Origin of the sequence: Paraburkholderia aspalathi (assembly GCF_900116445.1) — a bacterium.
GTDB classification, from domain to species: Bacteria; Pseudomonadota; Gammaproteobacteria; order Burkholderiales; family Burkholderiaceae; genus Paraburkholderia; species Paraburkholderia aspalathi.
Map to the genome: position 1 here is coordinate 1 of NZ_FPBH01000042.1, position 57,671 is coordinate 57,671.

Annotated in this window: 50 protein-coding genes and 2 riboswitches (1 of these 52 running past the window's edge); of the genes, 22 read left to right on the forward strand and 28 right to left on the reverse strand. The window is 62.6% G+C overall.

Annotation, left to right across the window (positions count from 1 at the left end):
- Nucleotides 1-960: ISNCY family transposase (locus BM438_RS39300; protein WP_093645870.1), on the forward strand; the 960-nt coding region annotated here is incomplete at its 5' end.
- Nucleotides 961-1,246: 286 nt separating this feature from the next.
- Here BM438_RS39300 and BM438_RS39305 read toward each other — a convergent pair.
- The gene (locus BM438_RS39305) at nucleotides 1,247-1,540 is read right to left on the reverse strand and encodes a hypothetical protein (RefSeq protein WP_093645872.1); all 294 of its coding nucleotides are present in this window, start codon (nucleotides 1,538-1,540) and stop codon (nucleotides 1,247-1,249) included.
- A 208-nt stretch (nucleotides 1,541-1,748) separates the two neighbouring features.
- Complete coding sequence (locus tag BM438_RS39310; protein WP_093645874.1) at nucleotides 1,749-3,953, reverse strand: LamG-like jellyroll fold domain-containing protein; 2,205 nt, start codon at nucleotides 3,951-3,953, stop codon at nucleotides 1,749-1,751.
- A 777-nt stretch (nucleotides 3,954-4,730) separates the two neighbouring features.
- On the opposite strand from BM438_RS39310, the gene BM438_RS39315 reads away from it, so the two are divergent.
- From BM438_RS39315 to BM438_RS39345, 8 genes are all read left to right on the forward strand, one after another.
- Nucleotides 4,731-5,009, forward strand: a complete 279-nt coding sequence (locus tag BM438_RS39315) for a hypothetical protein (protein ID WP_236074789.1) — start codon at nucleotides 4,731-4,733, stop codon at nucleotides 5,007-5,009.
- A gap of 280 nt (nucleotides 5,010-5,289) precedes the next feature.
- Nucleotides 5,290-5,748, forward strand: a complete 459-nt coding sequence (locus tag BM438_RS39320; RefSeq protein WP_093645876.1) for a YjjA family protein — start codon at nucleotides 5,290-5,292, stop codon at nucleotides 5,746-5,748.
- Nucleotides 5,749-5,767: 19 nt separating this feature from the next.
- Nucleotides 5,768-6,985: a chromate efflux transporter gene (gene chrA, locus BM438_RS39325; RefSeq protein WP_093645974.1), complete on the forward strand. Its 1,218-nt coding sequence runs from the start codon at nucleotides 5,768-5,770 to the stop codon at nucleotides 6,983-6,985.
- A gap of 217 nt (nucleotides 6,986-7,202) precedes the next feature.
- Nucleotides 7,203-7,373, forward strand: coding sequence for a hypothetical protein (locus tag BM438_RS45765; RefSeq protein ID WP_167378525.1), 171 nt, complete (start codon nucleotides 7,203-7,205; stop codon nucleotides 7,371-7,373).
- Between the two features lie 106 nt (nucleotides 7,374-7,479).
- A complete protein-coding gene (locus tag BM438_RS39330) occupies nucleotides 7,480-7,992 on the forward strand; it encodes a sigma-70 family RNA polymerase sigma factor (RefSeq protein ID WP_093645878.1) in 513 nt (170 codons plus the stop codon).
- 11 nt (nucleotides 7,993-8,003) lie between these two features.
- Nucleotides 8,004-9,008: a FecR domain-containing protein gene (locus tag BM438_RS39335; protein ID WP_093645881.1), complete on the forward strand. Its 1,005-nt coding sequence runs from the start codon at nucleotides 8,004-8,006 to the stop codon at nucleotides 9,006-9,008.
- Between the two features lie 116 nt (nucleotides 9,009-9,124).
- Nucleotides 9,125-11,626 carry a TonB-dependent siderophore receptor gene (locus tag BM438_RS39340; protein WP_093645883.1) on the forward strand — a complete coding sequence of 834 codons (2,502 nt, stop codon included), beginning with the start codon at nucleotides 9,125-9,127 and terminating at the stop codon, nucleotides 11,624-11,626.
- Nucleotides 11,627-11,694: 68 nt separating this feature from the next.
- Nucleotides 11,695-12,456, forward strand: coding sequence for a hypothetical protein (locus BM438_RS39345; protein ID WP_093645885.1), 762 nt, complete (start codon nucleotides 11,695-11,697; stop codon nucleotides 12,454-12,456).
- 326 nt (nucleotides 12,457-12,782) lie between these two features.
- Here the strand turns inward: BM438_RS39345 and BM438_RS39350 are convergent, their stop codons facing one another.
- Nucleotides 12,783-13,055, reverse strand: a complete 273-nt coding sequence (locus tag BM438_RS39350; protein WP_093645887.1) for a DUF4148 domain-containing protein — start codon at nucleotides 13,053-13,055, stop codon at nucleotides 12,783-12,785.
- 284 nt (nucleotides 13,056-13,339) lie between these two features.
- On the opposite strand from BM438_RS39350, the gene BM438_RS39355 reads away from it, so the two are divergent.
- From BM438_RS39355 to BM438_RS39365, 3 genes are read left to right on the forward strand one after another with little or no spacing between them, the layout of a single operon-like run.
- A complete protein-coding gene (locus BM438_RS39355; RefSeq protein ID WP_093645889.1) occupies nucleotides 13,340-16,585 on the forward strand; it encodes an efflux RND transporter permease subunit in 3,246 nt (1,081 codons plus the stop codon).
- Nucleotides 16,586-16,604: 19 nt separating this feature from the next.
- Nucleotides 16,605-17,960, forward strand: coding sequence for an efflux RND transporter periplasmic adaptor subunit (locus BM438_RS39360; protein WP_093645891.1), 1,356 nt, complete (start codon nucleotides 16,605-16,607; stop codon nucleotides 17,958-17,960).
- Nucleotides 17,961-17,987: 27 nt separating this feature from the next.
- Nucleotides 17,988-19,436 (forward strand): efflux transporter outer membrane subunit, encoded by a 1,449-nt coding sequence (locus tag BM438_RS39365; protein ID WP_093645894.1) that lies wholly within the window; start codon nucleotides 17,988-17,990, stop codon nucleotides 19,434-19,436.
- On the opposite strand, the gene BM438_RS39370 is transcribed toward BM438_RS39365, so the two are convergent.
- The 10 genes from BM438_RS39370 to BM438_RS39410 form a co-directional block, all read right to left on the reverse strand.
- Nucleotides 19,417-20,991 (reverse strand): heavy metal sensor histidine kinase, encoded by a 1,575-nt coding sequence (locus BM438_RS39370; protein WP_093645896.1) that lies wholly within the window; start codon nucleotides 20,989-20,991, stop codon nucleotides 19,417-19,419. The two genes, BM438_RS39365 and BM438_RS39370, sit on opposite strands and share 20 nt — an antisense overlap.
- Nucleotides 20,991-21,668, reverse strand: coding sequence for a heavy metal response regulator transcription factor (locus BM438_RS39375; RefSeq protein WP_093645899.1), 678 nt, complete (start codon nucleotides 21,666-21,668; stop codon nucleotides 20,991-20,993). Before BM438_RS39375 ends, BM438_RS39370 begins: the two co-directional genes overlap by 1 nt.
- A gap of 151 nt (nucleotides 21,669-21,819) precedes the next feature.
- Nucleotides 21,820-22,731: an ABC transporter ATP-binding protein gene (locus tag BM438_RS39380; protein ID WP_093645901.1), complete on the reverse strand. Its 912-nt coding sequence runs from the start codon at nucleotides 22,729-22,731 to the stop codon at nucleotides 21,820-21,822.
- 79 nt (nucleotides 22,732-22,810) lie between these two features.
- Nucleotides 22,811-23,782, reverse strand: a complete 972-nt coding sequence (locus BM438_RS39385) for an ABC transporter permease (protein ID WP_093645903.1) — start codon at nucleotides 23,780-23,782, stop codon at nucleotides 22,811-22,813.
- Nucleotides 23,769-23,891 (reverse strand): hypothetical protein, encoded by a 123-nt coding sequence (locus BM438_RS46805; protein WP_267914019.1) that lies wholly within the window; start codon nucleotides 23,889-23,891, stop codon nucleotides 23,769-23,771. The genes BM438_RS39385 and BM438_RS46805 overlap by 14 nt, the downstream gene beginning before the upstream one ends.
- Nucleotides 23,888-27,511 carry an urea carboxylase gene (uca, locus tag BM438_RS39390; protein ID WP_093645906.1) on the reverse strand — a complete coding sequence of 1,208 codons (3,624 nt, stop codon included), beginning with the start codon at nucleotides 27,509-27,511 and terminating at the stop codon, nucleotides 23,888-23,890. Before uca ends, BM438_RS46805 begins: the two co-directional genes overlap by 4 nt.
- Entirely contained in the window at nucleotides 27,508-28,164 is a 657-nt protein-coding gene (locus BM438_RS39395; RefSeq protein ID WP_054042339.1) for an urea amidolyase associated protein UAAP2, read from the reverse strand. The genes uca and BM438_RS39395 overlap by 4 nt, the downstream gene beginning before the upstream one ends.
- An 11-nt stretch (nucleotides 28,165-28,175) precedes the next feature.
- The gene (locus BM438_RS39400; protein WP_093645908.1) at nucleotides 28,176-28,931 is read right to left on the reverse strand and encodes an urea amidolyase associated protein UAAP1; all 756 of its coding nucleotides are present in this window, start codon (nucleotides 28,929-28,931) and stop codon (nucleotides 28,176-28,178) included.
- 57 nt (nucleotides 28,932-28,988) lie between these two features.
- Nucleotides 28,989-29,146, reverse strand: a riboswitch (guanidine-I (ykkC/yxkD leader).
- Nucleotides 29,147-29,579: 433 nt separating this feature from the next.
- Nucleotides 29,580-30,638 (reverse strand): isopenicillin N synthase family dioxygenase, encoded by a 1,059-nt coding sequence (locus BM438_RS39405; protein WP_093645910.1) that lies wholly within the window; start codon nucleotides 30,636-30,638, stop codon nucleotides 29,580-29,582.
- Nucleotides 30,639-30,647: 9 nt separating this feature from the next.
- Nucleotides 30,648-31,568: a sugar phosphate isomerase/epimerase family protein gene (locus tag BM438_RS39410; protein ID WP_093645913.1), complete on the reverse strand. Its 921-nt coding sequence runs from the start codon at nucleotides 31,566-31,568 to the stop codon at nucleotides 30,648-30,650.
- 156 nt (nucleotides 31,569-31,724) lie between these two features.
- Between BM438_RS39410 and BM438_RS39415 the strand changes: the two genes are divergently transcribed.
- The 4 genes from BM438_RS39415 to BM438_RS39430 all read left to right on the forward strand — a co-directional run bounded on the left by BM438_RS39415 (nucleotide 31,725) and on the right by BM438_RS39430 (nucleotide 35,249).
- Nucleotides 31,725-32,093 (forward strand): helix-turn-helix domain-containing protein, encoded by a 369-nt coding sequence (locus BM438_RS39415; RefSeq protein WP_093645915.1) that lies wholly within the window; start codon nucleotides 31,725-31,727, stop codon nucleotides 32,091-32,093.
- Nucleotides 32,094-32,210: 117 nt separating this feature from the next.
- Nucleotides 32,211-32,344, forward strand: a riboswitch (guanidine-I (ykkC/yxkD leader).
- Between the two features lie 173 nt (nucleotides 32,345-32,517).
- A complete protein-coding gene (locus BM438_RS39420; protein ID WP_093645918.1) occupies nucleotides 32,518-33,561 on the forward strand; it encodes an ABC transporter substrate-binding protein in 1,044 nt (347 codons plus the stop codon).
- Between the two features lie 68 nt (nucleotides 33,562-33,629).
- Nucleotides 33,630-34,085, forward strand: coding sequence for a hypothetical protein (locus BM438_RS39425; RefSeq protein ID WP_244179555.1), 456 nt, complete (start codon nucleotides 33,630-33,632; stop codon nucleotides 34,083-34,085).
- A 120-nt stretch (nucleotides 34,086-34,205) separates the two neighbouring features.
- A complete protein-coding gene (locus BM438_RS39430) occupies nucleotides 34,206-35,249 on the forward strand; it encodes a rod shape-determining protein (RefSeq protein ID WP_028194510.1) in 1,044 nt (347 codons plus the stop codon).
- Nucleotides 35,250-35,283: 34 nt separating this feature from the next.
- Here the strand turns inward: BM438_RS39430 and BM438_RS39435 are convergent, their stop codons facing one another.
- The gene (locus BM438_RS39435; RefSeq protein WP_093645920.1) at nucleotides 35,284-36,168 is read right to left on the reverse strand and encodes a LysR family transcriptional regulator; all 885 of its coding nucleotides are present in this window, start codon (nucleotides 36,166-36,168) and stop codon (nucleotides 35,284-35,286) included.
- A 213-nt stretch (nucleotides 36,169-36,381) separates the two neighbouring features.
- Here BM438_RS39435 and BM438_RS39440 point away from each other — a divergent pair, with 213 nt between their 5' ends.
- The 4 genes from BM438_RS39440 to BM438_RS39455 are packed head-to-tail and all read left to right on the forward strand — an operon-like array spanning nucleotide 36,382 to nucleotide 40,763.
- Nucleotides 36,382-37,500, forward strand: coding sequence for an alkene reductase (locus tag BM438_RS39440; RefSeq protein ID WP_093645923.1), 1,119 nt, complete (start codon nucleotides 36,382-36,384; stop codon nucleotides 37,498-37,500).
- A gap of 12 nt (nucleotides 37,501-37,512) precedes the next feature.
- A complete protein-coding gene (locus BM438_RS39445; protein ID WP_093645925.1) occupies nucleotides 37,513-38,733 on the forward strand; it encodes an MFS transporter in 1,221 nt (406 codons plus the stop codon).
- Between the two features lie 8 nt (nucleotides 38,734-38,741).
- On the forward strand, nucleotides 38,742-39,608 hold the full coding sequence (locus BM438_RS39450) for an aldo/keto reductase (protein ID WP_093645928.1): 867 nt from the start codon (nucleotides 38,742-38,744) through the stop codon (nucleotides 39,606-39,608).
- A gap of 45 nt (nucleotides 39,609-39,653) precedes the next feature.
- Nucleotides 39,654-40,763, forward strand: a complete 1,110-nt coding sequence (locus BM438_RS39455) for an alkene reductase (RefSeq protein WP_093645930.1) — start codon at nucleotides 39,654-39,656, stop codon at nucleotides 40,761-40,763.
- 32 nt (nucleotides 40,764-40,795) lie between these two features.
- Here the strand turns inward: BM438_RS39455 and BM438_RS39460 are convergent, their stop codons facing one another.
- From BM438_RS39460 to BM438_RS39525, 14 genes are all read right to left on the reverse strand, one after another.
- Nucleotides 40,796-41,545: a GntR family transcriptional regulator gene (locus BM438_RS39460; RefSeq protein WP_093645932.1), complete on the reverse strand. Its 750-nt coding sequence runs from the start codon at nucleotides 41,543-41,545 to the stop codon at nucleotides 40,796-40,798.
- Nucleotides 41,546-41,581: 36 nt separating this feature from the next.
- Complete coding sequence (gene hpxZ / locus BM438_RS39465; protein WP_093645934.1) at nucleotides 41,582-41,968, reverse strand: oxalurate catabolism protein HpxZ; 387 nt, start codon at nucleotides 41,966-41,968, stop codon at nucleotides 41,582-41,584.
- Nucleotides 41,959-42,654 carry a cysteine hydrolase family protein gene (locus BM438_RS39470; protein WP_093645936.1) on the reverse strand — a complete coding sequence of 232 codons (696 nt, stop codon included), beginning with the start codon at nucleotides 42,652-42,654 and terminating at the stop codon, nucleotides 41,959-41,961. Before BM438_RS39470 ends, hpxZ begins: the two co-directional genes overlap by 10 nt.
- Nucleotides 42,651-44,288, reverse strand: a complete 1,638-nt coding sequence (locus BM438_RS39475; protein WP_167378526.1) for an ABC transporter ATP-binding protein — start codon at nucleotides 44,286-44,288, stop codon at nucleotides 42,651-42,653. Before BM438_RS39475 ends, BM438_RS39470 begins: the two co-directional genes overlap by 4 nt.
- A gap of 3 nt (nucleotides 44,289-44,291) precedes the next feature.
- Complete coding sequence (biuH, locus tag BM438_RS39480) at nucleotides 44,292-45,026, reverse strand: biuret amidohydrolase (protein ID WP_093645941.1); 735 nt, start codon at nucleotides 45,024-45,026, stop codon at nucleotides 44,292-44,294.
- A 74-nt stretch (nucleotides 45,027-45,100) separates the two neighbouring features.
- On the reverse strand, nucleotides 45,101-46,027 hold the full coding sequence (locus tag BM438_RS39485; RefSeq protein ID WP_093645943.1) for an ABC transporter permease: 927 nt from the start codon (nucleotides 46,025-46,027) through the stop codon (nucleotides 45,101-45,103).
- Nucleotides 46,020-47,135: an ABC transporter permease gene (locus BM438_RS39490; protein ID WP_093645979.1), complete on the reverse strand. Its 1,116-nt coding sequence runs from the start codon at nucleotides 47,133-47,135 to the stop codon at nucleotides 46,020-46,022. The genes BM438_RS39485 and BM438_RS39490 overlap by 8 nt, the downstream gene beginning before the upstream one ends.
- Before the next feature lie 69 nt (nucleotides 47,136-47,204).
- Nucleotides 47,205-48,302, reverse strand: a complete 1,098-nt coding sequence (locus tag BM438_RS39495) for a BMP family ABC transporter substrate-binding protein (protein WP_093645946.1) — start codon at nucleotides 48,300-48,302, stop codon at nucleotides 47,205-47,207.
- A gap of 39 nt (nucleotides 48,303-48,341) precedes the next feature.
- Complete coding sequence (gene atzF / locus BM438_RS39500) at nucleotides 48,342-50,195, reverse strand: allophanate hydrolase (protein ID WP_167378527.1); 1,854 nt, start codon at nucleotides 50,193-50,195, stop codon at nucleotides 48,342-48,344.
- 228 nt (nucleotides 50,196-50,423) lie between these two features.
- Nucleotides 50,424-51,110, reverse strand: coding sequence for a TetR/AcrR family transcriptional regulator (locus BM438_RS39505; RefSeq protein ID WP_093645948.1), 687 nt, complete (start codon nucleotides 51,108-51,110; stop codon nucleotides 50,424-50,426).
- Nucleotides 51,111-51,194: 84 nt separating this feature from the next.
- Nucleotides 51,195-52,112: an ABC transporter permease gene (locus BM438_RS39510; RefSeq protein ID WP_093645951.1), complete on the reverse strand. Its 918-nt coding sequence runs from the start codon at nucleotides 52,110-52,112 to the stop codon at nucleotides 51,195-51,197.
- Nucleotides 52,112-53,209, reverse strand: coding sequence for an ABC transporter permease (locus tag BM438_RS39515; RefSeq protein WP_093645953.1), 1,098 nt, complete (start codon nucleotides 53,207-53,209; stop codon nucleotides 52,112-52,114). The genes BM438_RS39510 and BM438_RS39515 overlap by 1 nt, the downstream gene beginning before the upstream one ends.
- Complete coding sequence (locus BM438_RS39520; RefSeq protein ID WP_425270761.1) at nucleotides 53,206-54,858, reverse strand: ABC transporter ATP-binding protein; 1,653 nt, start codon at nucleotides 54,856-54,858, stop codon at nucleotides 53,206-53,208. Before BM438_RS39520 ends, BM438_RS39515 begins: the two co-directional genes overlap by 4 nt.
- Nucleotide 54,859: 1 nt before the next feature.
- Entirely contained in the window at nucleotides 54,860-55,837 is a 978-nt protein-coding gene (locus BM438_RS39525) for a BMP family protein (protein ID WP_093645955.1), read from the reverse strand.
- Nucleotides 55,838-56,045: 208 nt separating this feature from the next.
- On the opposite strand from BM438_RS39525, the gene BM438_RS39530 reads away from it, so the two are divergent.
- Both BM438_RS39530 and BM438_RS39535 read left to right on the forward strand, forming a co-directional pair.
- Nucleotides 56,046-56,846 carry a cysteine hydrolase family protein gene (locus BM438_RS39530; RefSeq protein ID WP_093645957.1) on the forward strand — a complete coding sequence of 267 codons (801 nt, stop codon included), beginning with the start codon at nucleotides 56,046-56,048 and terminating at the stop codon, nucleotides 56,844-56,846.
- Nucleotides 56,843-57,671, forward strand: the 5' portion of a protein-coding gene (locus BM438_RS39535) for an amidase (RefSeq protein WP_093645959.1). Its footprint extends 362 nt past the window's final position; the window shows 829 of its 1,191 coding nt (coding positions 1-829); the start codon lies at nucleotides 56,843-56,845; the stop codon falls past the right edge of the window. The genes BM438_RS39530 and BM438_RS39535 overlap by 4 nt, the downstream gene beginning before the upstream one ends.

Here is a 57,671-nt window from a genome sequence, read left to right on the forward strand (position 1 = left end):
GATCACCGGTGGTTCGAGGAACGGGCGCCGGCGTGCACGCTGCTGGTGTACGTCGACGACGCGACCAGCCGGCTGATGGCGCTGCACTTCACGGCCACCGAGTCGACCTTCAGTTACTTCGAGGCGACACGCGGGTATCTCAGGCAGCATGGCAAACCGGTGGCGTTCTACAGCGACAAGGCCACCGTGTTCCGCTCGGCGCAGACGTCGACGACGGCTGGCAAGGGATTTACGCAGTTTGGGCGGGCCCTGTACGAGCTCAATATCGAGTCATGGTGTGCGAACAGCAGCCAGGCCAAGGGGCGGGTTGAACGGGCGAATCTGACCTTGCAGGACCGGCTCGTGAAGGAACTGCGGCTGCGTGGGATCGATACACATGAAGCCGCGAACGACTATGCGCCCCACTTCGTGGCCGACTACAACACGCGCTTTGGCAAGCCACCGAAGAGCGCTTTTAATGCACACCGGTCACTGCGCGACGACGAGGATCTCGACCTGATCCTGACGCACCGGGCAACACGCTGCGTGTCGAACACGCTGACCGTCCAGTATGACCGGGTGATCTATCTGCTCGAAGACACGGCCGCGAACCGTGGCCGGATCCATCACTACATCGACGTCTATGAATATCCGGACGGGCGCATCGAGATCCGTGCGGACGGCAGCGCTCTGCCCTGCTCCCGCTATGACCGGCTCTCGGAGATTGATCAGGGGGCGGTCATCGAGAACAAGCGTCTGGGGCACGCGCTCAGGGTTGCCCAGCAGGTGCAGGCCGAGCGCGATAACCGGCGCGCAGCAGGCTCGCCATCGCGCACCAATCGGGGTGACGAAGTTCGCCCCAGGGTCCGTCCCACCGGGACGCGCAAGCAACGCGAACTTACCGTGGGCGACCTGAACGAGATCGTGCTGGGAACCGCCGGCGAACGGGCAGGCTCGGTGCTTAAAACCCCGTCCAGATAGAGATATTTAACCACTCAGAAGCGGACATCTGAACTTGGCCGGAACCCGGACATCTGAAACAGGCCTCGACATAAGCTGTAGCAGCTTTATGTAAATGTCTGGTTCTGGCTCATTAGAAATGTCCGGTTCCCGGCTCCGGGCTGGCTGCTGTGGCGCATGCTGCGGCATCACAGCCAGCCCGGAACCAGACCATGCGATCGTACTGGCGGCAGAACGCGGGAATAATCAACGCCTGCACCGGTGATGCACGCCCGTCCAACGGTTTATTGCAGAGACCGGCGGGCGCTCATAGTTTCGAGTCCTGGTACAGCGTATCGCGCGGGAAGAACATGCGTGGCTCAAAAGGTGGCAGCCTCACGGTCGCTCCTGCCGCAGTCAGTTGGACATTGCAGGTCTGATCGATCTGCTTACCGCTCCTGTAAATGAATGCGCCGGGGCCGCCATTACATTCATCAGTGTGTTGGACGAGGCGCATTTCACGTCCATTCGAAAGGGATCTCGTGACGACGAACCCGTCCGCGTAGGCTGTGGTCACGTCGACGAGGGCGACTACTCCGATTACGACCTTCGCAATCAGCATGATGGGATCTCCGGGTGCGGCTGCGTGGGACATTGGCTGGAGCCGATGCGTATTGATCATATTAGATCGCGCAGCTTGCAAATTCCAACATCGACCTATGTTCAACCTTTATGGATTTGCGGCGGTCTTGCACGACCGCGCTGGGGCTGAAGCCCAGCCGCGCGGATGCCAGCGCGCCCACAGCACGTCAGCATCCGCCAGCCCATCACTACACCGAAATCAACGCCGCAATCTGCTCCGCACTAAGCGCGTTGCGGTAGATGCGAAACTCGTCGATCAATCCATTGAAATACGGATCGGCTGAAAATTGCGATCGCCCAAGCCAGTTCTGGCTCGTGCTTTCTACACGGAACGGCGCAAACGACATTGCCGTGTTGGAGCCAATCGCCGCACCGTTCAGATACAGCGTTCCGACGTTGCCCGATAACGTCACCGCGACGTGCGCCCACTGCCCGGTAGGCAGGGCCACATTGCCGTAAATGTCCTGCTCGCCCGAGCCACCATTAAGCGTGATGGCAAAGCGCGCGAGTCCGTTATTGGCGCGCGGAGTCAGCATCATGTAGCGGCCCGTGCCGGAACCGAAATCAAATACACGCTCCCAGTTCTTTACTGCGTTCCAGTACACCCACGCTGCGATCGTAAAGTCCGACACGTCGGCCACGATGTCGTTCGGCAGGCTGACATAACCCGTGCTGCCGTCGAGTGATACGGCATTGCCCTTCTTGCCAACCGCCCTGCTCGCACCGCCGACCAGCGTGCCGGTATGTCCGTTCGCGCTAGAATCCGCAGCACTGGTGCCGCTGCTTTCGTCGAATGCCAGGTAGGTCTGCAGTTGCACCGCCGTGACCGCAACGGCCTCGTTAGACGCGGCCGATTCGCCGGCCGGTGTCACCGCGGTCACGACGTAGTAATAGGTGCCGGCTGAGAGACCGCTGTCCGTATAGCTGAGCAGATCGGTAACGCCACTCGCAATGGACGTGTAGGGTCCGCCAGACGTGGTGCTGCGCTTGACGTTATAGCTCGTCGCGTACGCCGTGCCCCACCACGACAGAACGACCTCCCCTCCGCTTGCAATCGCGACGAGCGCGCTTGGCGCTAGACCGCTTGCGATCGCATCCAGCGTGCAGGTCAGCGTCCCGTAGCCCAGTTGGTCGTAGCCGCCGCTGTTCGGTCCATAGTTGCCTCCGCCACCTTCGGGCTGGACCAGTGTCGCGAACTTCTGTGTGTAAGGCGCGGCCAATCCCTTGCGATTGACGTAGTGGTTGTAGACCAGTGCCCAGCAAGGCCGCGCGTCCCCTTGAGCCGAAGTTGAAAACGCCGTCTGGTTCACCTTGTCTACATTGGTGTAGCGGGCAAAAGGCACAGTGTAGAAAGTCGTGCCCGACTCGATCAGATTGCTTTTCGCAACGTACTCCGCCCCCATGAGGAAGCGGTTGTTGTCGTAACCGTAGAGATCGATACCCTGATTCCAGGCCATTTCGCAGATCGCTCCCGCCAGCGCGATGCCGAGCGTGGCGTGCCCTTGGTCACGTCCCGACTCTTGCCATTGACCCAGGTAGCCCGGGTGGACGTAGTAGACGGCCTGCAAAATCGCGCCGTTGCCCGCGCCGCTTTTGAAGTACGTGACAGCTTCATCGAATAGCGACTGGTCGTCGCATAGCACACCAATAGCCATGATCGATGCCACGTTGCACAGATCCCAGTTGGCCCAGTAGTGAGTCACCTCGGTGTTGTTGTGCCGATTGATGAAATCGTGGTTGATCGGATAGAAGACGTTGCGCATCATGCTCTGGAAGCTCGCGAAGTCCGCGGCTGCCCAACCTGAATAGGTGCGCATGATTTCACCGGCATTGGCGAATTCATAGCCGTAGATACCGGCCGCGAGATCGGCGTCGGTATTGCCGCCGATCCCGGTCAACGCCGACGACCAGGCGTTCATGATCTGCACTGCCTTGTCGGCATAAGCGGTGTTGCCAGAGACTTTCCAGCGCAATGCGCATGCGTACGCCGCCGCGACGTCATTGAACAGCAAGGAGTAGTTTTGCGAATGCACTCCGTCGCTACCCCGATAGACGACTGCCTGTGGGCGCGCTGTCCACGACAGGCTTGCATGACTGTTCGAGATCAGGATGTTCCAGCTATCGATCCACGGAGACGCTTGCGCCGCGACCTTCTGGCTCATCCGATCGAAGTCGGCCTGGGTATGCAGCAGACCTGGATGCACAAACGCGCCGGACGACGAACTGCTCAGCACTGCAGCTCGTGATGCGGCCGCCGACAGCGATGACTGGGACCCCTGAGCCGACGATGTTCCTCCACCGTCGCCGCCGCAGGCGGACAGAGCCAACGCGCCCAGGCTGTACAGAAATGTGCGACGCGAAATGCCCTCGGTGATTTGCTCCTGCATCGCCATGGTGTTGGAATGTCCAGACCGTGTTTCAGGCGCATCTGAGTTTACGTGTGCTCGTTGTGTATCGACCTTGCTCGATTTCGACCTCGTCATGCTCTTCTTCTCTCCGAATAAGACGGTCCCGATGGTTTTTTGTGGAGCCGTTCTGGGTGCCGTCAGTTGTTGGCAAACGTTTGCTTTTGCGGCCGCGATATGTGCCGTCCGCGTTCAGATGCGGATAACACCATTGCGGCCTTTTTCCTGATGCAGTTCAATGAGTGTTATTGAAGATTCCACTCGCCTCGTGAAACACACGCGGTCGCAGTCTGATTAATTTCGATAAATGATGACTAAAAATGCGGAAAGAAATTGGTGTCGACCACGGCACCACGTCTACTGATGATCCCTGCATCATCAAGGTATACGGCCGATTTAATTCAGTCTGAAGGGGGAAATGCAGATTGCTTCTATAGATTAAGGTAATTTATTGTGAGAGATACGCCTTCAAAAAATATTCAATAAAAAATAAGGAAATCCCTATATATAAATCAGGATTTGCTTACGGCAAAGAATAGAAATCTCATATAGTGTGCGCATTGCCATATATGGCAATGCATGCCGCGACTGTTGTCAGGTCTGACCGTCGGCAGCGGGCTGAGGAGTGTCAATAGCTTCCGCATGAAGCAACGCCGTTCCGCTCACTGCGCACGCAACGCCCACCAAACGTCGACCAACGATTCACCTCCCCCTTTTTTACATCCTGTTCAGTCCAAATGAGGCCAGGCGAAATCGGACGCAGTTGTGCAAGACTTCTATCAGATTGACCACATGATTCACACGGGCGGGGCGCACATGGATGAGAAAGTGACTTATGTGTACGAGTACACGGGTGGCTTTGGCACATACCGTACTACCGGTACACGGGCAGCACATCAACTTCCTCTTGTCGGCGATAACGTAACAATGAAGGTCGACGACCTCGGATTCGATGGCGTGCTGAAAGTGAAGTCACGACTCTTCGACTATGACAAATCGGGCGCATTGACTGTCATTCTGAGTCTGTCTCATACGGTCGCTTAGGATGGCTCAGCGACTAACCTGTGCAGCGGTGAATGCCAACGCAGTCGCACGCCAAATATCGCGGAAACTCACTCCGCCTTGCAACGTGCTCGATAAGCCCCTTCCCTCTAACAGCGCTCGGATATACGGCGTACGTCTATACGATCAAGATGACAGTCTCTTGAGACTGTCGCAGGTAATCCACCACGCATGACAACATTTAACGTGACAACCCCGTCTGCCGTGCGTCTGAAAGGCACTATAGTAGAGAGGACTTCCAGCCAGCAGAAGGAGTTCGAGTATGAAATCACGCACCTATCGCATCGCAGCTACAGGAATGCTGATCGCAGCATTGCTACCTGTCCCGGCCGCTCAGGCGCAGCTCGGTAACCTGCTCAATCAGGGCTCGGGTGGTGGATCGTCCGGCGGCCTCGGGAGCCTCGGCGGCATGGGCAGTGCCTTGTCAGGCCAGTCATTAACTTCAGGCAGCACCAGCAACGTCGCGGGTGTGCTGGACTTCTGCATCAAGAACAACTATCTCAGCGGCGGCAGCGCGTCTTCGGTCAAGGACTCGCTGATGAGCAAACTGCCGGGCGGCTCCAGTTCGGCCTCGACGGACAGCGGCTATACCAATGGTGCCAAGGGCATCTTGAGCAGCGGCGACGGCAAGCAACTGGACCTGAGCGGTGGCGGCCTGAAAGAACAGGTCACGAAACAGGTCTGCGACAAGATTCTCGCCCAGGGGAAATCCTTGCTGTGAGCGGGCGTGGAACATGTTGATGCAGAACACGGAATCCGATACGCCCCTCGAGCTGCCCGCACATAGTTCGCCATGGAGCATCTTCTGCATTTTCCTGCGGCTCGGCCTGACCTCGTTCGGTGGCCCTGCCGCCCATCTCGGCTACTTCCGCGACGAGTTTGTTAAACGCCGCAGATGGCTCGACGAGCACACGTTTAGCGATCTGGTCGCGTTGTGCCAGTTTCTGCCGGGCCCCGGCAGCAGTCAGGTCGGTATCGCGATCGGCCGCTTTCGTGGCGGCATCGCGGGCGCGTTGGCGGCCTGGCTCGGCTTCACGCTGCCGTCGGTGCTGTTGATGGTCGCGTTTGCCTACGGTTTCACCCATCTGGCAGAGGCAAACGGGCTTCATCTGCTGCGCGGCCTCAAACTCGCTGCGGTCGCCGTCGTTGCGCAGGCAGTCTGGTCGATGGGACGCACGCTCTGCCCCGACCGCGCCCGCGTCACGATCGCGGCTGCGTCAGCCATTGCGGTGATCGTGCTCGGTGCGACTTACGGGCAGATCGCATCGATCGTCGTGGCGGGCATCGCGGGCGCCCTGCTTCTCAAATCGTCGACCGAGGTGCCGCGCGCGCCGCTCGGCATGCCCGGCACGAAGGCCGGCGCCCTTCTTTGCCTCACTGCCTTCGGGCTGCTGCTGTTCGGCTTGCCCGCCGCGGCCGCCTTGCTGCATGCGTATCCACTCGACCTGTTCGCTGCGTTCTACCGGGTCGGCTCGCTGGTGTTCGGCGGCGGCCATGTCGTGCTGCCTTTGCTGGAAGCGGTCGTCGTGCCGCGCGGTTGGCTCTCGACCAATTCTTTCATGGCCGGCTACGGCGCAGCCCAGGCGATACCGGGGCCGCTATTTACTTTCGCGGCGTTTCTAGGCGCCGCCAGCACCGGTTATCCGGCGGGTATAGGCGGTGCGCTGATCGCCACCGTTGCAATTTTTCTGCCGTCGTTTTTGCTGGTCGGCGCCGCGTTGCCGCTGTGGGGCGAACTGCGGGCATTCGCGTCGATGCGCCGGGCGATGGCCGGCATCAACGCTGCCGTGGTCGGCATTCTGCTCGCCGCGCTCTACGATCCCGTCTGGACCAGCGCGGTGCACAGTGGACGCGATTTCGCCCTCGTCATCGTGGCGCTCGCTTTGCTCGGCTGGTGGCGCCTGCCTTCATGGGCCGTGGTGCTGCTCACGGCGCTGCTCGCGTGGTGGGTCGTCTGAATTCCCTTCCACCATCGTTCCCCGCCTGAATCGGCGCGGGCATTCGACGTCAGGCGCGAAATCTGCTGCTCGATAGACCCGTTGATCGCATGTGCCGGAATCGCCCTGCTGCAGGCCGGTTCGGGCACGCGACTTCAACGGCCCAATCGGGGCGACCGGTAACGTTTTCCATAGCAGGCAAGCTGGTCCCGTCCGTCGAACGAAAAGGAGAACAACGATGACCCTGCTCATTTATCTCGTAGGTTGGATCATTCTGATAGGCGGCGTGGCGTGGGGACTGATGGCGCTGCATGTTGCACAACATACGATCGCGATCGTCGCGGTCGTCATGCTCGGCCTCGCGGTGATCACCGGCGCCACGCGAACCCGTAACCGCGACCGGTCATAGCGCCAGGCACGTTCTCATTCCACCCTTACATTTTGTCATGCTATGATGCGAATCGTTCTCATTTACAAGGGCGCCGCATCCATCGATCCGGCGCGTCCGGTAGGCCATGGCGGCAAACGAATCGGCCCTGCATCACGAGATGCATGCGCTCTACAGCAATCATCACGGCTGGCTCCACGCGTGGCTGCGTAAGAAGCTCGGCTGCGCGCATCGCGCGGCCGACCTTGCGCACGACACGTTCGTGCGTCTGCTCGCCCGCGATGAACCGCTCGCCCTGGAAGAACCGCGTGCGTTCCTGACGACCGTCGCGCAACGCGTGATAGCCAACTACTGGCGTCGCGAGCAGATCGAGCGCGCTTATCTGGAAGCATTGGCGCTCGCCCCCGAAAGTTTTGCGCCCTCGCCTGAAGAGCGTGCGTTGCTTCTCGAAGCGCTGTGTGAAATCGACAGTCTGCTGGAGCGACTGCCGCTCGCCGTCAAGCGTGCGTTCCTTCTTGCCCAGCTCGACGGCTTGAGCCATGCCGAAATCGCCGCACAACTGAAGCTGTCCGTCTCGACCGTGAAACGCCATCTGGTGCGCGCCGGCGCGCAGTGTTTCTTTGCGCTCAGCGCGGCCTGACGGATCGACGGATGAACGCGAGCGCGCGACCCGATATTCCGCAGCACATCGCCCTGCGCGCCGTGGAGTGGTGGATGGAACTGCAATCCGGTGACACCACGCGCGCGCAGCAACTCGCGCTAACGCGCTGGCGCGCGGAACATCCCGATCATGAGCGTGCATGGCAACACCTCTGCAGCGTTAGCAGCCGCTTCCGGGGCCTCGCTGAAACAGGCACGGGCAACGCAGACGCAGGTGGCGCGGCGGCCGCACGCGCTGCGCTGACGCGTCCTGGCTCGGCGAAGCGCCGTGCGAGTGTCAAAGTCCTCGCAAGCCTGCTGTTCACCGGCGGCGCGACATGGATTGCCGGTGAACACGTGCCGTGGCGCGCATGGAGCGCGGATGCGCGCACTGCAATCGGCGAACGCCGCACCATGACGCTTGCCGACGGCACCCGCCTGACACTGAATACCGACAGCGCCATCGATATCCGTTTCAGCAGTGCCGAGCGCCGCGTGCACCTGATCAGAGGTGAAATCATGATCGCGACCGGTCACGGCGGGCGTGAGCGACGGCCGTTCTTCGTCGAGACCGCGCAAGGCAGTTTGCAGCCTTTGGGCACGCGCTTCGCCGTCAGACAACAGAGCGCGCTCTGCCGCCTCGATGTGTTCGAAGGCGCCGTGCGGATCAATCCATTCGATGCTCCCGGTCTCGCGCCGATCGTCCATGCAGGCCAACGCGCCCGCTTTACACGTGATGACATCAGCGCGGTCGAGCCGATCAGCGAGAACGACGCAGCATGGACGGATGGCCTGATCGTCGCGAGCGGCATGCGGCTCGGCGACTTCGTGAACGAGCTCGACCGCTACCGCACGGGGCATCTGAGCTGCGATCCCTCCGTGGCCGGTTTGCGGCTTTCGGGCACCTTCCCGCTCGCCGACCCCGACCTCGTGCTCGACACCCTGACGAGAACCTTGCCGGTTGAGGTCGTGTTCATCTCACGCTACTGGGGTACCGTGCGCGCGGCTCGCTCTTAAAACCGGCTTGCGCTACCGGCGCTGAAATTTTTTCGTTTGTTGTGAGCTGTTTTCGAATCTCGCGTGACAAGGGAGATGAGAGCAACACATCGTCTACCTTCCTGCGAGCTTTGAACATGGGACAGCATCGAAAGACCGGCGCCGGCAATGGCAGCCGTAGCAGCCGCGGCGCTTTGCGCGCGCGGCAGCCGGCACACTTCGCGCGGCATATTGCAACGGCTGCGCTGATCTCGGCGGGTCTGCCGTTCAATGTCGCGCTGGCCGCCGATGCGCCATCCGCTTCGGCAGCGTCGCCGCGCAAGAGCTACGACATTCCGGCTGGCCCGCTCGAAGCGGCGCTCAATCGCTTCGGACGGGAGAGCGGACTGCTGCTGTCGTTTCCCGCGGCGCTGACCGACGGCCGCATGAGTGAAGGTCTGCGCGGCGATTACGACATACAGCAAGGCTTCGATCGAATCCTGCGCGGCACGGGGCTCGGCGCGGTGCAACAGTCCAATGGCAGCTATACGCTCGAGCAGCGTACTGAGCCTTCAGCGGACATTGGCAACGGGAACGGCACCACCCTCCCCGCCGTGACCGTCAGTTCGTCGACGGTGAAAGCCGGCAGCTACCGGCCACCTGCCGACGCAGTGGTGACGCGTTCGGATACACCGGTGCTCGACACGGCCCAAGCCGTCAACATCGTGCCGGCTCAGGTATTGCACGACCAACGTCCGCGCAATCTGGACGACGCGCTCGCGAACGTGAGCGGCATCGTGCAAGGCAATACGCTGGCCGGCACGCAGGACACCTTGCTCAAGCGCGGTTTTGGCGGCAATCGCGACGGTTCGATCATGCACAACGGCATGCCGCTTGTGCAGGGGCGCGCGCTGAACGCAGCCGCTGACAGTGTCGAAGTACTCAAAGGTCCGACTTCGCTGCTGTACGGAATCATGGATCCGGGCGGCGTTGTCAATGTGGTGAGCAAGCAACCCTTGCTCAAACCGTATCACGCGATCTCCGTGCTCGGCTCGACCTACGGACACGGTCGCAATGGAGCCGGCGCGACGTTCGATACGACCGGGCCGATCGGCGACTCCGGCCTCGCCTACCGGCTGGTCGTCGATCAGACCGACGAACAATACTGGCGCAACTTCGGCGAACATCGCGAGACGCTCGTGGCGCCGTCGCTGGCATGGTATGGACGCGATACGCAGGTGGTGGTGTCGTACGAATACCGAAAGTTTCTCTATCCGTTCGACCGCGGCACGGCGCTCGACCCGAAGACCAACAAGCCGCTCGCGATCTCGAGCCGCGAACGTCTCGACGAACCGTTCAACGAAATGGACGGCGAATCGAACCTCGCGCAGATCAGCGTCGACCATCAGATCAACGCCAACTGGAAGGCGCACTTCGGCTACAGCTACAACCGCGAGACCTACGACGCGGGTCAGTTACGCGTGCAAGGCATCAACAGCACGACGGGTGCCGTGTCGCGCAGCAACGATGCGACGCATGGCGCGCTCAGCACGGACAGCTACGCGATCGCCTATGTGGACGGCCATGTCGACATTGCCGGCTTGCGCAACGATTTGCAGGTCGGTATCGACGACGAATACCGCCGCATCTATCGCAAGGACTTGCTGCGCCAGGCCACGAAATATCCGTTCAACTATTTCCGTCCGGTCTACGGTCTGGAGAGTCCGTCGACCACGGTGTCGGCCAGCGACAGCGATCAGACCGACACGCTGCACGACCGCTCGCTCTTCTTCCAGGACAGTTTGCACCTCACCGACAAATGGATCCTGATCGGCGGCGCGCGCTTTCTGAGCTACAACCAGATCGCGGGAAAGGGCCGGCCATTTGTCGTCAATACCGACATTAACGGCGCCAAATGGCTGCCGCGCGCGGGCGTGGTTTACAAATGGACCGACACGGTGTCGCTATACGGGAGCTACACGCAGTCGCTCAAACCGACTTCGACGATCGCGCCGCTGTCTTCGGGCGTGGTAATCGATTCATCGGTGCTGCCTGAGGAAGCCACGTCGTGGGAGCTCGGCGCCAAGGTGGCGATGCCCAACGGCCTGAGCGGCACGCTGGCGTTATTCAATATCGACAAGAAGAACGTGCTGGTGCAGCAGTACAACGACACGACCAAGCAGACCGACTGGCGCACGGCCGGCAAAGCGCGCTCGCGCGGCGTGGAACTCGACGTGGCCGGCCAGATCGGCCAGCACTGGAGCGTGATTGCGAGCTACGCGTACATCGACGCGAAGACCACCGAGGACCCGCTTTACGCCGGCAAGCGTTTGTGGAACGCCCCGCAGAATACTGCATCGCTTGCGGCGGTGTACGACTTCGGCACGATCTTCGGTGGCGATCAGTTGCGAGTCGGCGCCGGCGCGCATTACGTCGGCCCACGGCCGGGCGATTCGGCCAACAGCTTTACGCTACCGGCCTACACCGTCGCCGACGCCTTCGCCACGTACGAGACGAAACTTGGCAATCGGCATCTGTCGTTCCAGCTCAACGTGAAAAATCTGTTCAACAAGACTTATTACCCGTCGAGCGTGAACAAGTATTTCGTGTCGGTTGGCGACGCACGTCAGGTCTCTTTGCTGTCGACGCTCGAGTTCTAGGCCGTACCGCGATCGCACCTCGCACTCAATACACCCATTCCCTTGATCAACACGAGACCGGAATCGTCATGAAACTTCAGAATCGCCGCGCTGAACAGAGCTCAGCGCCCATACGTAAGCGCCGAACATTTCTCACCGCAGCAGCGGGCCTTGGCGCCCTGCTGGCGGTCACGACACCTGCAGCAAGCGCGGCAACGAGCGGACCACGCACGGGGAAGAAAATCGTGATGGTTGTGCAGCTCAACGGGCCGAGCCTGACTGTCGACCAGAGGATCGCGGCACACCTTGAAGCGCGAGGTTATAGCGTGCGCATGCTGGACCAGGCGCAACCGCCGGAGGCAGTTGGCGATGCGGATCTCGTTGTTATTTCATCGACGGTCTCATCGAAACAGGTAGTAGGTGGCTGGCGCTACCTGGCCAAACCGTTGTTGACATGGGAGAACGATTTACTCGACGACTTCGCGATGACGGGCAAGCGTCACGACGTCGATTTCGGCGAAGCGGAGAAGGAACGTTACCTGTGGCTGGTCAATGCACCGCACCCGATCGCAGCCGGTTTACCGGCAGGCGTAGCGAACGTATATGTCAAACAGGCCGCGATGAGCTGGGGCAAACCGGGCTTGGGCGCGACGACGATTGCAACGCTGTATGGCCAACCGGAAAAGGCGGCAATCTTCGCGTACGAGAAAGGTGCGACGATGGACTACGAATCGCTGGCCCCCGCACGCCGCGTGATGTTTTTCCTGAACAACGACACCTTCGCCAACTTGTCGCCGGCGGGAAACAGCCTGTTCGACGCAGCAGTGGATTGGGCGCTGGGCTTAAGTTGAAGAACACGATCACAGCGGAGGATAAAACCGAGCGCGAAAACAAAGTGATCGGTTTTATGAACTGCTCTTCGGCGCGCGCAGCGCCGCCGGAAGTATGACGCCCTTGTCACAAGCACGTGCATGGGCACGAACACAGATTCCAGATGCACCACTACCCGTAGCAGACCACGGTGCCCAGTTAGCATTAGCGGTTTGAGCTGCTTTCTCTTGCCTACTTCTCTTTGCAGCCGGCAAAGAGAAGTAGGTGCCGCCCCGCACAGGGGCAACGCTAATAGACGAAAAGCAAATCAAGGAAAGGCCAACACCGCGTGAGTCCGGATGCAGCATCAATTAGAAGCCGCCGCAGCCTGATCCGCAGCAGTCTTCACAGCGCCATCCCCCCCATGCTGAATAGCATAAATCTGCCGATTCCGAGCAATCTCCCTGGCCGTAGGCGGATAGTCATTATTAGACGTAGGCACGACCCCTTCAGCCTGAGCCTGCTTCAACTGAGCAATGACCTCAGCACGGGTCAACCCTGACGGATTTGATTGAGCAAACGCAGTAGCCCCAAACGGCAGGCTAAGAGCAGCAACAGCAATAGCGGTAAGCAATTTCATGATGTCTCTCCGATGAAGTGCAAGAAATGAGTGGCTTGAACCACGCTTCCCATTCTTGTCATTTCACCTGTCGGAGCACTGACCCGAAGATTACTGTTTTGTTATCTACACACCTGGCCTAAGCACAAATCAAAAAAAACCAGATAACAGAACGGTAATCAACCGGACCACACCCGGTAAGCGCGCAAACGCCACACTCCTGACCAACGAAGAAGCCCGCGCCCCGCGCCACCAGGCGCATCAACCCCCGCGCGCCTCCCTCTGCCTCTTTTCAGGAAACCGTCATGTGGATCGTCAAGCTCGCGCTGCGCCGCCCATATACATTCGTGGTCCTCGCGGTGTTGATCTTTATCGTCGGCCCTCTTGCGATACTGCGCACGCCGACCGATATCTTTCCGAACATCGACATCCCGGTGGTCAGCATCGTCTGGACGTTTAACGGCTTTTCCGCCCAGGATATGGCCAACCGCATCACCTCGAACTACGAGCGCGCGCTGACCTCCGACGTCGACGATATCGAGCATATCGAGTCGCAATCGCTGAACGGCGTCTCGGTGGTGAAGATCTTTTTCCACCCCGGCGCGGACATCAATCGCGCGATCGCCGAAGCGGCCTCCAATTCCGCGTCGATCCTGCGCGTGCTGCCGCCTGGCACGCTGCCACCGAACATCATCACGTACAACGCGTCGACGGTGCCGATCCTGCAGCTCGGACTCTCCAGCGACACGCTGTCCGAACAGCAGCTCTACGACCTCGGCAACAGCCAGATCCGCACGCAACTCGCGACGGTGCAAGGCGCGGCGGTGCCGCTGCCGTTCGGTGGCAAGGTACGGCAGATCATGGTCGATATCGATCCGCGCGCGCTGCAGGCTAAAGGGCTTGCCCCGCTCGATGTGGTCAACGCCGTCAACGCACAGAACCTGATTCTGCCGGGCGGCACCGCCAAGATCGGCACGAAGGAATACAACGTGCAGATGAACGGCAGCACCGACACGGTGGCCGCGCTGAACGACCTGCCCATCAAAACGGTAGCCGGCGGCGTGGTGTACGTGCGCGACGTCGCCCATGTGCGCGACGGCTATGCGCCGCAAACCAATATCGTGCGCAGCAACGGCAAACGCGCCGCATTGCTCACCGTCGAAAAATCCGGCAGCACGTCCACGTTGACCATCATCCAGCAGGTCAAGGAGATGCTGCCGCATATCGCGGCGGGTTTGCCGAGTGCGCTGCATATCACCGCGCTGTCCGATCAATCGGTTTTCGTGAAGTCGGCGGTAATGGGTGTGGCGCGTGAGGCCGTGATCGCCGCGGCGTTGACAGCTTTGATGATCCTGCTATTTCTCGGCAGCTGGCGCGCCACATTGATCATCGCGGTGTCGATTCCGCTCGCGGTGCTGACCTCACTGATCGCACTGTCCGCGCTCGGCCAGACCATCAACATCATGACGCTCGGTGGTCTCGCGCTCGCGGTGGGTATTCTCGTCGACGACGCCACCGTCGCGATCGAAAACATCACGCACCATCTGGAAAACGGCGAGCCGTTGCACGACGCGATTCTGAACGGCTCCGGCGAAATTGCCGTGCCGACTTTCGTCTCGACACTGTCGATCTGTATCGTGTTCGTGCCGATGTTTCTGCTCTCCGGCGTTGCCCGCTATCTCTTCGTGCCGCTCGCCGAAGCGGTGGTGTTCGCGATGATCGCGTCGTATTTCTTCTCGCGCACGCTGGTGCCGACCCTCGCGATGTACCTGATGCGTGCGCGCAGTAACGCGCCGGCCACGGGCAACGGCCCGATTGCGCGCCTGGTCCGCTTCCAGGTCGCCTTCGAACATCGCTTCGAAAGGTTGCGCGAACGCTATCGCGGCGTGCTCGGTTCGGCAATCGCGAGCCCGCGCCGTTTCATTGCGGTCTTCCTGCTGCTGTGTATCGGTTCGCTCGTGCTGGTGCCATTTGCCGGCCGCGATTTCTTCCCCGCGGTCGATACCGGCGAGATCCGCCTGCATCTGCGCGCACCGACCGGCACGCGTATCGAAGACACGGCGCGCATCACCGATGAAGTCGAAGCCCGTGTGCGCAGCGTGATTCCGAAGCAGGAACTCGCGGCCATGCTCGACAACATCGGCGTGCCGGTGAGCGGTATCAACCTGACCTACGATTCATCCGACCCGATCGGCCCGGAAGACGCCGACGTGATGATCACGCTCGCAGCCGGACACAAGCCCACCGCCGCCTATGTGGCGACGCTGCGCACCACGCTATCCAAAGATTTCCCCGGCGTCGCGTTTGCCTTCCTGCCCGCCGATATCGTCAGTCAGATTCTCAACTTCGGCTTGCCTGCGCCGATCGATATCCAGATCGTCGGCAACAAGCTCGACGCCAATCGCGTCGTGGCGAACCGCTTGCTCGCTCAACTGCGCGGTGTGCGCGGTCTCGTCGATGCACGCATCCAGCAACCGGGCGACGAACCCGCGATCAATGTGAATGTCGACCGTACGCGAGCGATTCAGGCCGGCCTGTTGCAACGCGACGTGTCGCAGAACCTGCTGATCGCGCTCTCAGGCAGTTCGCAGACCACGCCGAATTTCTGGCTCGATCCGCACAACGGTGTCAGCTATCCGCTGATGGCGATGATGCCGCAGTACGACATCAACTCGCTGCAGGCGCTGGCAAATATTCCGGTCGCGCAGAACGGTGGCGCAAGTGCGGGCGTGGCGACGGCGTCCGCTGCGGCAACCGGCAACGGCCCCGCTCCGCAGAACCTGCTCGGCGCGATGAGCACGCTGACACGCGTCACCCAGCAAGCCGTCGTCTCGCACTACAACGTGCAGCCGGTGCTCGATATTTTCGCGTCTGCCCAAGGGCGCGACCTCGGCGGCGTGGCGACCGACGTGAATCGGCTCGTCGATCAGATCCGGCCGCAATTGCCGCCGGGCGCGTCGATCGTGGTGCGCGGCCAGGTGCAGGCGATGCACGATTCGTTCAGCGGCCTCGCAAGCGGTCTCGTGTTCGCGATTGCCCTCGTCTATCTGCTGATGGTCGTCAATTTTCAGTCGTGGATCGATCCGTTCATCACCATCAGCGGTTTGCCGGGCTCGCTCGCGGGGATTGCGTGGATGTTGTTCAGCACCGGCACGAGCCTGAGTGTGCCGGCGCTGACCGGCACCATTCTGTGTATCGGCATTGCCACGGCCAACAGCATTCTCGTGATCAACACCGCGCGTGAATTCCACCACGGCGGCAAACCACCGTTGCAGGCCGCCCTCGAGGCAGGCTTCAGCCGCTTCCGTCCGGTGCTGATGACCGCGCTCGCCATGCTGATCGGCATGCTGCCGATGGCGCTCGGACTCGGCGACGGCGGCGAACAGAACGCGCCGCTCGGCCGCGCGGTGATCGGCGGCCTTGCGCTTGGCACGGTGTCCACCTTGCTGTTTGTTCCGGTCGTCTACGGGATGGTGCATGCGTGGCTCGACAAACGCCGCGCAGCTCGCACCGCCGCAGAAGAATCCCGCGTTCCCGCCCGCACACTTTGACTCCGACGAGAACTAGCTCATGAACAATCCATCACTTCCGCCGGACCTCGGCGACCGGTCTGAACCGGCTGTTGAGGCTGATCGAGCCGCAGAAGCTGCTCGAGCCGCAGATACCGTGCATGGCACTGAGGCCGCTCAAGCAGCTCCGTCCGCTCAGCCCGCGAGCGGCAACGAATACTCGCATCCCAACGCCGCCGGCACCGCACGCTCCGCTGACATGACCCGAAGCCCCAATTCGCGCCGCCGCGTGTGGCCGTTCGCATTGGCTGGCCTCGCCGCAGCGTTACTGATCGTGGGCATCGTGCCGCGTCTGCACGCAAGCGCCGCGCTGACACAACAGACGCAAGCGCAAAGCGTGCTCAGTGTGTCGGTGGTCACGCCGCGCCCGGCGCCGGCCGTCAACGAGCTGCTGCTGCCCGGCGCGGTAACACCGTTCGCCGAAGCGTCGATCTATGCGCGCACGAGCGGCTATCTCGCACACTGGAACACCGACATCGGCGCCCAGGTGAAAAGCGGCCAGACGCTCGCCACGATCGACGCGCCCGATCTAGACGCACAACTGCGCCAGGCCCGTGCCGACGAAGCCACCGCGCAGGCCAACTTCGACTTCGCGAAGACCACCGCACAACGCTGGCAGGAGATGCTGAAAACGCAATCGGTCGCGCAGCAGGACGCCGATACGAAGGTCAGCGACATGGAAGCGCGTCGCGCAATGCTGGCGTCGGCTCAGGCCAATGTCGCGCATCTTGCCGAGCTGGTGTCGTACGAGAAGATCACGGCTCCGTTCGACGGCACGATCACCGCGCGCAACGTCGATGTCGGTGCACTCGTGACGGCGGGCGGCACGCCCGGCACGGCAGGTATGTCCGGCGAGCTGTTTCATATCCAGCAGACCGGCGTGCTGCGCGTGTTCGTCGACGTACCGCAGAACGATGCACCCTACGTCACGCCCGACACCGGCGTATATCTGACCGCCCAGCAATATCCCGGGAGGCGCATCGCCGCAAAAGTGGCGCGCACAACCGGTTCGATCGATCCGTCGAGCCGCACGCTGCGCGTCGAGGTCGACGTCGATAACAAGGATGGTGCGTTGATGCCAGGTGCGTACGTGCAGGTGCATCTGCAGTTGCGGTCGACCACACCCGCGCTCGATCTGCCTGTGAGCGCCCTGCTCTTCCGCCCCGACGGCGTGACGGTCGCCGTGGTCGACGGCAATGGCCGTGCGGCGCTCAAGACGGTGCACATCGGCCGCGATTTCGGCACGCATGTGGAAATCACCACGGGCCTCGCGGCGACCGACCGCGTGATCGATAACCCCGGCGATTCGCTGAGCACAGGCCAGCTCGTGCAGATCGCGCCGGCCACGCATAGCTGAGCGCCAGTCATCGAAAGGATGAGCCGAATGTCTCCGATATCTCTTCCGCGCCCGTTGTTGCGGCGTTCGATTGTGGCCACGCTGATCGGCGCACTGCTGAGCGCCTGTTCGACTTTGCCGCCGTACCAGCGCCCCACCGCCGAGATCCCCGCGCAATACGCAGGCGCGGCGCCCGGCTGGGCCCAGGCCGCACCCGCCGACGCGGCACCGCGTGGCCCCTGGTGGACCATCTTCAACGATCCGGTCCTGAACCAACTCGAAGCGCGTGTCGACGTCTCGAATCAGACCGTGCGCAAGGCGGTTGCGCAGGTGCAGCAAGCTCGCTCGATGGTGGACTATCAGCGTGCCGGTTTCTTCCCGACCATCACCGCCGGTGCCGCCCAGAATCGTTCGAGAACCTCGCAGAATCTCGTGGACCGTGCGCTGGCGGGCAAGACCATTCCCGACTATTCGGCCGGTGTGTCTGCGAGCTGGGAGCCGGATCTGTTCGGTCGCGTGCGCGATAGCGTGACCGGCGCGAAGGCCGATGCTGAGGCGAGCGAAGCGGATCTCGAAGCCGTGCGCCTGTCAATGAGCGCCGACCTCGCCGTCGACTATTTTTCGCTGCGCTCGCTCGACACGCAAAAGAAGCTGCTGGACGACAGCGTGACCGCCTATGCCGCCGCCTTGAAGCTGCTGCAGCAGCAACTGAAAGACGGCGCGATCGATGCCTCGGCGGTCGCTCAGGCCACTACCCAACTCGAAGCGACACGCACGCAGGACACGGACATCGACGTGACGCGCGCGCAGATGCAGCATGCGATTGCCACGCTGATCGGCGAGCCGGCCTCCACCTTCACGCTGCCGCCGAACGGATCGGCTGCGACGCCGCCGGCAATTCCTGTCGGCGTGCCGTCGCAATTGCTCGAACGGCGTCCCGACATTGCCGCCGCCGAACGGCGCGTGGCGTCAGCGAATGCACAGATCGGCGAGGCGCACGCGGCCTTCTTCCCCGATCTGGTGCTGTCGGCAAGCGCTGGGTTGGAAAGCACCTTCTTCGCGCCATGGCTGAGCGCACCGAGTCTGTTCTGGTCGCTCGGATCGCAACTCGCCGGCACGCTGTTCGACGGCGGCCGGCGCACGGCCACTCTGCATGGCGCGACGGCGCAATACGACGGCACGGTCGCCGACTACCGGCAAACGGTGCTGGTGGCCTTCCAGCAGGTCGAAGACAATCTGTCCGCCTTGCATTCGCTCGCCGACGAAGCCGCCAGCCAACAGCGCGCAACCACGGCCGCCGATCTGTCGCTACGGCTGACGACAAACCGCTTCAACGCGGGCGCGGTCAGTTATCTCGACGTGGTGACCGCGCAGACGATCGCGCTGACGAACGAGCGCACCGCGGATCAGATTGCGGCACGGCAGTTGGAATCGAGTGTGTTGTTGTTGAAGGCGCTGGGTGGAACGTGGGATGGCTCTAAACCCGCCGGAACGTAAGCACAAACCGCGTACTCTGCGCATCGCTCTCCGCATGCACCGTGCCGCCATGCAACTCCATGATCGTGCGGACGATGGCAAGCCCGAGCCCCGTCGAACCCGTGGACCCTTGCGACATGCCAGACGAAGGCAAGGAACTGCGCGAAGGGTCGACGCGATAGAAACGGTCGAAGATACGATCGAGGTGCTCGGCAGCAATCGGTTGTCCCTGGTTCGACACCGTGACGCGCACGGCGTCGGCCGATGCGCGAACATCGAGCCCGATCTCGCCGCCGCTCGGCGTATAGCGGATCGCGTTAGCCAGCAGATTGCTGACGGCGCGACGAAACAGTTCGAGATCCGCCGTCAGCGTCGCCGCACCGGTGACCTGCACCCTGACATGCGCATCGTCGGCGATGCCCTCGAAATATTCCGCGATCCGCGTCAGTTCCTGCCCCGCCTCGAACGCGCGCATATGTTTGACGAACTGCGGATGCTCAGCACGCGCAAGAAACAGCACGTTTTCGATCATTCGCGAGAGCCGGTCGCACTCTTCCAGACTCGATGCGAGCAGCGATTCATATTCGTCGGTGGAGCGTGGCCGGGCAAGTGCGACTTCGGCGGCGCCGCGCATGTTGCTAATCGGCGTGCGCATATCGTGTGCGAGGTCGGCGGTGAAACGCGAAAGACGCTGAAAGCCATGCTCGACGCGTTCGAGCATCGCATTGAGCGCGTTTACCAGCGCTTCGAGTTCGCTCGGCACGCGCGCCACTGTGATCCGCGTATTCAGGCGATTGACCGTGACGAGGCCCGCACTCGCCGCGATATCGCGCAAGGGCCGCAAGGCGGCGCGAATCAACAGATAGCTCAACAGCATCGCCAGAATCACGCCGGCTGCTCCGGCCAGGTTGAGTTTGTCGCGATAGCGGTCGAGCAGCCGCCAGCGGTCGCTCATATTGCGCGCGATCAGCACAGTCGCCGTGTCGCCGTTGTGCAGCCGCGCGTCCGCGAGGATGCCGCGGATCGGTGCGCCGTTGCGGCCGGTCCAGTTGCCGATATCCACGTCGGTGATGCGCGCAGTAGCGGCAATGCGCGTGAGCGGCGGCAGCGCAGCGATCGCCTCGACACCGCCCGCTTCAGCGGTCTCGCCGGGATCATGGAGATCATTCGCCGTGCCCGTTTCGCTTGCCGAATTGAGCGCAACGGAATCATCAGGCGCATTTGACGCTGCCGAGGCAGCCCCGCTCGCCGCGCCACCCTGCGTCGCAAACGTCTCTCCCGCATTGTGCTCGATCGCCATACGCCCATCGGGACCGAACACTTCCATCGACATCGCTTCATTGCCCAGCACGATGCTGGTCAACCGGTCGCCATGTTCGCGAATGCCGTTCGATGCATCGAGCTCTTCGACGAGCCGCCTTGCATGGCGCGCAGCAAGCACGATGTCGAGGTCATCCTGCGCCTTGATCTGCTTGTCCAGCGCAAGGTACAGAAAACTGCCGACCAGCACGAAAACCGCGAGCGTGGTGACCCCGAAGGCCAGCGCGAGCGTCGCGGCCAGCGAGCGGCCGCGCATCACGCGGCGTCCTTCACTTCGAGCACATAGCCGACGCCGCGCACCGTATGAATCAGCTTGACCGGAAAGTTATCGTCGATCTTCGTGCGCAACCGGCGGATCGCGACTTCGACGACATTGGTGTCGCTGTCGAAATTCATATCCCACACATACGACGCAATCTGCGTGCGACTCAGCACTTCGCCCTGGCGGCGCGCGAGCAGTTGCAGCAGCGAAAACTCGCGCGGCGTGAGATCGATACGCACGCCGCCGCGTTTCACGCGCCGGCGATTGACGTCCATTTCCAGATCGCCCACCTTGATCAGTTCGCTTTCGCGCGGCGGACCACGGCGCGCCAACGTGCGCACCCGAGCCAGCAATTCGACGAAGGCGAAGGGCTTGACGAGGTAGTCATCCGCGCCGAGTTCGAGGCCGCGCACGCGGTCGTCGACGTCGTCACGAGCGGTGAGAAACAGCACCGGCGTGGTACGCGTGCTACGCAAGGTCTTGACGATGGTCCAGCCGTCCATGCCGGGCAACATCACATCGAGCACGATCACGTCGTATTCTTCTTCCTGCGCGAGAAGCAGCCCTTGTGGGCCGTCGTTCGCGACATCGACCGCGTAGCCGGATTCTTCCAGGCCTTTCTTCAGATAAGCCGCTGTTTTAAGCTCATCCTCGATCAACAGGATTCGCATGAGAGTGCTCCGCTGTGCTTGACCCTTAAATCATACCGGCAAGCGGAGCGTCTGATGATTACGATTTGGTAATGTTGGCGGTGGACGGTGGCCGGCCATACCTGCCCGCAGAACGGCGAATAGCCCCTCCCGGCTCAAGCGCGCTTCGTTCCTACTCGACGTTATCCGTCACGTCCGTCATCCGGACCATATGCGGCTTGACGACATCGTCTTCCTCATCGACGGCCGTGGGCCGATGAATCAGTGCTTCGAGCCGCGCCTTGGTGGCAAGAAATTCTGGCGACGTGGCCTGTGAATAGTCACGCGGACGTCGCACCGGCACCTCGATCAATTCCTGCACCTCACCGGGATTTGCCTTCAGCACCAGGATGCGGTCGGCGAGAAAAATCGCTTCGTCCAGATCGTGCGTAATAAACAGCACGGTCACGTCGATGTTGCGCCAGATATCGAGCAAATGCGTTTGCATTTTCGCGCGGGTCTGCGCATCGAGCGCGCCGAACGGCTCGTCCATCAGCAGAATCCGCGGCCGGTTCGCGAGCGCGCGAGCAATCGCCACGCGCTGCTTCATCCCGCCAGACAATTGATGCGGATACGCGTTGGCGAACTTCGTCAAACCGACCAGATCGAGCCATTGCAGCGCGTCGCGCTCCGCGTGCATGGTGCTGTGGCCGTTCATCTTCAAACCGAACATGACGTTCTTCTTGACCGTCAGCCACGGAAACAGCGTGTAGCCCTGAAACACCATGCCGCGATCGGCGCCGGGCCCCTCTACCGGCTTGCCGTCGAGCAGCACGCTGCCGCTGGTCTGCCGCTCAAGGCCGGCAAGAATGCGGATCAAAGTCGACTTGCCACAGCCCGACGGTCCGATCACGCAGACAAACTCGCGCCGGTGCGTTTTGAAGTTGATGCCGTTCAATGCGGTGCACTCGCCCTGCGCGCTCTCGAAGCGCTTGTCGAGATCGCGAACTTCGAGAATCACCTCGCGCGACTTCAGACGGTCGAAACGCTCACGCACCGCGTCGGACTGGATAAGGTATGACGGAATCGGCTGCGGATTTAACATGATTGAATCCTTGAATGCGGTGCAATGAAGTGCTGCGCGCTGCGATGTTTGACATCGGGCCGTGGCGCAAACGGTCCCGCTACGCCTTGAGCGTGCGGTCCCACGGAAACAGCTTGCGGCCGACATAGGCCAGCACGAGATCGGTGCCGAGTCCGATAATCCCGATCATCATGATCGCCGCGTAGACGTTGTCGAAATGCTCATAACGCGCCTGCTGCGTGATGTACCAGGTGATACCGGAGCTGGTGCCGACCAGTTCCGCCACGATCAGATACGTCCATGCCCAGCCGAGCAGAATGCGCTGGTCGCGGTACAGGTCGGGCAGGATGCCGGGAATCACCACATGCGTGAGCAGCTTGAGTTTCTTCGTGCCGAGCGTCATGGCTGCTTCGAACAGGCCATACTCCAGCTTGCGCGTGGTGTTCGCCACAATCAGCACCTGCTGGAACAGCGTGCCGATCACGATGATGGCAATCTTCGGACCGTCGTAAATGCCGAGGATCGCCACCATCAGCGCACCGAACGCGGGCGCCGGCAAGTAGCGGAAGAACTCGAAAAACGGCTCCTGCAGCCGCGCAATCGCGCTATAAGTCCCGCAGACGATGCCGATCGGCACGCCTATCACCGACGACAGCAGAAAGCCCCAGAAGATCACCTGAATGCTGTGCCACAGGCTTTGATGCAGCCACACGCCGTCGCGCGACGCAGGGGGCGTCGTGAATGCGGTGTAGAACGCACGCAGCACTTCGTGGGGCGCGGGCAAGTAGACCGGGTTGACCGGCTCGCCCGTCGGCAACGCCGTGTGGCCGGCTTGCGCATGGCTCAGTTCATCGGCGAACACGTCCTTATCGACCCGCATGCCGGGCTGAAAATAGTCGACGCTGCCTGGACTCTCGACCAGTACCTGTGGATGCCAGACGAACGGCACATAGCTGACGATGCACCAGACGAGAACCGGCAACAAAAAAGAACCGAAACCCAATAGCCACTTGCCGCGTGAGGAGAGTTCGCGGCGTACCGCGAACCAGTCGCTTCTGTTAATGACGGTCATGGGATTCTCCGGGGCAGCGTTCGGTATCGGAACTCGATCCACCTGACTTGCGGCGCGACTGCAGCGCCACAATCGACATCGATTCGAAAAGTTCGTCGGCTTGCTTCATTTGCACGTCGCCTCCTCGATAGTCCCGGCCGCCACGTCGGCACGCAGCACCATCAGGCGCTGACCCGCGACAACTGCTGCGCCGGCTGCACAATCGATCGCTTCGATCACACCGTCTTCGGTGACGGCAACGGACACTTCCATCTTCATCGATTCGACGATTGCGACCACCTGTCCTTCGCTCACACGCTCGCCTTCGCTGACGAGCAGTTTCCAGACGCTGCCCGAGACGTCGGCGACGACGCTCTGCTGGCCTGCCGCCAGCGCGTCGTCCGCCCCGTTGCCGGTGGCCGAACCCGCGTCGCTGCCCGGCTCGCCGACATACTCCGCGTGCCCCGCGGCATTCCAGCGTTCGCGCTCTTCGTCGAACGCCGCCTGTTGCAAACGCTTGAAGGCGGAGATCGATTCGGCTTCGTCTTTCAGGAAGCGGTTGTACGCGCCGAGATCGAATACCGATTCCTCGATCTTCAGACTCGCGCGGCCCGCGATGAAGTCGGCGCGCAACTCGGCCAGCTCGGCTTCGCTGACTTCATAGAAGCGGATCTCGTCGAAAAACCGCAGGAGCCACGGCTTGCCGGCTTCGAATTCGCGCGTGGTGCGGTAGCGGTTCCACATCTGCACGGTGCGGCCGACAAACTGATAGCCGCCCGGCCCTTCCATGCCATACACGCACAGATAGGCGCCGCCGATTCCCACCGCATTCTCCGGCGTCCACGTGCGCGCCGGGTTGTATTTGGTCGTGACGAGCCGGTGACGCGGATCGAGCGGCGTTGCCACCGGCGCGCCGAGATAGACGTCGCCGAGACCCATGACCAGGTAACGCGCGTCGAACACGATGCGCTTCACGTCGTCGATGCTATCCAGACCGTTGATGCGGCGAATGAACTCGATATTGCTCGGACACCACGGCGCATCGGGCCGTACCGATTGCATGTAGCGTTCGATCGCGATCCGCGTCGACGGGTCGTCCCATGACAGCGGCAGATGCACGATGCGGTTCGGCACGCGCATCGCGTCGACAGCGGGCAATTCGCGCTCGGCCTGCTGAAGATGCGCGAGCAAGGTGTCGTGCGAGAGCGTGCGCGGGTCGAAATGCACCTGCAGTGAACGGATGCCCGGCGTGAGATCGACGATGCCGGGCAGCCGGTGTGCATCGAGCCAGTTCATTAACGCATGCACGCGAAAGCGCAGATTCAGGTCCAGCGTGAGCGGGCCGTATTCGACCAGCACGTTCTGATCGCCGGAGCGGCGGTAGACCACGCCTGTGCCCTCACCGGCTGATGGATCGCTGTAGAGAATGCAGTCGTGAGCACCGAGGTTTATCGTTGTTGCGGTTGCTGGAGGTGCTGCCGACGTCGTGAGTGATGCTTGCGCACGCACCGGTTCGAACCGCACCGTATCCCCCGGCCGCAGTTGCCCGAGCTTCCACAACTCGTCGCCCACCACGGTCACCGGGCAGACAAACCCTCCAAGACTCGGACCGTCCGGGCCGAGGATCACCGGCATGTCGCCCGTGAAATCGACCGCGCCGACCGCATACGCATTGTCGTGAATATTCGACGGATGCAGCCCGGCCTCGCCGCCGTCCGTGCGCGCCCATTGCGGCTTCGGACCGATCAGGCGGACCCCTGTGCGGCTGGAATTGTAGTGAACCGTCCAGCGCGTGCCGTACAGCATCGCGATGTCGTCGGGCGTGAAGAAGTCCGGCGCACCGTGGGGACCGTTGAGCACACCGAGAGTCCATTCGTGCGTCAGCGCCGGCACGCGCTCCGGATCGAGTTGCGCGCCCGCTTCGCCGCGGCCCGCGTCGGCGGCAAGATGCAGCACATCGCCCTTGCGCAGGGCGCGCCCCGCGTGGCCGCCGAACTGGCCCAGCGTGAAGGTGGCCTTGCTGCCGAGATAGTCCGGCACCTGCAAGCCACCCTTAAGTGCGAGGCAGGCACGCATGCCCGCGCCGGTCACGCCACCGAGCTTGAGCACCGAACCCGCCGGTGCCCGCGTGACCTGCCAGAGCGTGACCGGCTGGCCGTCGAGTGTGGCGGCGAGTGGCGCGCCGCCCAGCACGAACAGCGTCGCGGTGTTGAAGCGCAGCGTCGCGCCGACCATCGCGCATTCGAGTCCCGCCGCGTCGGCCGGATTGCCGAGCAATTCGTTGGCGAGGCGGAACGACAGACCGTCCATGGGGCCTGACGGCGGCACGCCGATGTCCCAGTAGCCAACCCGTCCCGGCGTCTGCTGCACGGTAGTCTGCACGCCACCGTCGAGCACGTCGATGGTGTGCGGCGCGAACATGAAGCGCGTGAGGAAGGCAGTAGTTTGCTCGCCGCGTGCGAAGGTCGCCGAACCGGCGATCGCGCGCAGATAGTCGAGGTTCGTCTCGATGCCGTAAAGCTGCGTTTGCGCCAGCGCGGCGCGCATGGCGGCGAGCGCGGCATCGCGTGTTGCGCCCTTGACGATGATCTTCGCGAGCAGCGGGTCGTAGAACGCGCTCACTTCTGTGCCGGCATCGACCCAGGTGTCGACCCGCGCATCGGCGGCGAAAGCGACGTGGGTCAGCACGCCCGCGCTCGGCTGAAACTGCTTGTGCGGATCTTCGGCGTACAGGCGGACCTGGATGCTCGCACCGCTGGGCGTCGGAACCAGCGTGTCGAGCGGCGCAAGCTCGCCCTCTGCCTGACGGATCATCCACTCGACCAGGTCGACACCCGTCACCTCCTCTGTGACGCAATGTTCGACCTGCAGCCGCGTGTTCACCTCGAGGAAATAGAAGCGCCGCGTGTCGGCGTCGAATACGAATTCGACCGTGCCGGCCGATTCATACTTCACGGCCTGCGCGAGACGCACGGCACTCGCGTGCAATGCCGTACGTTCCGCTTGCGTCAGCCCCGGCGCCGGCGTCTCCTCGATCACCTTCTGATTGCGCCGCTGCACCGAGCAGTCGCGTTCGCCGAGCGCGATCACGCCGCCTTGGCCGTCGCCGAAAATCTGCACTTCGATATGGCGCGCGTTCTCGACGAATTTTTCGATGTAGACGCCCGCGTTCGCGAAGTTGGCCTCGCCAAGCCGCGCGACCGACGCGAACATATTCTCCAACTGCGCCGCATCGCGGCACAGCGACATGCCGATGCCGCCACCGCCCGCGGTGCTTTTCAGCATCACGGGATAGCCGATCGATTCGGCCTCGTTTAACGCGGTAGTTACATCAGGCAGTAAGCCGGTGCCGGGTAGTAGCGCTACGTCGTTCGCGCGTGCCAGCTCGCGTGCCGTGTGCTTCAGGCCGAATTCACGCATCTGCGCGGGGCGCGGCCCAATGAAGCGGATGCCTGCGTCTTCGCAGGCCTGCGCGAAAGCCGCATTCTCCGAGAGAAAACCGTAGCCGGGATGCACGGCATTCGCGCCGGTCGCACGCGCCGCCTCGAGAATCGCCGTGCTATTCAGATAGCTGGCGGCCGCTACCGCCGGACCGATGCAGACCGCTTCGTCGGCGAGCATCGCATGCATGGCGTGACGATCGGCCTCCGAATAGACCGCAACCGACGCAATACCGAGGCGTTTGAGCGTGCGAATCACGCGGCAGGCAATCTCGCCGCGATTGGCAATCAGGACTTTGTCGAATGTCATTGGGCGTCCCAGATGGTCAGCCGCACGGGCGTCGGGTTGTAGCCGTTGCACGGATTGTTCAACTGCGGACAGTTCGAGATCAGTACGGTGACGTCCATCTCGGCGCGCATCTCGACGTATTTACCCGGCGCGGAGATGCCGTCTTCGAAGGTCAGTTTGCCGAGCGGTGTCACCGGCACATTCATGAAAAAGTTGATATTGCTGACGATGTCGCGCTTGGTCAGTTGCGTACCCACGCCGCAGGTGCAATGCGTAATGGCATGCAGGAAACTGTCGCGGCAGCTGTGCATATAGCGTTTGTCGAGCGCGTAACGCACCGTATTGCTTTCGGCGGCGCAGGCTCCGCCGAGCGTATCGTGACGCCCGCAGGTGTCAGCAACAATGGTCAGCATCGGCTTGCCCAGGTTCGACATCAGCACACTGCCCGCGGACAGATAGAGATTGCGTTGCGCGCGAATCGTGTCCTGCGCGCTGTAGCGTTCGAGCGGATCGGCGCTGTTGTAGAACAGCGTGTCGACGGCCTGATTGCCTTCCAGGTCGAGAATGCGGAACAACTGACCGCGTTTGATTTCATGCAGCCACGGCTCGCCGGACGGCAGCGTAAGATCGTAGACCGCGTGACGGATGTCGAGTTTGCTTTCGATGATAGGCATCGCGGGTCTCCTTAAACGAACAGACGATCGGTATTGACGAAGCCGCGCCCGTTCTCTGGGCAGGCGGCGCGGCAAGGATCGTCGGCCGGTACGGAGGCGTCGGCGGCGTACGCGCGATACGCGATTAGCTTGACGGGTCCCGGTTCGTATTCGGAGGAAGGGTTCAGCGGATGCGGTGCGCTCGAAAACGCGGCGAGCGTGTCCATTTCGAAACGCAGATCGAAGGCGGCGCCGGCAGGAGAATGTCCCGCTACGAAGTCGAGCGAGCCATCTTCACCGATTGCGAGCTTGCTGAAAAAGTTGATATTGGCGACGAGATCGCGCGTGCCCAGACCGTGTTTGGCCAGTTCGAGCAACAGGCAGTCGCGGCCGTTGCGGACCATCGCATTGCGATGTTGCTGATAGCGGGCTGTGCCGTATTTGTCGGCGAACAGTTCGGCGTCGCCGAGACCGCCTAGCGGATCGTGCCAGCCGAGCGTATCGGCGGTGATCGACGCCATCACGCGGCCCATATCCGAATAGAGCACGTGGCCGCGCGTCAGATGCGCGGTGTGCTGCGCCTTCAAGGTGTCGGCCATGTTGTAGCGTTCGAGCGGTTCGTCGTGCCGGTAAAACACGGCGGCCAGATTGGCGCCGCCCTCGGAATCGACGATGCGCAGCGCCATGCCACGGCGCAGCACGCCGGACCAATGCGTGCCGGCGGGAATCACTGTTTCCCACAACACTTGCGGGATCGGTGCGAGATCGACTGAGGTTTGCGTCGACATGGAGGCTCCAGGTATCGGTTGGGAAAAAGCATGAGAGGGCGATTGACCGACATCGCGACCTCCCGGGCTTTTATCCCTCCGTGGAGCCTCGCCGGCGCCTTGAAAGAAGGTGAACGGCAAGACCGGATTGCTCTCGGACCAGACATCGTGTGCGCGCTTTGAAGCCTTCTGGAAGCCTTTAAAGCGGTGCGACCGGAACCCTAGCGATCCTGAAGATGATGCAAATTACTTCGCACCTCTCGATGTGTAGCTAAGCGAGTTGCGTGCCAGCGTGATATTGCTGAGGCCGAAAGCGCATTGTGGCAAGGCATTGAATGGTATCGGCGGCGCAATGCGGCAAGCAGAGGTTCATTGGTCTGATGGCGCACGCACCACGGCCGAGGGTGAATCGGCACCAGTTGAATGCGTGAGGCACCATGATTGGGCTGCGTGATTACGCTTATCACGCAGAGTAGGCGCTCTGCACGATGGCACGGTGTGTGCGTGATGAAGCGTCACACTCTTCACTGCCCTCTTCCGACCATGCTCACGCTTGCCACGCTTCGCCGCACGCTCTACACGCTGATGTCGGCACGTTTCATCGAACTTCAAAAGCAACGGCGCCGCTCGTAGACGAGGCGGCGCCGTAGTCCTGATGCGGGGTTTCTGCTAAACAAAGCCCTGCTCAGTGCCCGCGTAACGAGCCTGCTGCCCAAAGCTCGCCAACCCCTTCGATCCCTCCGGCAACGCCAGCTCACCGCGTTCGAGACGCTGCTTCAAATAGGTAAAGCTCTGCGCCGTCTGCGCAAACAGATGATCGCCTGCCGAAACCGGCTGATATTTCTCCACCGCCTTCGGTGTCGAAAACTGCGGCAGTGGCGCGACCACGGTGTGGTAGTCGCAGGCGAAGAAGAGTGGAAACGAGTAGCGCTCTTCCCTCACCTTGCGCACGCGATGTGACGTCGCCACGTACGTGCCGCCCGTCCACACCTCCAGCATGTCGCCGATGTTCACGACAAACGCGTTGTCGACCGGCGGCGCGTCGATCCATTCACCTTCGCCGTTCATCACTTCGAGCCCCGGGGCCGTCGGCAGCAGGATCGTGAAGCACTCGTAGTCCGTATGCGCGCCGATGCCCGGCCGGTCTTCCGCGGACGGGTCGAAGGAATAGTGAAGCAGGCGCAGTTGACTCGGGGGCTTCTGCAAATAACTGTCGAAATGCGTTTCCGGCAAACCGAGTGCGAGCGAGAAGCCACGAAACAACGCGCGGCCGAGCGCGAACGCCGCCTCGTAATAGCCGCCGACGGCTTCACGAAAGCCCGGTTGCTCGGGCCACATATTCGGCCCAAGCATCGGCGTGCCGGCCTGGACATCCGGGTCGTCGGGTGGCAACTCCCGGCCCGTATCGAAGCCTTCCTTCCTGTCTCGCTTGCCGCCTGCGAAAACCTCTTCGCCTTCGGGTACATAGCCACGATGCGCGGTCGATTTGCCGATGTAATAGCGCATTTTCCATTCATCGGGAGCGGCGAAGAACTGCTTGGCCTGATCTATTAGCGCAGCTTGCTGTGCGCGCGAGACCTGATGGCCGGTGACGTAGAAAAAACCCGCGTCACTCGCCGCGCGGTCGAGTTCGAGTGCGGTTGCAAGACGCTGATCCGGGTCGTCACTAAAGAGACCGCTGACGTCGACAACGGGCAAGCGGTCGAAACGGGTGTGGGATTGGCTCATGAACGTGGCCTATGCGTGCTGCGGTTCGGTGGAAAATTGAGTCGGCGAATGCGTTTGCGATTCGGTTTGTAGGCCGCCACGCGCCTCACGTCCAGCAAGAAACGCCGCGATGTGGCGTCGCTCTTCGCGCCCCATCCACGTGTTGATCTCCCTCAGATCGGCCACGGGCGCGTTCGTAAACGGCAAGGTGTGCAGATAGCCATCGGGGCCGAACTCGGGCGTCATGGTCGTCGTCGTATAGCCCCTCTCGATCTGCGCGCTCCACAACGCCTCCCAGATCCGCTGATGCGAGGCGAGGCAGTCTGCGTACTCGGGCGCAGCCGGATGCGGGACCTGCGGACCTTGCGGATAGCCAACACGCCCGTGCAAATGATGCGCATGCGGCGCAAGCTCGAGGATCGTGTCCCATTCACCGTCGAGCAGACGCTCGCACACCGACACCCAATGGCTAAAATCGCAAGTCAGCTTAAGATCCGGCACGGCACGCGCGACGTCGCGGGTAATCCACGGGTTGTAGAACGAGCGGCCTCGATGCGTCTCGAAGCTGCAGGTCACCTCGTGCTTCGCGGCAATCTCCACCGCGCGTGCGAAAAAATCCACCTGTGTGGCGGCCGGCCATGCGTCGCAGCCCGCCATCACATTGAAAAAGCGTGGCTTGAGCGGCTTGCCCCACACGATTTTTTCTTCGAAGTCGCGCAGGTGGTCCGCCGGCGTGGCGGACCGTTCCGGTACATAACTGCCCGCCGTCGTAATTTCCGCGATGAACTCGAGACGTTCATCCGCGATTGCCTGCGCAAACGCTTCACGCTCAACCCCACCCGTCGGAACGGGCGCTTCGATACCGTCGAACCCGGCGGCACGTACCAGTGGCGCAGCATCGTGCGGACCGCCATCGAAGCCCCAGAACGTCTTGAACAGTTCGAATTTCATCGCCTCTCCAATTACATGCAAAATTGCATGCAATGGTACACACGAATTTCCTTCGTCAATAAAATATCTCAACCTGGCCATGCATAATTCTGGCGCGCCCGATTTCCGGCGCGATTAGCACTTAAACTGTGCACCCCTCCTCCTCGTGGTGAATCGATGAAGAAGAAACTTGCGCGTCACAAGGGGCAAGCCGTCGCGCGCGCCATTCTCGACATGGACTGGCAGTGGTCGGCGCATTTCGGCGACCTGGGGCTGAACGACCTCAACTACAGCGATCTGTTTTGCCGGATGTGGGTGGAGCCGGAAGATGACTTCGCCAAGACGGCCCTCTACGAGTTCATGCCGGGCGTGAGCCGCCGCACTGCGGTGCGCTACGTGCAGGAGCTGATCGATGCCGGCTGGTTGTTGGAGACGAGTTCCGACGCGGATCGCCGCATCAAACGGGTCAGTCTCGCGGCCTCGATCGAGGAACGCCTCGAACAGTTTCTCGCCTATGTGCATCAGCGTTTTGCCACCCTGGATTGAGCTTTTGACGCCATGTCTGCGTTGAAGCATTCGCATAACGAACATCTCGACGCATCGCGCAATCCGGCTGGCATATTTCTCGCTAGATTGACCCCTGAGAGGTGCGGCAGCGTCGCATCTTAGGGATGCTAGGGTTCCGGTTCGCGAGAATGTCTGGTCCGAGAGCAGCCCGGTGCACCCGTTCGTTCGATCCGGACTTGATCCGGGAACGAGCTGGCCGCACTACACGGCGGGACAAAAGCCCGGGAGATTGGCGATAGCGATGCCTATCGTGCCTCTCCGTGGCCGGCGTTTGTCTCCCGCAGTTTTCGCGCAGTGTCCGCACCATTCGGATTCTCGCGGGAACCGGTCATGTTGTTTTATCGCGCAGTCGCCGCGCGATCCAACTCAACAATCGCAATTGACCGGTCTCCTGGAGAAAACGATGAAACGCTTCGAATCCGCCCGTACGTCCCTCACTTTACTGAGCAGCCTTGCCTCGTCGCGCCGCGTGCGTGGCGCGATCGCCGGCGCTGCCGCTGCGGTCGCCATCGGCTTTGCCGCCGCGCCTGCACAAGCAGCCACGCCCCTTGCCATCGGCTATAGCGACTGGCCCGGCTTCGTCGCGTTCCAGGTTGCCATCGACAAAGGCTGGTTCAAGGAAGCCGGCGTGGATGTCAATTTCCAATGGTTCGACTACTCGGCCTCGCTCGATGCGTTCTCTGCCGGCAAACTCGACGCGGTCGGCGCGACCAATGGCGATGCGCTCGTCACCGGCGCAAGCGGCGCCAAAAACGTGATGATCCTTCTGACCGACTATTCGAGCGGCAACGACATGATCGTGGCCAAGCCGCCCATTCGCACGGTGGCCGGACTTAAGGGCAAGAAGGTCGGTGTGGAAATGGGTCTGGTCGATCACCTGCTGCTGGACACCGCGCTCGAAAAGCATGCGCTCAAGGAATCGGACATCACGCTCGTCAACGCCAAGACGAACGAGTTGCCGCAGGTGCTGGCGTCGTCCGGCGATGTCGCCGCGGTCGGTGCATGGCAACCGAACGCGGGCGAAGCACTCAAACGCGTGCCCGGTTCACGTCCGATCTTTACCTCAGCCGACGCGCCGGGCCTGATCTACGACGCGATCACGGTCAATCCGGTCAGTCTGCAGTCGCGCAAGGCCGACTGGGCCAAGGTGATCAAGGTCTGGTATCGCTGCGTGGCCTACATCAACGATCCGAAGACGCAACCGGATGCCGTCAAGATCATGTCCGCGCGCGTCGGCCTGACGCCGGCCCAGTATCTGCCGTTGCTGAAAGGCACGCATCTGCTCGACGCGGCGGCGGCGAGGAAGGCGTTCGTGAAGGGTGACGGGCTGGATTCCGTGTACGGTTCGAGCGTGAACGCGGACAAGTTCAATGTGCGCAACGCGGTCTACAAGCAATCGCAAAACGTGAGCGCCTATCTGGATCCGGCGTTAACCAATGCGCCGTAAGTAATACTGGGCGGGCGTCTATAGCTATACACGGTAATATGGGGGCAGCACGCTCCATCGCTGCACACATGCGCTTCATTGCGGCGCCGGAGGACGGCCACAAGGAGGCAATCGTGTATAAAAACCAATCTCGCTATCACGCCCTGCTCGCGCTGGCACCCGTACTGGCGCTGCTTTTGTCGCTTCTGCTGCTGGCCCAGCCGCGATCCGCGTTAGCGAGCGAAGAGAGCGACAACGGCAGCGCGGAAGCCGCGGGTCAGCGCGCCCGCTTTGCTAAGGAATTCTGCGGAGGTTCCGAGCAGGACGTGGTCGAGTACAAGCAGAAACTCAGAAAGGTCCTCACCGAAGCCAGCCAGTTCGATACGCGCTGGCAGGCCGGTTGGGCGCGCGGGGATAGCGATGCGATGCAGATGCGCTCGCTGCAGCTCAACTCCCCGTCGGAATTCGCAGTGCGCGTCAAAAGCAACTGCGACCGCATCAAATGGCAGGCCGACAACTTGCTGCGCGCACGCCCGCCGAAGTAGCCCGGCGCCCGAAGCTGTTATTCTTCCCTCTCTCCGGCCATCACCTGGTCGCCTGCCGCCTCCGGGCGGCATCCCAAGCGGCGCGCTCACGCGCCCGGCATCAGCGAGACAGGAATTTGCATGTTCGGTTTTTTGCGTGGCTATTTTTCCAACGACCTGGCAATCGACCTCGGCACGTCGAACACGCTGATCTATATGCGTGGCAAGGGCATCGTGCTGGACGAACCCTCGGTGGTCTCGATTCGTCAGGAAGGCGGCCCGAACGGTAAGAAGATCATTCTGGCCGTCGGCAAGGAAGCGAAACAGATGCTCGGCAAGGTGCCGGGCAATATCGAGGCGATCCGCCCGATGAAGGACGGCGTGATCGCCGACTTCAACATCACCCAGCAGATGATCAAGCGCTTCATCCAGATGGCGCACGAGTCGCGGATGTTCGCGCCGTCGCCGCGCATCATCATCTGCGTGCCGTGTGGGTCGACTCAGGTCGAGCGCCGCGCGATCAAGGAAGCTGCACACAGCGCGGGCGCCTCGCAGGTCTATCTGATCGAAGAACCGATGGCGGCAGCGACCGGCGCCGGCCTGCCTGTGTCGGAAGCGACCGGCTCGATGGTGGTCGATATTGGCGGCGGCACGACCGAAGTGGGCGTGATCTCGCTCGGCGGCGTCGTCTATAAAGGTTCCGTGCGCGTGGGCGGCGACAAGTTCGACGATGCGATCGTCAACTACATTCGCCGCAACTACGGGATGCTGATCGGCGAGCAGACCGCCGAGGCGATCAAGAAAGAAATCGGCTCCGCGTTTCCGGGCTCCGAAGTCAAGGAGATGGAGGTCAAGGGCCGCAATATGTCCGAAGGCATTCCGCGCAGCTTCACGGTGTCCAGCAACGAGATTCTCGAAGCGCTCACGGATCCGCTGAACCAGATCGTTTCGGCGGTGAAGATCGCGCTGGAACAGACGCCGCCGGAACTGGGCGCCGACATCGCCGAGCGCGGCATCATGCTCGCGGGCGGCGGTGCGTTGCTGCGCGATCTCGACCGCCTGCTCGCGGAAGAAACCGGCCTGCCGGTGTTCGTCGCTGAAGCGCCGTTGACCTGCGTGGTGCGTGGTTCGGGCATGGCGCTGGAGCGGATGGACAAGTTCGGCGGGGCTTTCTCGTACGAGTAAGGCTCAGCTTTTAGACGTTTCTTTGCCGCCGCTATTAGATCCGCAGATTCTGGCTGACATAGTCGATAAAGACGCGCAGCTTCGGCGACGCGTAACGGCTCGCCGGCCACAAAATCCAGAAGGTGACGGTCTGGTCGATGAAATCGTCGAGCACGATCTGTAACGCGCCGCTCGCCAGCGCATCGCGCACGAGGAAGGTCGGCAGGAAGGCAAGCCCCTTGTTCTGAAGCGCCAGAAAGCCCAGCACTTCAATCGTGTTGGCGACAAAGGTTTGCGGCAACTCCGGCTCCGCTTCCGACGCGGCGAGCTGAAACGGCCAGCGTTCCAGTTTGCCGCTGGCGGGGAATTTATGTAGCAGACAGGCATGCTGCACGAGTTCGGACGGATGCTTGGGTACGCCGTGCTTCTCCAGATAACCAGGCGAAGCGACCAGCACCTGGCCGCAGGAACCGAGGCGCCGCGACACCAGCCTCGAATCGTGCTGCTCACCCGTGCGTATCACCGCATCGAAGCCTTCTTCGATGATGTCCACCATGCGATCGGAGAGATCGACGTCGAGTTCGATGTCCGGGTATTGCAGCATGAAGGCGTCTAGCGCCGGCATGATCAGCTCGGACAGTTGCGGCGTGCTGATCCGCAGTCTGCCGCGCGGACTGCCGGCGGCGTCGGACAGTTCGGCTTCCGCCGCTTCGAGCTCGCCGAGGATACGCCGGCATCGTTCGAGGAACAGCGCCCCTTCGGCCGTTAGCGTGATGCTGCGCGTGCTGCGATGAAAGAGCCGCACGCCGAGGCGCTGCTCGGTGCGCGCAACGCTTTTGCCGACCGCCGAAGACGATACGCCAAGCAGCCGGCCCGCCTCGGTAAAACTGCGCGTTTCCGCCACCTGCACAAACACCGAAATGCCGCTGAGGCTGTCCATTGCCGCGTCCCGAGGCCCAAGGCCGATTGGCGCCGGCCGGGCGACGCAGGCGAGCGGTCGAAACCCGGTGACGACTCAATTGCGGACTTCTACATCCGATATATTCGGAACCTTAGCCTATTTTTCTTATCTCTGTCCGTCCATACACTGCTCCTCAAGGTCGAAAGCCCGCTGGCGATTGAAAGTCACCAGCCACTCAATCTCGAGGAAATCATGTCGAAGCTCCATTCCGCAGTCAAAGTCGGTCCCTACCAGTTGTCCCATCGTGTCGTGCTGGCGCCGCTCACCCGCATGCGAGCCGACGAAGGCGCGAAGCCCGGCCCGTTGATGGCCGAATACTATGCGCAGCGCGCGTCGGAAGGCGGTTTCCTGATCGGTGAAGCTACCATCGCCGCTCCCAATGGCAACGGCTACCTTGGCGCGCCGGGTCTCTACGACGATAGCCAGATCGCCGGCTGGAAGCAGGTGACGGACGCCGTGCACGCCAAAGGCGGCCGCATCTTCCTGCAGCTCTATCACGCTGGACGCCAGTCGAACAGCCAGTTGCAGCCAGGCGGCGTGGAGCCGGTGGCGCCTTCCGCCGTACCGCATGGCGGCGTTGCGTACACCGAAGCGGGCTGGATCCCGAACACGCCGAGCCGCGCGCTGACCATCCCCGAGATCGCCGGACTGGTGGAGAGTTTCCGCACCGCCGCGATTCGCGGCAAGGAAGCCGGCTTCGACGGTGTCGAACTGCACGCTGCCAATGGCTACCTGTTCGATCAGTTCCTGCAGGACGGCAGCAACAAGCGCACCGACATCTACGGCGGTTCGTTCGAAAACCGCGCCCGCTTCCTGATCGAAGCCACCCGGGCCGTCATCTCGGTGTGGGGCAGCGACCGTGTGGCCGTGCGCCTTGGCCCGAGCGGCACGTGGGGCGATATGTCGGACAGCAATCCGGAAGGACTCTTCAGCTACGTCGCACAGGAACTGGCGAAACTGAACCTGGCCTATCTGCACCTGATCGAGCCGCGCGTGCTGGGCAACGTCGACGACGACAGCAAGGACCCGAACCCGGTCGCCGCACAACTGATCCGCAAGCACTACAAGGGCGTCATCATCGCCGCCGGCGGCTTCAAGGCCGCGAGCGCCGAAGCCGTCCTGCAGGCAGGCGACGCCGACCTGGTCGCATTTGGCCGCGACTTCATCGCCAACCCGGATCTGCCCGAACGCCTGCGCCTTCAGCTGCCGCTGAACCCGTATGACCGCCCCACCTTCTTCGGCGGCACCGACGTCGGCTATACCGACTACCCGTTCTACAGCACCGAAACCACGGACGCTGTCACAGCGTAAGCGGAGCACACGATGAACAGCACCACCCAGCCAACTTCCCTGACGCCGCTTTACTGGCTCGCGTTAGGGACATTCGCGGTCGGCACCGAAAGCTTCATGATTGCCGGCCTGTTGCCCGACATTGCCACCGACCTGCATACCAGCATTGTCGCCACGGGCCAGCTCGTCACGGTGTTTGCCTTGGCCTACGCACTCAGCTCGCCGGTCCTGACGGCACTGACAGGCGCGTTCCATCGGCGCACGCTGATGATCCTGTCGCTCTCTGCCTTCACCGTGGCGAACGTCATCGCCTGGGCCGCCCAGAACTATTGGGAATTGATGGCGGCGCGCATCCTGCTCGCCGCGGCCGCCGGTCTGTATGTGCCCGGCGCCAACGCGCTGGCCGGCGCCATTGCCGGCCCGGAGAGGCGTGGTACGGCGCTCGCCATCGTCAACGGCGGGATCACGATCGCGGTTGCTTTTGGTGTGCCACTGGGCGCGTTCGTCGGTGACCGGCTCGGCTGGCGCATGACCTTTGCGGGCGTCGCCGCCCTGTCCGCCGCGGCTACGGCAGGTTTGCTGCTCGGCCTGCCGCGCAGCATCGGCGCAGGATTGCCGGTTGCCACGCTGCGCGAGCGTATTCAAGTTGCGCGTCAGCCGGTGATCCTGATGACCTTGCTCGTCACCACGCTGTGGGCGATGGGCGCGTACACCGTCTATACGTACCTGGCGCTGTTCGTTGCGAAGACCACGCCGTTGCACGGCGCGCAAATCGGCTACGTGCTGTTCACCTGGGGCGTTGCGGCAGCGATCGGCGTGTTCATTGGCGGCAAGGCAGTAGATCGCCTCGGTCCGAGCCGCGTGATCATCCCGTGCCTGAGCGTGTCGATCCTTGCGTTCTCCCTCATGTCGGCGAGCGCGCACTGGCTGCCAGTGACGTTGGCGCTGGTCCCCGTGCTGATCGGTGTCGTAGCCTGGGGCGTTGCTCACTGGTCCTTCTACCCTGCCCAGCAAGCAGGACTGATCAATCTCGCCGGGTTGCGCGGCACGCCGATTGCCCTGTCACTGAACGCTTCGTTCATGTATCTCGGCTTTTCGCTCGGCGCCGCACTCGGCTCCCTGACCTTGAGTTTCACCTCGGTGAACAACCTCGGTTGGACCGCCGCTCTCTGCGAAGTCGCGGCGCTGATCCTGAGCGCCAGCATCGGCAAACACCTGGTTCGGGCGCAAAACGGTGCGGTCACTGCCGCATGAGGTGAAACATGACTATCCCTCGCCCTACTTTCAAAATTGGCGGCGACGCTGAAATCCGCCGGCTCGGCTTTGGCGCAATGCGAATCACCGGCCCGGGCATCTGGGGCGCGCCCACCGATCGTGCCGAAGCCATTCGCGTGCTGCGTCGTCTGCCCGAACTCGATGTGAATTTCATCGACACGGCGGACTCGTATGGGCCGAACGTTTCGGAGGAATTGATCCGCGAAGCGCTGCATCCGTATGGTGCCGAGATGCTGGTCGCAACCAAGGCGGGATTCGCACGCACAGGTCCCAACCAGTGGACTCCGCACGGCAGGCCTGAGTACCTGATTCAGCAAGCGCACGGCAGCCTGCAGCGCCTTGGTATCGAGCAGATCGGCCTGTGGCAGTTGCATCGCATCGACCCCACGGTGGCGCGCGATGAGCAGTTTGGCGCCGTGCGTCACCTGATCGACAGCGGCGTGATCCGTCACGCCGGCCTGAGTGAAGTTTCGGTGGCCGACATCAAGGCTGCTTCGAAACATTTCAAGGTGGCGACCGTGCAAAACCGCTTCAACCTCGGTGACCGCGGTAGTGAAGACGTGCTGGATTACTGCACGGCTCACGGCATTGGCTTTATCCCGTGGTTTCCGCTGGCTGCCGGCGAGTTGACCCGCCCCGGCTCGCTACTCGACACCATTGCGCGCAACCATCAGGCGAGCGTCGCGCAGATCGCCCTCGCGTGGCTATTGCAGCGCAGTCCAGTGATCCTGCCGATACCGGGAACCTCCCGCGTTGCGCATCTGGAGGAGAACGTGGCGGCCGGCGCGATCACCTTATCCGACCGCGAATTTTGCGAGCTGGATCGCGCCACCTCACAACGGCAGCAGCGCTAGTCCAGCGCGGCGCCAATTGCATTCGATATTCACCAAGGATTGACGATGACCCGACTCTTTTCGCCGCTTCAACTCGGCCCTTACACATTGAATCACCGCGTGGTGCATGCACCGACCACGCGGCTTCGCGCGAACAGCGATGACAGTCCCAGCGAGATGATGCTGGAGTACTACAGCCAACGCGCTTCCGATGGTGGCCTGATCATCACCGAATCGACGCACGTGTCCTACGACAGCCGCGGCTACCTCGGTGCACCCGGCATCTATGAAGACTCACACATCGCGGGCTGGCGAAGAATCGCCGACGCCGTTCATGCGAAGGGCGGCCGCATCTTCATGCAGTTGGGACACGACGGACGCCAGTCGCACGTTGACCTGACAGGTGGCGCGGCGCCGATCGCGCCGTCGGAGGTGCCGTTCGAAGGCGAAGCGTTGACGCAGAACGGCTGGGTGCCGGTCTCGATGCACCGCGCGATCGATGTCGCCGAAATCCAGACCGTGATCGAGTACTACAGGAAGAGCGCCGAGCGCGCATTGGCTGCCGGCCTCGACGGCGTTGAACTGCATTCGGCGAATGGCTACCTGGCCGATACATTCCTGCAGGACGGCACCAACAAGCGTACGGATGCGTACGGCGGCACCATCGAAAAACGCGCGCGCTTCCTGACCGAAGTCGTTACCGCGCTCATATCGGTATGGGGGGCGAACCGCGTGGGCGCGCGCTTATCGCCAAGCGGACAGTGGGGTTCAATATCAGACTCGAATCCCGAAGCGACGTTTACCTATGCGGCCGAGCAATTGAACCGGTTTGGCCTCGCCTATCTGCACGTTATCGAGCCACGCGTCAAAGGTGTCGAAACGCTCGACGAGCATCAGAAGCCCGTGGCGGCCGCTCTGCTGCGCCGCGTTTTCGATGGCCCGATCATTGCCGCCGGCGGCTTCAATGGCGATAGCGCGGAAGAAATTCTGCATAAGGGCGATGCCGACCTGGTCGCATTTGGCCGGCACTTCACGTCGAATCCTGATCTGCCGCGCCGTTTGCAACAGAGGCTCCCACTCACCCCGTATGATCGCGCGGCGTTCTGGGGCGGCACGCACGTCGGTTACACCGACTTCCCATGCTACCAGGACGAGGAAAACAGGCGCTCGGCCTGATCGTCGCGCTGATTGCGATTTGCTGAGATCACTCAGGACACAAACGGCAACTTGCTATCGCGCGCCGCGGCCAACATAGACAGCGTGATCTTGCGCACTTCCAGCTTGCTCTGCGTGATATGCGCGCGCAGCAGGATGATCGCTTCCGTCACCCGGTTGCGTTCGATCAGGTTCAGCATGGTGGCGTGCTCGTCGTAGGTGGCGCTCGTGCGGTGCGGTTTGAGAAAGTCCAGTCGACGCACGATGCGAATGCGCTCGGTCACTTCGTTATGCACGCGCAGCATCTCCGCATTACCGGTCGCCGCGACCAGTTGACGGTGAAAGTTCTCATCCATGCCGAACATCTTCACCGGATCGCTCTCACGCGATTCGGGCTCGACGCACCATATCGCTTTCAGCGCTTCGACGGCCGCATGCGCGACGTCGCCGCCCGCCCCCACGCGTTCGACGGCCGCTACCTCCAGCACGATGCGCAGATCGTAGAGCTGATCGAGCTGGTCGAAATTGATCGGCGAGACTTTCCAGCCACGCCGGAAGCCGACTTCCAGATAGCCCTCGCGTTGCAAACGAAACAGGCCGTCGCGCATCGGCGTGCGCGACACGCCGTAGTGCTGCGCGATCCCGTTTTCGGAAAACCGGTCGCCGGGAAACAGGCGAAAGCTGAAGATATCGTTCTTCAACTGCTGGTACACCTGCTCGGCGAGCGGATTGGCGGCGGCCGGCACGGCAGGCGTGTCAGGCGCCGTGGGAGTCTCGAGCAGATTCGTCGTATCGTCGTTCATTGATGCCACATCCCCTTTTTTCTTATTATCGGCGTTTCATGGCATGGCGATAAGGCTGACGTGCGCCGCGACGATTTTCCAGCCGGCGGCGGGACCAAGCCTCGCCCACGTCTGCATCTGGCGGCCGATCAAAGGCGTCGCGTCGCTGGTGAATTCCGTGCTGACGGTGGCGAAGTCAGTGCCGAACGTCGTCACCACGGTGCGCTGCAGTTTGCGCGACTTCGGCACCGGCTCGCAACTCTCGCGCCATGCGCGGATCGCTTCGCCACCATGCTGGATTTCGGCGATGCCGTAGCGGACCGTCTCCGGCGTGTGCCAGAAAAGCGCATTCATCGCCGCGACGTCGTTGTCGACCAGCGCCCGCTCGTATTCAATAAAGGCTGCCTGCACTTGAGCTACCACTTCGGGTTGATTTATCTCCATGAAGGGATCGTCTCGTCGAGTTTCGTCAATGAAGAAAGCGGCGCGGTCCAGCCGACAATACCGCCTTGCGAGCGCACCATATCGAGCGTCGCCTGTTTGAACGCGGGGAAATAGCTGGCGGTTGCGTCTTCGATCAGCAGACTGTCGTAGCCTCGGTCGTTGGCTTCACGCATCGAGGTCTGCACGCACACTTCGGTGGTCACGCCCGCGAACACGAGATGCGTGACGCCGCGCATCGCGAGCTCTTCGCCGAGCCGGGTGGCGTAGAACGCGCCCTTGCCGGGTTTGTCGATCACGAGTTCACCGGCAAGCGGCGCGAGCGGCTCGATGATCGCATTGCCGGGCTCGCCGCGAATCAGAATGCGCCCCATCGGTCCGGCATCGCCGATGCGGGCATTGGGCGCGCCCCTCAGCCGTTTTGCCGGCGGGCAGTCGGACAGATCCGCCGCATGCGATTCACGCGTGTGCACCACGAGCCATTGATGCCCGCGCGCGAAGGCCAGCAATGCCGCGACGGTCGGCACGATCTCGGCCAGCAGCGACACGTCGTTACCAAGCGATTCGCCGAAGCCGCCCGGTTCGATGAAATCGCGCTGCATGTCGATCACGACCAACGCGGTTTTCGTGGGGGCCAAGGTGAAGGGACCCGGCTGGGCGTCGATCGTCAACAGGGTTTGCTGTGTCATCCGATGGCTTCCTTCATTCTTTCTGCGGGTACGGCGGGATGTGCCGGGGTGTCACCGTGCCCTGCCATATGCTGACCGAGCACGGTCCGGTCCGCGCGCGCCGCAGGCGTCTCGAACACCAGTTTGCCCTCCGCGATCACCACGATGCGGTCGGCCAGTTCGAGCAGTTCGTCGAGGTCTTCGCTGACCAGCAGCACCGCCGCGCCGGCATCGCGTGCGGCCATCAGACGGGCATGGATGTCGGCAACCGATGCGAAATCCAGACCGAACACAGGATTGGCGACGATCAGCACATCCACCGGCTGTCCGAGCTCGCGCGCCAACACCGCGCGCTGCACGTTGCCGCCCGACAGCGTGCCGATGGTTCGTTCGGGTAGCGGTGGACGCACGTTGAACTCGGCGATCAGCTGCGCGGCGCGCTCACGCACGGCGCGCCGGTCGAGCCACCAGCCGCCGCGCCGCAACGGCTCGCGATCGAAGTCGCGCAGCGCGAGGTTCTGAGCCACGCTCATTGCGGCGACGCAGGCGTTTTTCAGTGGTTCCTCTGGAATCGCGAACACGCGCCTTTGAGTCATCTCTTCACGCGTTGCATGGTAGGCCTTGCCCGCCACCTCCATGTCGCCGGCTTTCACGCGACGTTGACCGACCAGCGCTTCCACCAACTCCTTTTGTCCATTGCCAGAAACGCCCGCAAGCCCGAGGATTTCGCCCGCGCGCACGGACAGCGTCGCGTGCTTGACTGCGGTGTGGCCGCGATCGTCTTCCACTGATACGTCGCGTAGTGCGAGACGCACTTGCGCAGTGTCGTCGACGGGTTTGCGTGGCAGGCGTTCCACGGTCACCACGGCCATCACCGGCGCCTCGTCCTTCAAGGGCACTTCGTTCGGCGCGTGGCTAGCGACGGTGCCCATCATCCACGCTGCGAGTTCGTCGCGGCTGGTGTTGGCAACCGCGCTCGTGCCGACTTGCCTGCCCTTGCGCAACACGGTGACGTCGTCCGCATAGGCCATCACTTCGCGGAACTTGTGCGTGATCATCAACACCGTCAGCTCGCCGCGTGAGGTCAGATCGCGCATCAGGCCGAGCACTTCGTCCGCTTCTTGTGGTGTCAGCACAGAGGTGGGTTCGTCGAGAATCAGGAAGCGCTGCTGCAAATAAAGCTGCTTCAGGATCTCGAGCTTCTGCTTTTCACCGGCAGCGAGCATGGCCACCGGCGCGTCGAGCGGCAAGCGGAACGGCATGCGCTGCATGAACGCGGTAAGCGCGGCGCGCTCGCCCTTCCAGTCGATTTTCCACGGCATCCGCCCGCGTGCGAGCAACAGGTTTTCTTCGACCGAAAGGCCGGACGCTAATGTGAAATGCTGATACACCATGCCGATGCCGAGCGCCTGTGCATCACGCGGCGACGCGATGTGGACTTCACGATCGTCGGCGGCGATCTGTCCGTCGTCGAGCACGCCATAACCGACCAGTCCCTTCACGAGCGTGCTCTTGCCCGCGCCGTTCTCGCCGAGCAGCGCGTGAATCGTGCCGGCTTTGACCTTGATCGAGACGCTATCCAATGCGCGAAACGCGCCGAACGATTTGCTTGCGTTCAGCACTTCCACACCCAATGCCTTCGGCGCCGTGGTCATGATTTATCTGCCTGAAGTGGCGAGCGCCGCTGCTGGCGCAGCCGTCTTGGCCAGTAGCGTAGCCAGCAGCGCGTGCGAATCCGACACCGTGCCGAACACGCCGCCTTGCATGGTGATCATGTGCAGCGCGGCGTCGTGATTGCCCTTGTCGGTAGCGCCGCAGCAATCGGCCAGCACCGTGCATTCGAAACCGCGATCGTTGGCTTCGCGCATCGTCGTGTGGACGCAGACGTCGGTGGTGATGCCGGTCAGCACCAGATTGACGATGCCGCGCGTACGCAGGATCAGTTCGAGATCCGTCGCGCAGAAGGAACCCTTGCCGGGTTTGTCGATGATGATCTCGCCTGGCAGCGGCTTCAGTTCGTCGATGATTTCCCAGCCGGGTTCGCCGCGCACGAGGATCTTGCCGCAGGGGCCGTCGTCGCCGATGCCTACGCCGTCGGTGCCCGCACGCCGGCTGCGCCAGCGTTTATTCGCGGGCAGGTCGGAGAGGTCCGGTCGATGCCCTTCACGCGTGTGAATGATCGTGAAGCCCAGTTCACGCATTGGTTTCAGCACGCTTTTGATCGGTTCGATCGGCGCGCGCGTCAACGACAGGTCATAGCCCATCTTGTCGACATAGCCACCATGACCGCAGAAATCCGTCTGCATGTCGATAATCACGAGTGCGGTGTTGTCCGGGCGCAGGTCGCCGTCGTAGGGCCACGGGTAGGGTTTCGCTTCGATGAATCGGTTCATGGCGGTGAGATCCTTGTTAGGTCCTGACAGGGTCTTTGAAGGCACGCATGGTGAGGCAAGCTCAGTGGGGAAAATCAGCGAGTCAGGCTCAACTCACCCGGCGCGCCAGCCAGCGTGCGATCCGGACGGCAATTGACGATCATGATCGCGAGCGTCAGCACATACGGCGCCGCGTTGTAGAGGTAGTAGCCGCTCGTCACGCCGATCGCCTGCAACGCCGGCCCGAGCGCGCCGGCCGCACCGAACAGCAACGCGGCCCATAGGCAGCGCAAGGGCTGCCAGCGCGCGAAGATCACCAGCGCGACCGCCATCAGTCCTTGTCCGCTGGAGAGCCCTTCGTTCCAACTCCCCGGATAAACCAGCGACAGATACGCACCGCCGACGCCCGCGAACACACCGCCCACCGCCGTCGCGGCGATGCGTACACGCGTCAGCGGATAGCCCATGGCGCGCGCCGTCTCGGCATGATCGCCGACGAGCCGCAGCACCATCCCCCAACGGGTATTGCGCAAGCCCCATTGCAGAACGAAGGACAGCACCACGCCGATCACGAACAGCAGGTTGATATGCAGCGCGTTATGCAACTGGGGCGACGAGGTCCACGTGCCAAGATCGATGAACGGCAGCATCGGCGCCTGCGGTTCGATGAAGGGCTTGCCGAGATAGAACGCGAGCCCCGTGCCGAGCAGCATCAACGCGATGCCGAACGCAATGTCCGACACGCGCGGCAACGAGCACACGAGGCCGTGCAGGCAGCCGAGCAGCAAGCCGACGAAACCGGCCGCAAGCACACCGGCCCACGGCGAACCAGTCAGAAAAGCACCGGCATAGCCGCTCATCGCGCCTGACACGAGGATGCCTTCGAGGCCGAGATTCACGCGCCCGCCCTTCTCGGTCAGACACTCGCCGAGACTGACGAACAGATAAGGCGTGCTGACGCGGATCGCACCGGCGAACAGCGACAGCAACAGGATCACGATGGGCGAGTGCATATCAGGCATGGGTCTGCTCCAGTTGCACGGGAAGATCGGTCTGCGCGGCGGCCTGCAATTTGACGCGCCATGCGGCGATACGCCCGCCAAGCGCTTCCCACGCGAGCAGGTTCGCGAACAGCAGGCCTTGCAAGACGAGCGTGGTGGCGTCGGGGAGATCGAGCCGGCGTTGCAGCAGCGAACCGCTCGCCTCGATGCCGCCGATCATCAGCGCGCACGCGATGATCGCGAGCGGATTCTGCCGTGCGGCGAACGCGACGAGGATGCCCGCGTAGCCATAACCCGCGAGCAAGGACGCATTTGCGCTGCCCTGCACCGCCGCCACTTCGAACATGCCGCCGAGTCCCGCCGCTGCACCGCCCAATATGCACGCGGCAAGCGCCAGCAGATTGACCGGCAAGCCGACCAGACGTGCCGCGCGATGACTGCCGCCCACCACGCGCATCGCAAAGCCCTTGGTGCTGAACTTCACGAACACCCATGCCGCGATGCACGCGACGACGCCCCAGAACAGTCCCCAGTGCGTGTCGAGTCCGGGGATCGAGCCGATCATCATCGCGTCGGGCACCGGATAGGTGGACGGCTTGTTCAGGCTTGCGGGGTCGCGCAGCGGACCTTCCACCAGATGTTTGAAAAGCGCGATCGCGATATACGACATCAACAGGCTGCTGATCGTCTCGTTGACGCCACGCCACTGCCGCAACGCGCCGACGGCCCCGATCCAGAACCCGCCGGCCAGCATGCCGGCCGCCGCCATCAACGGCGTGGCGATCAGCCATGGCGTGCCGTGTGGCAGCATCTGCGGGACGATCGCCGCGCACATGCCGCCGAGTGCGAGCGCGCCCTCGCCGCCGATCACGATCAGTCCGACCTGGGCAGGTAGCGCGACGCACAATGCGGTCAACATCAACGGCGACGCGCGCAGCAAGGTGCTCTGCCACGCGAACGACGAACCGAAAGCGCCTTCAAAAATCAGCCCGATCGCGTCGAGCGCCGGCTGCCCCTGCACCAGCAGGAACAACGAGAACAGCAGCAGCGTGCCGAGCACCGCCAACGCGGTCGGCAGCGCGGGCAAGAGCGACAGCATCACTCTCGCGGTAGGGGCATTGGGGCGCATCACGGCTCCTTCGCTCATGCAAACTCATGCACATTCACGCGCACACTCACACAATCACGCAGGCCAGGTTCAGATCTGGCCGACGACGCCTGCCACCAGATAGTTCATGCTTTCGAGTGTGTAATCGGTCTGTATGTGGCTCGCACCGGATGCGATCGCCGTGCCGCCTTTGTTGTCCTTCATCGGCCCTTTGAAGATCACGAAATTGCCGGCCACCATGCTGTCTTTGATCGAGTCGGCGTTCTGCTTCGCCTGCGCGGTGACTTTCGCGCCGTACGGCGACATCTTCACGAAGCCCTCTTTCAAGCCGCCGCGCAACACATTCGGTTGCCGCGTGCCGGCCTGTGCGCCCATGACCAGTTGCTTGTATGGCGTCGCCCAGTCCCACTCCGCGCCGGTCAGATAGCCTTTCGGCGCGAGCGCCGCCTGGCTCGCGTGGTAGCCGCAACTCATCGCGCCGCGCTTTTCCGCCGTTTCGACAACAACCTTCGGGCCGTCGACGTGGCAGGTCAGCACATCGCAACCCTGATCGATGAGACTGTTGGTGGCTTCCGCTTCCTTCACGGGCATCGACCAGTCGCCCGTGAAAATCACCTGTGTGGTGATCGACGGATCGACGGACTGCGCGCCGAGCGTGAACGAGTTGATGTTGCGCAGCACCTGCGGAATCGGTTTCGCGGCGACGAAGCCAAGCTTCTTGCTCTTCGTCATGTGGCCCGCGACGACACCGTTCAGGTACTGGCATTCGTCGATATACCCGAAGTAGCTGGTGATGTTCGACGGGTTGCCCTGCTTCCACAAACCGCCGCAGTGCGCGAAACGCACCTTCGGATATTTGGCCGCCATCTTCAGCACGTGTGGATCGAAGTAACCGAACGAGGTCGCGAAAATCAGCGTGGCGCCGTCCTGTTCGATCATCGCTTCCATGGTTTTCTGTACGGCGATGGTTTCAGGCACGTTCTCCTCTTCCACCACCTTCACGTCAGGCATCTTCTTGATGACGGCAGCAGCGGTCGCCTGAGCCTGGTTGTAACCGTAGTCGCTGCGTGCACCGACGTAGATCACGCCGACCGTCGTCTTCGGCGCGGCAAACACCGATTGAATCGGCAGGATATTGCCGAGCGTCAACAGGCTGGCGCTCTTGATGAAATTGCGGCGACTGGTCATGGTGTCCAATTCCTGGTTGGGGGTGAAGAGCGTTGGCCCTCAGTTGACATTCAGGCTGTCGAGATAAGCGAGCCAGCCGCCAAACGAGGTGATGTCTAGTGCACCGCTGCCGTTACTGACTGCCGACGGCTCGCAGATGAAGCCCTTCACCGTGAGGCCGTTGGCGAGTTGCACGGAGCCGATACCGAGCGGTGCGGGCACGTCGGCAACAAATTTGCCGAAGCTGCGCAGCGGCATGTCCCAGACTTCCACGGCGATCGGTGCGCCTTGCTGGTCGGTAACGCGCACGAGGCCTGGTTTCGGCGGCTGCGTGTTCGCAAGCGCGTATAGCGTGTAGCCGGTGGCGGTTTGCGTCGCCGTGACAAAACGCGCGCTGGCTTCCTGAAGCTGCCAGTTCAGCGGCTGGCCACGCAGATGCGCACCGACCACGGCAAGCGCGACCGTCGGCTCCTGAAACGGCAATGGCGCGATCGTGTTTGCCGCGGCCGCGGGTTTCTTTTCAGTCACCGTCCCGGCCACGTCCGCAGCCTCGGTAGCGAACAGCCCCTGGATCCGCGCGCCCAACTCGGCGAGACGCCGGTCCGCGCCGAGCGGCGCGATCAGTGTGACGCCCGCTGGCAAGCCGTCGTGGCGACGCTGACATGGCACGGCCAACGCGCACAGGTCGAGCAGGTTGACGAAGTTCGTGTAGTAGCCAAGCTGGCTGTTCAACTCGACAGGATTGGCCTGCACGTCGGTGATCAACGGATGCGTCGGCGTGGTCGGGACGATCAGGATGTCGATCGTCTCGAAGAGTTGCTCGGCGTGCCGCTTCAGATCGGCGAGCGCGTACTGGCCATTGAACGCGTCAGCGGCACTGTAGCGATCCGCTTTGCCGATCACTGTGGCGACGACCGGATGGACCGCTTCGTGACGCGTCTCGAAGAATGAACCGAGCGCGGCGCGCCTTTCCGCCACCCAGGGGCCGTCGTAGAGCAGCGCGGAGACCTGCTTGAGCGGCTGGAAGTCGATCGGCGTGGGCGCGAGATGCAGATGGGTAGAGAGCGTATCGAGTGCGGCCGAGAAGGCCTGATTCGCCGCTGCGTCACCATAGAACTCGAGATGATCCGGCACGCCGATCCGCGGCGCGCCACGCAGGAGACCGAGACCCGGGACCTTGCGCGAGTAGCCGTCGAGCGGATCGAAACACGCGATTTCATTGAACACGCACCATGCGTCGTTGACGTCGTGCGCGAACACCGAGATCGTGTCGAGGCTGCGGCACGCCGGCACGACACCGCGCTTGCTGACGAGTCCAAGCGACGGCTTCAGGCCGACCAACCCGTTGAATCCAGCCGGCACGCGCCCTGAGCCGGCCGTGTCGGTGCCGAGCGAAAAGGCCACGCAACCCGCGGCTACCGCAACCGCCGAGCCTGAACTCGACCCGCCCGACACACGCTCTGGAAACTCGGTGTTCCGCACCGCGCCGTAAGGCGAACGCGTGCCGACGAGGCCGGTCGCGAACTGGTCGAGATTGGTCTTGCCGATCAGGATCGCGCCGGCGTCGATGAGGCGCTGCACGGCGAATGCCGAGGTGTCCGGCGTATAGCTGAAAGGCTCGCACGCGGCGGTGGTCGGCAAGCCGGCAACGTCGATATTGTCTTTGACCGCGAACGGCACGCCAAAGAGCGGCATCCGTTCGAACACGGCGCTGCCCTGCGCTTCGTAAAGCGCTTCGAGCGCGTGGGCGCGGGCCTCCAGGTCTGCAGCAGGCACACGCAGGATCCAGACTTCCGGCCGGTCGATTTCGGCGATACGAGCAAGCGCCGACGCCACGACTTCAGTGGGCGTAAGACGTTTGGCGGCATAAGCCGAGAGGAGACTACGGACCTTCAGGGGCGACGAAATGGGCACTGGTTTTTCCTTGAGTTCAATCTTGAATACAAGTTTGAACTCAAATTAGCAGGAGCTATGCCAGGTGACTTTCAGGTTCACCCGAACATGCTGTCAGCCTTACCAGGTTTGGTTTCGCGCCGATTTCCCGGCGGCGAAGACGGTCCGCGTTGCCGCCTTTCGATCAATGCGTCATGGTGCAGCGCTCCCCAACTCGGGGCTCCTGCGCCCTGCATTCGAGCCTGGCGCTTACGACGCGCCGGCGGAGACAAACGCTCGCACCATCTCATGTGCCTGCGCCTTGTGATCTTCCTGCCATTGCGTGGCGAGCATGTCGGTGTTGAAAATCCGCGACAACGTAAAAGCGTTCGACTTGTGAAACGAACACAGACTCACCAGAGCGACATACAGATGAAGCGGGTCCATGTCCTTGCGCAACGAGCCGTCGTCTTCGCCACGCGCGATCACCGTGCGCAGCAGGCTCAACACCGGCGATGACATTTCCGGAATCGCGCTCGAGCGCTTCATCACCCGGGCGCGGTTCAGATTTTCGAACGACAGGAGCTTCGACAGTTCAGGATGGGCCGCGAAGTGCCCCTCGATGAAATCGTAAAGCTGCACGATGGCCGTGACCGGCTCGATCTGGTCGACATCGAGCTTGAGTTTGAGTTCGGCTTCCCGCAGGCGCCCCAGCACGAACTCGAGCACTTCCAGATAAAGCGCCTCCTTGCCGCCGAAGTAGTGGTAAATCATCCGGATGTTGACCTTCGAGCGGCTCGCAATCGTCTCCACGCGCGCGCCGCTTAGCCCCTTGTCGGAAAACTCGGCGATCGCAATCTTGAAGATGCGCTGGCGGGTCGCCGCAGCGAGCTTCTGACGCTGGGTTGTGGGCGCGGTCGATGCAGCGGAGGTCGATCGGGCGGAAGCACGTTTCATATCGATGGAACGCCTGGCGGTGGCGGGGTTGTGTCAAATGGATGCGTCAGGGTTGCGTGACTTCACGGGATTGTAAGCGCGGCCTCAGCGCCGGAACGGCTGGGTTAGCGCAAGCGGCGCGGTTTGCCGGCCAATCAGCCCCGCCACCGCGATCAGCGCAAGCAGATAAGGCAGCATCACCAGCAACGCGGTCGGCACATGCACACCGATCAAGGGCAATTGGAACTGCAACGCGCTCGCGGCGCCGAACAGCAAACACGCGCCGACTGTGCGGCCGATCTTCCAGTTGCCGAAGATGATCGCCGCAATCGCGAGGTAGCCGGCGCCACCAGTCATCCCTTCGGTGAAGGTGTGAATGTCGCCGATCGAAATGAAACAACCCGCGGCGCCCGACATCACACCTGAAAACAGCACGGCGCCATAACGCAGCCGCGTCACCGAAAGCCCCGACTGATCAACCGACCTTGGCGCGGCACCCACCGCGTGCAGCGCCACACCGAGCGCGGTCCGCCGCATCACGAGCGAGGTTGCCAGCAGAATCGCGAGGCCGAGATAGACGAGCCACACCTGATGAAACACGGGCTCACCGATGACCGGAATTGCACCCAGACCGGGGGGCGACCAGCGCGCGAGGCCCGGAATCACCGCACTCGAACGTTCGCCGAACAGCTCGCGATAGGCGAGCGTCGTCGCGCCGAGCGCCAGGATGTTGATGCCGATGCCTGTCACGATCTGATTGGCGCGCAACGTCACGCTCAGGAACGCTTGCAGCAAAGCGATCGGCAGCACGCCGAGCATGCCGATCGCGAGACCCAGCGCCGCATTGCCGGTCGCCCATGCACCCGCCGCGCCGAGAAACGCGCCCGACAGCATCATGCCCTCCACGCTCATGTTGAGCACGCCGGCCCGTTCGCTGATCAGTTCACCGGTCGAAGCCAGCATCAGCGGGGCGGCAAACCGGATCGAGGAGCCGACGAAAACCGCTACGAATTCCGCGTTCATCAACGTGCTCCTTTCGGCTCAAGCCACAGCGACCCGCCGGCCAGCGCGACGATCACGACGCCCTGCACCACCAGCACCAGCGCCGACGGCACGGATGCGACCATTTCCATATTGATGCCGCCCGAGCGCAGAAAGCCGAACAGCAACGCCGCCGCGCACACGCCGGTTATCGAGCCACGCGCGAGCAAACCGACCACAAGGCCGTCAAAGCCGTAGCCCGACGAGAAACCGGCTTTCAGCGAATATTGATCGCCTTGCAGCATCAATGCGCCAGCGAGACCGCCGAGCGCACCGGCCAATGCCAGCGCACCGACGATTGTCGACGTGATCGGCATGCCGGCGCGGCGCGCCGCCAGCGCGTTCAGGCCGACGGCGCGCAGATACATGCCGAAGCGGCTATACACCAGTACCAGCGCCACCACGATGCACAGCACGAGCGTGATCGGCAAACCGATATGCAGCCCCGTGGAGCTGGCACTCGACAGCAGCGGAAGTTTGGTCGAATCGGGGATATCCAGCGACTCGGGCAGCGTGGCGGCGTTGGTCATCGGCTGGCGCAGCAGCGTTTCGGATTGCACGCACCAGTAGAGGAACCACACCGCGATGAACGTCAGCAGCAAGGTGCTGATCACTTCGTTGGTGCCGGCGCGCGCTTTCAGCCAGCCGGGAAGCGCGCCCCACGCCGCGCCGGCCAGCGCGGCCGCCAGCATCGGCATGATGAACGAAAGACCGAACGGCAAGTGCGCGACGTGGCCATAGAGGCTGACCGCGGTGGCGGCGATGCCGCCCATCGCGATCTGCCCTTCACCGCCGACGTTAGTCAGTTGCGCGCGGTTCGCCAGCACGAAGCCGCTGCCGACCAGCGCGAACACGAGGCTGCGATTGATCGATGCGCCGATCGCGTAAGGCGAGCCCCACGCACCGTCGGCGAAGGCGGCAAGCGCGTCGCCGAGCGGCACATGAACGATTGCAATCAGCGCCAGCGCCGCTGCAACCGCGAAGAGCGCGGCGCCTCCCAGCACGGCCGCGGTTCGCAAGCGCCGCGAACCGTGCCATGAGACAAGAGACAAAGAAGTCGAAGAGGTCGTGGGAGTCATGCTGTCTGGCCTGCCATCCATGCGCCAATGCGCTCGCGTTGAAGATTGATTTGCGACGCATCCGGCACACAGGTGCCCATGATGCGGCCGCGATACATGACGAGGACGCGGTCGGCCACCGCCATCAGTTCGTCAAGTTCGGACGAGATCAGCAATACGCCGACGCCCTGGTCGCGCACTGCGCGAATGTGCTCATACACTGCCGCGACCGCGCCGACATCGAGACCTCGCGTAGGCTGCGCCGCGACCAGCACGGCGAGGCCCTCGAGCGTGAGCTCGCGCGCCAGCACCGCTTTTTGCTGGTTGCCGCCCGAAAGGCCGCGAAACGCGACGTCGGGACTCGCGGCACGCACATCGAAACGCTGCATCAGCGCGCGGGCGTCGCGCCGCATCGCGCGCCGGCGCATGAAACCGTGCCGCGCATAGTCGTCGAGGCGGTTGAGAAAGAGGTTTTCGGTCAGACTCATGTCGGGCACGCAGCCGACCGCGTGCCGGTCTTCCGGCACCACGCCGACACCCGCCTTCGTCAATGTCTGCGGCGCAGCCTGTGTGCAATCTTTGCCCTGCACGAAAAAGCGCCCTGCACTTGCGCGCTGCAAGCCAGCGAGCACCGCACCGAGTTCGCTCTGACCGTTGCCTTCCACGCCCGCGATGCCGACGATCTCGCTGCGGTTGACCACCAGCGTGCAGTCTTCGAGACGCGTGACACCGTCGGCATCGCGCACCGTCAGGCCGTCGATCTGTAAGGCTTCGTCGGCGAGTGGCCGGCCGTAAGGGGACGCGCTGCGGGGTTTCGGCGGCGCGGGCTTCGCGCCGTGATCTGCGTTGTGATTCGCTTCATGGCCCTCATTCCCCGGCCGTTGAATCATGGCCCGCACGAGCGTATCGACATCGGCCGACGGCGTGCTCGAACGAGCGACCACGCGGCCGCTTTGCAGCACCGTCGCACGGCTTGCGATCCGGCGGATCTCCGCCAGCTTGTGCGTCACGAGTACAACCGCGCAACCGCGCGCGACAACCCGCGCACAGGTGTCGAGCAACGCATCGATTTCAGCCGGCAGCAGCACGGCGGTCGGCTCGTCCAGCACGAGAAGCCGAGGCTCACGGATCAGACACTTGACGATCTCGACGCGCTGTTTTTCGCCGACCGACAGATCCGCGACCCGCGCATCCGGTTCAAGCGCGAGCCCCAGATCAGCCACCAGCGCGCGCACCCGTTGCGCCTCGCGCTTGCGATCGAGCCAGCCGCGTACCTGGCCGAGCAGCAGGTTGTCGAGCACGCTCACGTCTTCGACGAGACTGAAATGCTGATGCACCATCGCGATGCCGTGCGCAAGAGCGTCGCGCGGACTGTGGGGCTGATACGGCTCGCCATCCAGCCACATTGATCCCGCGTCGGGCTGATGCACGCCGAACACCACGTTGCAGAGTGTCGATTTGCCGGCGCCGTTCTCACCGAGCAGGCAATGCACTTCTCCCGCAAAGAGTTCGAGCGACACGTCGCTCAACGCCTGAAACGGGCCGAAGCGCTTGCCGATGCCGTCCATGCGCAGTACCGCGGTGCGCGGCGCGTCGTGACTCGCGCGGGCCGTGGCGCCCTCACCGGCCAACGCCGTTGTGCAAGCGGCAGAAGCTGGAGTGGCGTCCATATCAGCCTTCCGATACCTTGATCTTGCCGCTCTCGATGTCCTGCTCGATCTGCCTGATTTTCGTCGACATCTCCGGCGTCGCCTTGCAGACAACCATGCCCGACGCCTTCGGTCCCATTGCCAGGCCGAACGCCTTATAGCCGGGCTGCCACGTGCCAGCCGCCATCTGGTCGATTGCGTACTGCACCTGATAGCCGACGCCGGTAATCGAATACGCGATATACAGCGGGTCCGTGCCGCACCGGTCGGTATAGCTGCCGATCACATGCGTGTGCTTTTCGTTGGCCGCCTGCTCCATGCCACGCAAGCCGAGATTGAGAATGTGATAGTGGACGTCCGCGCCCTGGGAGATGGCCGCCAGCGTGGCTTCCTTCGCCTTCGAGACATTGTCGAAATCGCCCGTGTAGCTCTCGAAGTACTTGATCTTCGGATTGATGGAGCGCGCGCCGTTGCCGAACTCCTTGCCGGCGTTGACGATTGACGGAATCTCCATGCCGCCCACGTAGCTGACCGCGCCGTTCTTCGACAGCATCGCCGCGGCCGCGCCGGCGACGTAAGCGATCTCCGCCTGCTTGACGTCATATCCCGCCACATTCGGCGGCATGTCCTGCCCCTTGTTACCGCCGACGATTGCGAACTTCACATTGGGAAAGCGCTTGGCGATCTTCAGCACCGACGCCTGGGTCTGCCCGCCTACACCGATCACCAACTGGTTCTTCGACGCGAGGTTGGTCAGCGCCTGTTCCATGTCGGCGTAATTGATGTTTTCGATCATCTGCGTCTTGAGCTTCGGACCCAGTTCCTTCTGCGCGGCAACGAGCCCGTCGTAGCCGGATTCCATCCAGCCCTTGTCCGATTTCGAGCCGGGAATCAGCACGCCGACCCGTAACGGATCGGCAGCGAAGGCATGAACCGCGCTGGTGGATACGGCGAGCGCCACGACGCAGGTGGCGAGGGTTTTGAACTTGGCGATCGGCATTCTGGCATTCCTCTTGCGTTTGGTTTGGGTAAGTAGGTTATTCATGAACGAAACAGATGCAACTTCGGTGCCATGCCGTGCTTTTGACAGGCGCCGGACTTCGTTCCGATCTGCTCGAGACAACGGACTGCGCACGGCAAACGCACCGCGCGTCGAGGTCCGGGCAACACCCTTTTTATGGCGATTCAGACACGATGGAGAACCTCCGATGAAACAACACGACGCATATGGCACAAGCGTTTCCGGCCAGTTGGGCCGCGACGGCCGCTATAGCTGGAGTGCCAGCGAGAAACTGGTCGACATGTCCTTGCCCACGCCCGAACCAATCGTCGCGACGCTGTCGTGCGAACCGCAAAACGTGCGCATCGACCTGCGCAGCACGGCGATCGTCGTCATCGACATGCAGAATGATTTCTGCACCAACGGAGGATGGGTTGCCCAGATTGGGGGCGATTTCGTGGTGGACCGCGCGCCGATTGCACCATTGCAGCGCCTGCTGCCGACTCTGCGTCACCGCGGCGTGCCGGTTATCTGGGTCAATTGGGGAAACCGGCCCGACCTCGCCAACATGCCGCCGAACCAGTTGCATCTATATAAGCCGACCGGAACCGGCACAGGCCTCGGCGAACCGCTCGCGAGCAACGGTTCGCATGTGCTTGAGAAGGATTCCTGGGCAGCTGCCGTGGTCGACGAACTCAAGCCGCTGCCCGAGGACATCTGCGTGGACAAGTACCGCATCAGCGGCTTCTGGGACACGCCGCTGGACAGCATCCTGCGCAACCTCGGCATTCGTACGGTGATGTTCGCGGGCGTGAACACCGATCAGTGCGTGCTGCATTCGCTGACCGACGCCAACTTTCTCGGCTATGGCTGCGTGCTGGTGGAAGACTGCTGCGCGACGTCGTCGCCGGCGTTCTGCACGGAGGCGGCCGTCTGGAACGTGAAGAAGTGCTTTGGCTTCGTCACGGATTCGGCGCGCATCGTCGATGCCTTGGCGGATGCCGCATGAGTGCGTTTATCTCTGGCCCACGCGTACGTGTCGCTGCGACGGCGAGCGGGCCGCTCGATGGCCTGCGCTTTGCGGTGAAGGATCTGATCGACGTCGCGGGCGTGACGACCGGTGGCGGCAATCCTGACTGGCGGGCGGGCCATGTGCCGGCGCTCCGTCACGCGCCCTGTGTCGGAGCGCTGCTGGCAGCAGGCGCGACGCTCGACGGCAAGACGATCACCGACGAGCTCGCCTATAGCCTCGAAGGCGCCAACCATCATGACGGCACGCCGCTCAATCCGCGTTGGCCGCATGCCTTGCCAGGCGGATCGTCTAGCGGCTCTGCGTCGGCAGTCGCCAGCGGTGAGGTGGACTTTGCATTAGGCACCGATACCGGTGGCTCGGTGCGCGTTCCCGCAGCGTTCTGCGGGTTGTGGGGTATGCGGCCGAGTCACGATGCGATCTCGCTCGAGGGCGTGTTGCCCTTCGCCCCGTGCTTCGACACGGTCGGCTGGTTCGCGCGCTCGATCGATGTGCTTGCCGCGGTGGGCGACGTACTGCTGCCGGAAGCAGCCTCGGCAGCTTCCTCATCCGGTCAGCCGTTGCGCCTGGTTCGTGTCGCCGAGGCGTTCGCCGCTCGCGCGCGCAACGAGTCCGACGATGCTTTACGCCTTGAGGCGCTAGCTGAATCGTTAGGTGCGGACACATCGCTCGATCTGTTCGCCGGGGACGAAGCGCGCTGGCTTGCGTGTTATCAGGCCGTGCAGGATCTTGAAATCGATGCCTCGCTCGGCGACTGGATCCGTTCGGCGCAGCCGCGTTTCGGCCCATCCATTGCGGCCCGCT

Coding starts and splice junctions, on each gene's coding strand:
- uca (WP_093645906.1), bottom strand. CDS start 27,511: ATGACATTCGACAAAGTCCTGATTGCCAATCGCGGCGAGATTGCCTGC.
- BM438_RS39415 (WP_093645915.1), top strand. CDS start 31,725: ATGAAGAAGAAACTTGCGCGTCACAAGGGGCAAGCCGTCGCGCGCGCC.
- BM438_RS39410 (WP_093645913.1), bottom strand. CDS start 31,568: ATGAAATTCGAACTGTTCAAGACGTTCTGGGGCTTCGATGGCGGTCCG.
- BM438_RS39530 (WP_093645957.1), top strand. CDS start 56,046: ATGAAACAACACGACGCATATGGCACAAGCGTTTCCGGCCAGTTGGGC.
- BM438_RS39425 (WP_244179555.1), top strand. CDS start 33,630: ATGCGCTTCATTGCGGCGCCGGAGGACGGCCACAAGGAGGCAATCGTG.
- BM438_RS39380 (WP_093645901.1), bottom strand. CDS start 22,731: ATGTTAAATCCGCAGCCGATTCCGTCATACCTTATCCAGTCCGACGCG.
- BM438_RS39395 (WP_054042339.1), bottom strand. CDS start 28,164: ATGCCTATCATCGAAAGCAAACTCGACATCCGTCACGCGGTCTACGAT.
- BM438_RS39310 (WP_093645874.1), bottom strand. CDS start 3,953: ATGGCGATGCAGGAGCAAATCACCGAGGGCATTTCGCGTCGCACATTT.
- biuH (WP_093645941.1), bottom strand. CDS start 45,026: ATGAACCGATTCATCGAAGCGAAACCCTACCCGTGGCCCTACGACGGC.
- BM438_RS39430 (WP_028194510.1), top strand. CDS start 34,206: ATGTTCGGTTTTTTGCGTGGCTATTTTTCCAACGACCTGGCAATCGAC.
- BM438_RS39490 (WP_093645979.1), bottom strand. CDS start 47,135: ATGCGCCCCAATGCCCCTACCGCGAGAGTGATGCTGTCGCTCTTGCCC.
- BM438_RS39515 (WP_093645953.1), bottom strand. CDS start 53,209: ATGACTCCCACGACCTCTTCGACTTCTTTGTCTCTTGTCTCATGGCAC.
- BM438_RS39355 (WP_093645889.1), top strand. CDS start 13,340: ATGTGGATCGTCAAGCTCGCGCTGCGCCGCCCATATACATTCGTGGTC.
- BM438_RS39340 (WP_093645883.1), top strand. CDS start 9,125: ATGGGACAGCATCGAAAGACCGGCGCCGGCAATGGCAGCCGTAGCAGC.
- BM438_RS39370 (WP_093645896.1), bottom strand. CDS start 20,991: ATGCGCGGCCGCTCGCTGGCCGCGACGCTCGCGCTGGCCTTCGGGGTC.
- BM438_RS39400 (WP_093645908.1), bottom strand. CDS start 28,931: ATGTCGACGCAAACCTCAGTCGATCTCGCACCGATCCCGCAAGTGTTG.
- BM438_RS39520 (WP_425270761.1), bottom strand. CDS start 54,858: ATGGACGCCACTCCAGCTTCTGCCGCTTGCACAACGGCGTTGGCCGGT.
- BM438_RS39475 (WP_167378526.1), bottom strand. CDS start 44,288: ATGACCACGGCGCCGAAGGCATTGGGTGTGGAAGTGCTGAACGCAAGC.
- BM438_RS39460 (WP_093645932.1), bottom strand. CDS start 41,545: ATGAACGACGATACGACGAATCTGCTCGAGACTCCCACGGCGCCTGAC.
- BM438_RS39420 (WP_093645918.1), top strand. CDS start 32,518: ATGAAACGCTTCGAATCCGCCCGTACGTCCCTCACTTTACTGAGCAGC.
- BM438_RS39485 (WP_093645943.1), bottom strand. CDS start 46,027: ATGCCTGATATGCACTCGCCCATCGTGATCCTGTTGCTGTCGCTGTTC.
- BM438_RS39365 (WP_093645894.1), top strand. CDS start 17,988: ATGTCTCCGATATCTCTTCCGCGCCCGTTGTTGCGGCGTTCGATTGTG.
- BM438_RS39495 (WP_093645946.1), bottom strand. CDS start 48,302: ATGACCAGTCGCCGCAATTTCATCAAGAGCGCCAGCCTGTTGACGCTC.
- BM438_RS39440 (WP_093645923.1), top strand. CDS start 36,382: ATGTCGAAGCTCCATTCCGCAGTCAAAGTCGGTCCCTACCAGTTGTCC.
- BM438_RS39350 (WP_093645887.1), bottom strand. CDS start 13,055: ATGAAATTGCTTACCGCTATTGCTGTTGCTGCTCTTAGCCTGCCGTTT.
- BM438_RS39385 (WP_093645903.1), bottom strand. CDS start 23,782: ATGACCGTCATTAACAGAAGCGACTGGTTCGCGGTACGCCGCGAACTC.
- BM438_RS46805 (WP_267914019.1), bottom strand. CDS start 23,891: ATGAAGCAAGCCGACGAACTTTTCGAATCGATGTCGATTGTGGCGCTG.
- BM438_RS39470 (WP_093645936.1), bottom strand. CDS start 42,654: ATGACACAGCAAACCCTGTTGACGATCGACGCCCAGCCGGGTCCCTTC.
- BM438_RS39510 (WP_093645951.1), bottom strand. CDS start 52,112: ATGAACGCGGAATTCGTAGCGGTTTTCGTCGGCTCCTCGATCCGGTTT.
- chrA (WP_093645974.1), top strand. CDS start 5,768: ATGCAGAACACGGAATCCGATACGCCCCTCGAGCTGCCCGCACATAGT.
- BM438_RS39375 (WP_093645899.1), bottom strand. CDS start 21,668: ATGCGAATCCTGTTGATCGAGGATGAGCTTAAAACAGCGGCTTATCTG.
- BM438_RS39450 (WP_093645928.1), top strand. CDS start 38,742: ATGACTATCCCTCGCCCTACTTTCAAAATTGGCGGCGACGCTGAAATC.
- BM438_RS39435 (WP_093645920.1), bottom strand. CDS start 36,168: ATGGACAGCCTCAGCGGCATTTCGGTGTTTGTGCAGGTGGCGGAAACG.
- BM438_RS39360 (WP_093645891.1), top strand. CDS start 16,605: ATGAACAATCCATCACTTCCGCCGGACCTCGGCGACCGGTCTGAACCG.
- BM438_RS39330 (WP_093645878.1), top strand. CDS start 7,480: ATGGCGGCAAACGAATCGGCCCTGCATCACGAGATGCATGCGCTCTAC.
- BM438_RS39335 (WP_093645881.1), top strand. CDS start 8,004: ATGAACGCGAGCGCGCGACCCGATATTCCGCAGCACATCGCCCTGCGC.
- BM438_RS39505 (WP_093645948.1), bottom strand. CDS start 51,110: ATGAAACGTGCTTCCGCCCGATCGACCTCCGCTGCATCGACCGCGCCC.
- BM438_RS39455 (WP_093645930.1), top strand. CDS start 39,654: ATGACCCGACTCTTTTCGCCGCTTCAACTCGGCCCTTACACATTGAAT.
- BM438_RS39525 (WP_093645955.1), bottom strand. CDS start 55,837: ATGCCGATCGCCAAGTTCAAAACCCTCGCCACCTGCGTCGTGGCGCTC.
- BM438_RS39320 (WP_093645876.1), top strand. CDS start 5,290: ATGAAATCACGCACCTATCGCATCGCAGCTACAGGAATGCTGATCGCA.
- BM438_RS45765 (WP_167378525.1), top strand. CDS start 7,203: ATGACCCTGCTCATTTATCTCGTAGGTTGGATCATTCTGATAGGCGGC.
- BM438_RS39345 (WP_093645885.1), top strand. CDS start 11,695: ATGAAACTTCAGAATCGCCGCGCTGAACAGAGCTCAGCGCCCATACGT.
- hpxZ (WP_093645934.1), bottom strand. CDS start 41,968: ATGGAGATAAATCAACCCGAAGTGGTAGCTCAAGTGCAGGCAGCCTTT.
- BM438_RS39305 (WP_093645872.1), bottom strand. CDS start 1,540: ATGCTGATTGCGAAGGTCGTAATCGGAGTAGTCGCCCTCGTCGACGTG.
- BM438_RS39405 (WP_093645910.1), bottom strand. CDS start 30,638: ATGAGCCAATCCCACACCCGTTTCGACCGCTTGCCCGTTGTCGACGTC.
- BM438_RS39445 (WP_093645925.1), top strand. CDS start 37,513: ATGAACAGCACCACCCAGCCAACTTCCCTGACGCCGCTTTACTGGCTC.